This is a genomic window from Streptomyces sp. NBC_00316 (genome assembly GCF_036158715.1).
In the GTDB taxonomy this organism is placed as follows: Bacteria; Actinomycetota; Actinomycetes; order Streptomycetales; family Streptomycetaceae; genus Streptomyces.
In genome coordinates, this window is sequence record NZ_CP108023.1 from 4,300,947 (window position 1) to 4,358,617 (window position 57,671).

Annotated in this window: 43 protein-coding genes and 6 pseudogenes (1 of these 49 only partly in view); 25 read left to right on the forward strand and 24 right to left on the reverse strand. The window is 68.4% G+C overall.

Features of this window, described 5'->3' with window-relative positions; genetic code table 11:
• The first annotated feature begins 280 nt into the window (after positions 1-280).
• Positions 281-1,969: an FG-GAP repeat domain-containing protein gene (locus tag OG878_RS19145; protein WP_328887914.1), complete on the forward strand. Its 1,689-nt coding sequence runs from the start codon at positions 281-283 to the stop codon at positions 1,967-1,969.
• Between the two features lie 342 nt (positions 1,970-2,311).
• Positions 2,312-2,764: a hypothetical protein gene (locus OG878_RS19150; protein WP_328887915.1), complete on the forward strand. Its 453-nt coding sequence runs from the start codon at positions 2,312-2,314 to the stop codon at positions 2,762-2,764.
• Between the two features lie 271 nt (positions 2,765-3,035).
• Here OG878_RS19150 and OG878_RS19155 read toward each other — a convergent pair whose 3' ends face one another.
• Positions 3,036-3,344 carry a hypothetical protein gene (locus OG878_RS19155; RefSeq protein WP_443049129.1) on the reverse strand — a complete coding sequence of 103 codons (309 nt, stop codon included), beginning with the start codon at positions 3,342-3,344 and terminating at the stop codon, positions 3,036-3,038.
• 311 nt (positions 3,345-3,655) lie between these two features.
• Here OG878_RS19155 and OG878_RS19160 point away from each other — a divergent pair, with 311 nt between their 5' ends.
• The gene (locus OG878_RS19160; RefSeq protein WP_328887916.1) at positions 3,656-5,185 is read left to right on the forward strand and encodes a glycoside hydrolase family 47 protein; all 1,530 of its coding nucleotides are present in this window, start codon (positions 3,656-3,658) and stop codon (positions 5,183-5,185) included.
• Here the strand turns inward: OG878_RS19160 and OG878_RS42300 are convergent.
• From OG878_RS42300 to OG878_RS19205, 11 genes and pseudogenes are all read right to left on the reverse strand, one after another.
• A pseudogene (locus OG878_RS42300) lies at positions 5,170-5,265 on the reverse strand (IS5/IS1182 family transposase); the annotation flags it as partial. The gene OG878_RS19160 and the pseudogene OG878_RS42300 overlap by 16 nt on opposite strands.
• Positions 5,266-5,547: 282 nt before the next feature.
• Positions 5,548-6,019: pseudogene (locus OG878_RS19165) on the reverse strand (tyrosine-type recombinase/integrase); the annotation flags it as partial.
• Positions 6,020-6,407: 388 nt separating this feature from the next.
• Positions 6,408-6,839 carry a hypothetical protein gene (locus OG878_RS19170; RefSeq protein ID WP_328887917.1) on the reverse strand — a complete coding sequence of 144 codons (432 nt, stop codon included), beginning with the start codon at positions 6,837-6,839 and terminating at the stop codon, positions 6,408-6,410.
• A gap of 1,330 nt (positions 6,840-8,169) precedes the next feature.
• Positions 8,170-9,306 (reverse strand): hypothetical protein, encoded by a 1,137-nt coding sequence (locus tag OG878_RS19175; RefSeq protein ID WP_328887918.1) that lies wholly within the window; start codon positions 9,304-9,306, stop codon positions 8,170-8,172.
• A 586-nt stretch (positions 9,307-9,892) separates the two neighbouring features.
• Positions 9,893-10,731: pseudogene (locus tag OG878_RS19180) on the reverse strand (tyrosine-type recombinase/integrase); the annotation flags it as partial.
• A gap of 188 nt (positions 10,732-10,919) precedes the next feature.
• Positions 10,920-11,360 (reverse strand): VOC family protein, encoded by a 441-nt coding sequence (locus OG878_RS19185; RefSeq protein WP_328887919.1) that lies wholly within the window; start codon positions 11,358-11,360, stop codon positions 10,920-10,922.
• A gap of 534 nt (positions 11,361-11,894) precedes the next feature.
• Positions 11,895-12,049, reverse strand: a pseudogene (locus tag OG878_RS42305) (DDE-type integrase/transposase/recombinase); the annotation flags it as partial.
• Positions 12,050-12,094: 45 nt separating this feature from the next.
• The gene (locus OG878_RS19190; RefSeq protein ID WP_328887920.1) at positions 12,095-12,403 is read right to left on the reverse strand and encodes a transposase; all 309 of its coding nucleotides are present in this window, start codon (positions 12,401-12,403) and stop codon (positions 12,095-12,097) included.
• 357 nt (positions 12,404-12,760) lie between these two features.
• Positions 12,761-13,984 carry an HTTM domain-containing protein gene (locus tag OG878_RS19195; RefSeq protein ID WP_328887921.1) on the reverse strand — a complete coding sequence of 408 codons (1,224 nt, stop codon included), beginning with the start codon at positions 13,982-13,984 and terminating at the stop codon, positions 12,761-12,763.
• On the reverse strand, positions 13,974-14,651 hold the full coding sequence (locus OG878_RS19200) for a DUF5819 family protein (RefSeq protein WP_328887922.1): 678 nt from the start codon (positions 14,649-14,651) through the stop codon (positions 13,974-13,976). Before OG878_RS19200 ends, OG878_RS19195 begins: the two co-directional genes overlap by 11 nt.
• A 165-nt stretch (positions 14,652-14,816) precedes the next feature.
• Positions 14,817-16,169: an ice-binding family protein gene (locus tag OG878_RS19205; protein ID WP_328887923.1), complete on the reverse strand. Its 1,353-nt coding sequence runs from the start codon at positions 16,167-16,169 to the stop codon at positions 14,817-14,819.
• 1,703 nt (positions 16,170-17,872) lie between these two features.
• Here OG878_RS19205 and OG878_RS19210 point away from each other — a divergent pair.
• Positions 17,873-18,088: a DUF6243 family protein gene (locus OG878_RS19210; protein WP_328887924.1), complete on the forward strand. Its 216-nt coding sequence runs from the start codon at positions 17,873-17,875 to the stop codon at positions 18,086-18,088.
• Between the two features lie 446 nt (positions 18,089-18,534).
• On the opposite strand, the gene OG878_RS19215 is transcribed toward OG878_RS19210, so the two are convergent.
• Together OG878_RS19215 and OG878_RS19220 are read right to left on the reverse strand one after the other, a co-directional pair.
• Complete coding sequence (locus tag OG878_RS19215; protein WP_328887925.1) at positions 18,535-18,855, reverse strand: hypothetical protein; 321 nt, start codon at positions 18,853-18,855, stop codon at positions 18,535-18,537.
• Between the two features lie 686 nt (positions 18,856-19,541).
• Positions 19,542-19,841, reverse strand: a pseudogene (locus tag OG878_RS19220) (tyrosine-type recombinase/integrase); the annotation flags it as partial.
• A 55-nt stretch (positions 19,842-19,896) separates the two neighbouring features.
• Here OG878_RS19220 and OG878_RS19225 point away from each other — a divergent pair.
• Complete coding sequence (locus OG878_RS19225) at positions 19,897-20,052, forward strand: hypothetical protein (RefSeq protein ID WP_328887926.1); 156 nt, start codon at positions 19,897-19,899, stop codon at positions 20,050-20,052.
• Positions 20,053-20,699: 647 nt separating this feature from the next.
• On the forward strand, positions 20,700-21,320 hold the full coding sequence (locus OG878_RS19230; RefSeq protein WP_328887927.1) for a GNAT family N-acetyltransferase: 621 nt from the start codon (positions 20,700-20,702) through the stop codon (positions 21,318-21,320).
• 180 nt (positions 21,321-21,500) lie between these two features.
• Here OG878_RS19230 and OG878_RS19235 read toward each other — a convergent pair whose 3' ends face one another.
• Entirely contained in the window at positions 21,501-22,142 is a 642-nt protein-coding gene (locus OG878_RS19235; RefSeq protein WP_328887928.1) for a maleylpyruvate isomerase N-terminal domain-containing protein, read from the reverse strand.
• Positions 22,143-22,470: 328 nt separating this feature from the next.
• Positions 22,471-23,253: a polysaccharide deacetylase family protein gene (locus OG878_RS19240; RefSeq protein WP_328887929.1), complete on the reverse strand. Its 783-nt coding sequence runs from the start codon at positions 23,251-23,253 to the stop codon at positions 22,471-22,473.
• An 850-nt stretch (positions 23,254-24,103) separates the two neighbouring features.
• Here OG878_RS19240 and OG878_RS19245 point away from each other — a divergent pair.
• Complete coding sequence (locus tag OG878_RS19245; protein WP_328887930.1) at positions 24,104-25,714, forward strand: MFS transporter; 1,611 nt, start codon at positions 24,104-24,106, stop codon at positions 25,712-25,714.
• A 378-nt stretch (positions 25,715-26,092) separates the two neighbouring features.
• Complete coding sequence (locus OG878_RS19250) at positions 26,093-26,434, forward strand: hypothetical protein (protein ID WP_328887931.1); 342 nt, start codon at positions 26,093-26,095, stop codon at positions 26,432-26,434.
• 278 nt (positions 26,435-26,712) lie between these two features.
• On the opposite strand, the gene OG878_RS19255 is transcribed toward OG878_RS19250, so the two are convergent.
• Entirely contained in the window at positions 26,713-28,029 is a 1,317-nt protein-coding gene (locus OG878_RS19255; RefSeq protein WP_328887932.1) for a phosphatase PAP2 family protein, read from the reverse strand.
• Positions 28,030-28,588: 559 nt separating this feature from the next.
• Between OG878_RS19255 and OG878_RS19260 the strand changes: the two genes are divergently transcribed.
• Together OG878_RS19260 and OG878_RS19265 are read left to right on the forward strand one after the other, a co-directional pair.
• Positions 28,589-29,533: an RNA polymerase sigma-70 factor gene (locus OG878_RS19260; protein WP_328887933.1), complete on the forward strand. Its 945-nt coding sequence runs from the start codon at positions 28,589-28,591 to the stop codon at positions 29,531-29,533.
• Between the two features lie 93 nt (positions 29,534-29,626).
• Entirely contained in the window at positions 29,627-30,823 is a 1,197-nt protein-coding gene (locus OG878_RS19265) for an NAD(P)/FAD-dependent oxidoreductase (RefSeq protein WP_328887934.1), read from the forward strand.
• A 224-nt stretch (positions 30,824-31,047) separates the two neighbouring features.
• Here the strand turns inward: OG878_RS19265 and OG878_RS19270 are convergent, their stop codons facing one another.
• Entirely contained in the window at positions 31,048-31,590 is a 543-nt protein-coding gene (locus OG878_RS19270; protein WP_328887935.1) for a multicopper oxidase domain-containing protein, read from the reverse strand.
• A gap of 398 nt (positions 31,591-31,988) precedes the next feature.
• Here OG878_RS19270 and OG878_RS19275 point away from each other — a divergent pair, with 398 nt between their 5' ends.
• Both OG878_RS19275 and OG878_RS19280 read left to right on the forward strand, forming a co-directional pair.
• Entirely contained in the window at positions 31,989-32,480 is a 492-nt protein-coding gene (locus tag OG878_RS19275; protein ID WP_328887936.1) for a DUF2975 domain-containing protein, read from the forward strand.
• Positions 32,480-32,701, forward strand: coding sequence for a helix-turn-helix domain-containing protein (locus OG878_RS19280; protein WP_328887937.1), 222 nt, complete (start codon positions 32,480-32,482; stop codon positions 32,699-32,701). Before OG878_RS19275 ends, OG878_RS19280 begins: the two co-directional genes overlap by 1 nt.
• 367 nt (positions 32,702-33,068) lie before the next feature.
• Here OG878_RS19280 and OG878_RS19285 read toward each other — a convergent pair whose 3' ends face one another.
• Complete coding sequence (locus OG878_RS19285; protein WP_328887938.1) at positions 33,069-36,728, reverse strand: S8 family serine peptidase; 3,660 nt, start codon at positions 36,726-36,728, stop codon at positions 33,069-33,071.
• A gap of 311 nt (positions 36,729-37,039) precedes the next feature.
• Positions 37,040-37,219, reverse strand: a complete 180-nt coding sequence (locus OG878_RS19290) for a hypothetical protein (protein ID WP_328887939.1) — start codon at positions 37,217-37,219, stop codon at positions 37,040-37,042.
• A 313-nt stretch (positions 37,220-37,532) separates the two neighbouring features.
• Between OG878_RS19290 and OG878_RS19295 the strand changes: the two genes are divergently transcribed.
• Complete coding sequence (locus OG878_RS19295; protein WP_328887940.1) at positions 37,533-38,501, forward strand: helix-turn-helix domain-containing protein; 969 nt, start codon at positions 37,533-37,535, stop codon at positions 38,499-38,501.
• A 119-nt stretch (positions 38,502-38,620) separates the two neighbouring features.
• Here OG878_RS19295 and OG878_RS19300 read toward each other — a convergent pair whose 3' ends face one another.
• Positions 38,621-39,238 (reverse strand): TOPRIM nucleotidyl transferase/hydrolase domain-containing protein, encoded by a 618-nt coding sequence (locus OG878_RS19300; RefSeq protein WP_328887941.1) that lies wholly within the window; start codon positions 39,236-39,238, stop codon positions 38,621-38,623.
• A 579-nt stretch (positions 39,239-39,817) separates the two neighbouring features.
• On the opposite strand from OG878_RS19300, the pseudogene OG878_RS19305 reads away from it, so the two are divergent.
• A pseudogene (locus OG878_RS19305) lies at positions 39,818-39,982 on the forward strand (FAD-dependent oxidoreductase); the annotation flags it as partial.
• Positions 39,983-40,492: 510 nt separating this feature from the next.
• Here the strand turns inward: OG878_RS19305 and OG878_RS19310 are convergent.
• Positions 40,493-41,716, reverse strand: a complete 1,224-nt coding sequence (locus OG878_RS19310) for an FG-GAP-like repeat-containing protein (protein WP_328887942.1) — start codon at positions 41,714-41,716, stop codon at positions 40,493-40,495.
• A 305-nt stretch (positions 41,717-42,021) separates the two neighbouring features.
• Positions 42,022-44,325 (reverse strand): esterase-like activity of phytase family protein, encoded by a 2,304-nt coding sequence (locus OG878_RS19315; protein WP_328887943.1) that lies wholly within the window; start codon positions 44,323-44,325, stop codon positions 42,022-42,024.
• 436 nt (positions 44,326-44,761) lie between these two features.
• Between OG878_RS19315 and OG878_RS19320 the strand changes: the two genes are divergently transcribed.
• On the forward strand, positions 44,762-45,106 hold the full coding sequence (locus OG878_RS19320) for a hypothetical protein (RefSeq protein WP_328887944.1): 345 nt from the start codon (positions 44,762-44,764) through the stop codon (positions 45,104-45,106).
• A 265-nt stretch (positions 45,107-45,371) separates the two neighbouring features.
• Entirely contained in the window at positions 45,372-46,220 is an 849-nt protein-coding gene (locus OG878_RS42310) for an SCO2400 family protein (protein ID WP_443049130.1), read from the forward strand.
• A 400-nt stretch (positions 46,221-46,620) separates the two neighbouring features.
• Here OG878_RS42310 and OG878_RS19325 read toward each other — a convergent pair whose 3' ends face one another.
• Positions 46,621-47,697, reverse strand: a complete 1,077-nt coding sequence (locus tag OG878_RS19325; RefSeq protein ID WP_328887945.1) for a glycerophosphodiester phosphodiesterase family protein — start codon at positions 47,695-47,697, stop codon at positions 46,621-46,623.
• 345 nt (positions 47,698-48,042) lie between these two features.
• On the opposite strand from OG878_RS19325, the gene OG878_RS19330 reads away from it, so the two are divergent.
• The 9 genes from OG878_RS19330 to OG878_RS19370 form a co-directional block, all read left to right on the forward strand.
• The gene (locus OG878_RS19330) at positions 48,043-49,299 is read left to right on the forward strand and encodes an SLC13 family permease (protein WP_328887946.1); all 1,257 of its coding nucleotides are present in this window, start codon (positions 48,043-48,045) and stop codon (positions 49,297-49,299) included.
• A gap of 5 nt (positions 49,300-49,304) precedes the next feature.
• Complete coding sequence (locus tag OG878_RS19335) at positions 49,305-49,796, forward strand: universal stress protein (RefSeq protein WP_328887947.1); 492 nt, start codon at positions 49,305-49,307, stop codon at positions 49,794-49,796.
• A 61-nt stretch (positions 49,797-49,857) separates the two neighbouring features.
• Positions 49,858-50,577 (forward strand): hypothetical protein, encoded by a 720-nt coding sequence (locus OG878_RS19340; RefSeq protein ID WP_328887948.1) that lies wholly within the window; start codon positions 49,858-49,860, stop codon positions 50,575-50,577.
• A gap of 215 nt (positions 50,578-50,792) precedes the next feature.
• Positions 50,793-52,541, forward strand: coding sequence for an NlpC/P60 family protein (locus tag OG878_RS19345; RefSeq protein WP_328887949.1), 1,749 nt, complete (start codon positions 50,793-50,795; stop codon positions 52,539-52,541).
• Between the two features lie 305 nt (positions 52,542-52,846).
• Positions 52,847-52,936: a K(+)-transporting ATPase subunit F gene (kdpF, locus tag OG878_RS19350; RefSeq protein WP_328887950.1), complete on the forward strand. Its 90-nt coding sequence runs from the start codon at positions 52,847-52,849 to the stop codon at positions 52,934-52,936.
• A gap of 11 nt (positions 52,937-52,947) precedes the next feature.
• Positions 52,948-54,612 (forward strand): potassium-transporting ATPase subunit KdpA, encoded by a 1,665-nt coding sequence (gene kdpA / locus OG878_RS19355; RefSeq protein WP_328887951.1) that lies wholly within the window; start codon positions 52,948-52,950, stop codon positions 54,610-54,612.
• Positions 54,612-56,744 (forward strand): potassium-transporting ATPase subunit KdpB, encoded by a 2,133-nt coding sequence (gene kdpB, locus OG878_RS19360; protein ID WP_328887952.1) that lies wholly within the window; start codon positions 54,612-54,614, stop codon positions 56,742-56,744. Before kdpA ends, kdpB begins: the two co-directional genes overlap by 1 nt.
• Before the next feature lie 32 nt (positions 56,745-56,776).
• Positions 56,777-57,415 (forward strand): potassium-transporting ATPase subunit KdpC, encoded by a 639-nt coding sequence (gene kdpC / locus OG878_RS19365; protein ID WP_328887953.1) that lies wholly within the window; start codon positions 56,777-56,779, stop codon positions 57,413-57,415.
• A gap of 176 nt (positions 57,416-57,591) precedes the next feature.
• Positions 57,592-57,671, forward strand: the beginning of a protein-coding gene (locus OG878_RS19370) for an ammonium transporter (RefSeq protein ID WP_328887954.1). Its footprint extends 1,207 nt past the window's final position; the window shows 80 of its 1,287 coding nt (coding positions 1-80); the start codon lies at positions 57,592-57,594; its stop codon lies beyond the right edge, outside the window.

Here is a 57,671-nt window from a genome sequence, read left to right on the forward strand (position 1 = left end):
CGCCACCGACCGGGGACGCGGACAGTTGGAAAGCGTGTGGGCGGCGGACTGTCAGTGCTTGGGCATACCGTCCGGCCATGGCGAACAGACCCACTGACAACTGGCGTATTTGGATGGCTGAGACGGCCCGCGAGGTGGCGGCCATGGCAGCCACCCGGCCAGCAGTCCGATTGCCCTTGTCGGGAGGAGGGCGGCTGGCCCAAGCTGTCGTGACGCGCCACACCTTGATCACCGCTTGGCCTGTAGCGGCCATACCCGCTGCACTACTTCAAGGACTTCGATGCACAGACCCTTCATCCGCCTCGCTGCGGCTGGAGCCACGATCGCGGGGCTGCTCGGTACCGGCATAGCCGCGGCGGCTCCCGTGGCCGCCGAGGACAGCTACTCCTTCACCCTGGAGGACTACACCCTGGCCCCCGGCGATCCGATCATTCCGCATCCGACCGCGACCGGCGCCGCGGACGGCTACCTGGTGTACGCGTTCGGCACCGGCCCGCTGACCGGCCCGGCCGGGCAGGGCGCCGGGCTCCCGGCGGGTGTGACCTACGCGGAGGAGCAATTCTTCCACTGCAAGCCCATCACCGGCTACACCGCCGTCTACAAGTGCCCGGTATCCAGCGCAAGCAACGCCTCGGCGCCGCGCCTGCTCGTCTCCGACGATGCTGCGGACATGACCACCGCTCACTACGGCGTGGCCTACGCACCCACCGGCACGGACCTCGCCGCCGCAGCGGAGCAGGCGCAGACGGCCGCCGCCCGCCCGGCGGACGCCACGCACGGGACCGGTCAGATAGTCGTCAAGACGGCCGAACACGCCGCCCGGAACACCCTGGCCTTCACCACACCCGATGTTCCGGCCGGGACAGCCACCAAGCACAAGCTCCACATCCACGCAGTGGACAGCGGCAAACTGGTCATCTGGTTCACCCCGCAGACCGGCCAGCCCTCCTGGGACGACCACGCCGTCGACATCCGCGTCACCGCGGTCACCTCAGGCTCAGGGGCGCAGTGCGCCCTGCACCCGGAATACACCGTCATCGATCCCGCCTACATCGTCACCTGTGACGTCGCTACCGGCGACACTGACATCGAATACACGCTGTACGCGGCGCCCGGCACCGAAAGCTGGAAGCTCACGACACAGGTCCGCTACCAGATCTACTCGGGCGGTAGCCACTGGGTCACCGCGCAAAGAGGCTTCGCCATCCAGGGGACCCCGGTCCGCGAACGCGCCCGCCTGCAGGCCCGCGACAAGACGGGAGCCGTCTACGACTACCAGGGCACCGGCAACGGAGACACCCCGTTCAAGCCACGCACCGCGACCGGCCTCAACGACGGCGCCTACACCCAGATCGCCAGGGTGTCCCCGCTGATGCTCGACAAGACCGCCGGAGACCTCGCCTTCCGGGACGACGCCGGCGCCCTGTGGTACCACCGCGGCGGGTCCACCAGCAGCCACCTGCGCGTCGGCGGCGGCTGGAACGTCTACAACAACCTCACAGGCGGCGGCGACCTCACCGGAGACACCCGACCGGACCTGCTCGCCCGTGACAAAGACGGCGTCCTGTGGCTGTACAAGGGCACCGGCACCAACACGGTCCTGGCCACTCGCACCCGCGTCGGCGGCGGCTGGAACACCTACACCGCCCTCGCCGGAAGCAACGACCTCACCGGAGACCACCGCCCCGACCTGCTCGCCCGCGACACCTCCGGCGTGCTGTGGCTCTACCGCGGCACCAGCAACGCCACCACCCCGTTCGCCCCCAGGGTCCGCGTCGGCGGCGGCTGGAACGCCTACAACCAACTCGTTGTCACCGGCGACCTGAACTCCGACGGCCGCCCCGACCTCGTGGCACCCGACAGTGCCGGGGTCCTGTGGCTCTACCGCGGCACAGGCAACGCAACCGCACCCTTCGAATCACGCACCCGCGTCGGCGGCGGTTGGAACACCTACAACCACCTCATCTAACACCGCACCACTCGCACACCCGTGCAGGTCCCTGACGGGGAACAACTCCGTCAGGGACCGTGCTCACCGCCAGCGTTGCTGCCTTGGGTGGTAGAGAACCAGGGTCTGGTCGTTAGACGTCGTTTCACTTGGTGAGTCGTCGGTAGACGAGGAAGTGTTCCGAATTGCGTTCACAGCGTCGGTGGAGACAGCGGCAGCAGCGATGAAGTACCTCAACGGTGAGCCTCGGCATCCCGTCATTCAGCGAACTCGCCGTCCGCACTGCCGCCATCGGCGAAGACAATCCATGACCGGGCTGAAACTCCGTGGCCACAGCCCTGCGTCGCCATTTACGCTCCGCCCATGCGCACCGTCTACGTGTTCCCCGCTGGAGAGTCGACCGCGACAGCCGCACGGCTCGACCGGCTGATGCCCGGCAAGGACGGGTACTGGTCGGACGGGAAGCTCTTCATCGACTTCATGGACGAGCAGGACGATCACCTGTTCCTCGGCTGGACTCCCGAGGACGTACGCCTACTGGACTCCACGCTCGGCCATCGTCCGACCTGGGCCCTGCTGGTCAGCGTCTCCAGCCACATCGACGGCACTGTCGAGATCCGCGCTCTGTTGTCACACGTCCTCAAAGCCGGCGGCGTCGCCGTCGACGACTACTCCGACCACTGCTGGACACTCGAAGAGATCGACGCCGGGTGCAAGATCGATGGTCTGGGCTTCTTCGACTTCCGCACCCACGCCGCACGGCACGGCCAACAGACCTGGACCATCGCTCGCGCAAGTTCGGGGAGGCAGGTCTAGCCATGTTCGACCACGTCGTCGGGTTGCGGCCCGTCTACCTCATCATCTGACCGCACCAGATGAGCACCAGAACGAGCGGTCAACCACGGTCAACGCCAGATGACTGATACCGAAGTAGACGCACGGCAGACCCGTTCCCTCGCAGGTCAGGCGCACAGCCTGGCCAACGTGAACGGTGATTCCCAAACTCAGAGCGCGAGTTCGATTCTCGTCACCCGCTCCCCGTAAAAGCCCCAGGTCGACCCGGGGCTTCTTTGTTGTGTAGACCGGATCAGGCGTCGCCTGCCCGTTCCGTGCCCGATGCCTGATCGTCGGGCACAATCGCAGCCTTCTCCCGCTCGGCGCGGACGCGGGCGTCGATCCCGTCGGCCACCTCCCGCTGACGCTCCAGGTTCGAGTGCTGATAGATCAGCCGCGCGGCACGCTCGGAGGACTGCCCGGCGCGGACCATCGTGTCCTTGAGCGTGGCGCCCGACTGCGTCGAGAGCGTGTGTCCGGTGTGACGAAGGTAGAAGCGAAAGCTGTCGGGCATGCCCACCGTCCGTCGCGCCTTGCGCCACTTCTGGAACAGGCCGCTCAACAGGGACCAACGACGACCGGAACGGAAGGATGACCTCCGGGACTGCCCCCTTGACGCCGTACGCCGGCTTGAGCGCCTTCTCCAGCCCAGGCCACACCTACAGGCGGCGCCCGAGAAACCCGGCACCTGCCGCATACGCCGGGCGGTCACGGGGTCTCTCCCGCGCGCCTGACGCGGTGGCCTCGCTGTGGCTGCTCGTTCGGGTCGTTCCGCGAATCCGGAGCAGAGGCTCCTCGAGGCGCCTGCGACGCAGTGTAGCTATTATGCTACATAATGCGAGATCCTCGTCTGTGCTGGCCAGGAGTACCCGCATGACACACACCGGTCCGCGCGTGGTGAACCGTCTGTCCCGTCGCAGTGTGCTGCGCATTCCGGCTGCGGTCGGCGGGCTCACCGCTGGCGGTTTCCTCGGCGCTCCTGCGTGTGGGGTGGTCCCTCTGGGTGGGGGCACCGATTCGCGCCTGCCTAAGCCATTCGTATCGAGGGTCGGCCCGCCGGAACCGGCGAAGCCGTTCGTATCGAGGGTCGGCCCGCCGGATCCGGGGAAGGCGAGGGAAATTCGGGCGGAGTTCCTCCACGCTTGGAAGGGCTACCAGCGGCACGCGTGGGGACACGACGAGCTGCTGCCGGTCTCGGGGGGGTTCCGGGAGTTTTTCTCCGACCGGTACTCGGTGGGCCTGTCCATCATCGAGGCGCTGGACACCCACTACGTCATGGAGCTGGACGACGAGGTCGCGCGGTGCCTGGAGTGGATCACGGCCCGTCTGGACTTCGATCTCGACGCCGAGTTCCCGGTCTTCGAGGCGATCATCCGGCTGGTGGGCGGCCTGCTTGCCGGCTACCTCGCTACCGGCGAGCAGGACCTGCTCACCATGTGCGTCGATCTGGCGGACCGGCTACTCCCGGCCTTCACCCGCTCCCCCACCGGCATGCCCTACCGGCACGTCAATCTGCGTACCGGCGCTGTCACTGGCAGCACCGTTCCGCTGGCGGAGATCGGCACCAACATCCTCGAGTTCGGAATGCTGTCCCAACTCTCGGGCGATTCACGGTACTTCCAGGCATCCAAGCGGGCCCTTCAAGCGGTGGTGACGCGCCGTTCCTCGCTCGATCTGCTTGGTACGACCCTGAACGTGGAGACCGGAGCATGGGCTGACCGTGTGGATATCGCCCTCAACCCACCAGCGGATTCCTTCTATGAGTACCTGTGGGGCGGCTGGGCGATGTTCGGCGACTGGGACTGCCTGCGCTGGTTCCAGATGTTCGATGCTTCGCTGAAGAAGCACCTGGCCGAGCGCGTGGGCGGTCTGCTGTGGTTCAAGCAGGCCGACTTCCGTACTGGCGCCCTCATGGGCCGGCGCCAGTACTCGCTCGCGGTCAACGTCCTGGCCGTCGGCGGGGACAACCCCCTGGCGGAGGAGTACTACCGCTCCTGGACCGCTGTGCAGGAGAAGTACACCGTGATTCCGGAGGAGATCGACTACATCCACCTCACCGTCCTCACGCCTGACAATATGCTGCGCCCCGAGTACGCCAACGGTGCCTTCGATCTGTACTGGCAGACCGGCGACCCGTTCTACCGGGCCACATCATGGAGCTACTTCCAGAACCTGAAGAAACACCACCGGGTGCCCGGCGGCTACACCGTCATCACCGACATGACCAAGCGCCCCATGGCTAAAGGTGACTACTGCCCGGCTTACGTCTTCGCCGAGAACTTCAAATGGCTCTATCTGACCTTCGCCGACGCCCCGCGGTTCGACTACGCGAGCGGTTACCTCAGCACCGAAGCGAAGATCCTCCGCGGTCTCCAACCCCCCCTGCCCCCAAGAGGAAAGTAGTTCTCCAGAGTGGGGGCGAGCAACGGGGAGTCGTGGCGGTTCGCTCCGGCCAGGACCCTGCCGAGCGGGATGGCGAAGCCACCCATCGTGAGTCGCGGGCGCCGGGGTGTCTTCCTTCTCTCAGGAATGCGCACCACGTGGCACCACCTCCGCACCATCTGCGGCGGAGAACCACGGTCAACAGCGGTCAACCCCACCAAGGCGCGGGGCAGGCATTGACGCTATCCCTGCACGCCAGAGTGCCCACACCGGGACGTCGTCTCAGGATTCCCAAGCTCAGACCGCGAGTTCGATTCTCGTCACCCGCTCCACACAAAAGCCCCAGGCCATCGGCCCGAGGCTTCTTTGTTGTGTAGACCGGATCAGGCGTCGCGTGCCCGTTCCGTGCCCGATGCCTGATCGTCGGGCACAATCGCAGCGTCTCCCGCTCGGCGCGGACGCGGGCGTCGATCCCGTCGGCCACCTCCCGCTGACGCTCCAGGTTCGAGTGCTGATAGATCAGCCGCGCGGCACGCTCGGAGGACTGCCCGGCGCGGACCATCGTGTCCTTGAGCGTGGCGCCCGACTGCGTCGAGAGCATGTGTCCGGTGTGACGAAGGTCGTAGAAGCGGAAGCTCTTAGGCAGCCCGACCTCGGTTCGAGCCTTCCCCCACTTCCGCCCCGTGGAGCTCCGGAAGGCTTGCCCCGCTCCCCCACGAACAACAGTCCATCCGGCTGCTTCTCCGCGTACCAGGCGAGATGCCGCTTGAGGTCCCTCTCCAGAAAGGCCGACAGAACGAGGAACCCCTTGCCCGCATCAGACTTGGTGTCGCCCGGTGCCCGACGACCGGTGCTGGCGCGGTAAGAGTTTCTCTACTTCATCAAGGCTCCTCGCTCCGCTCGTCGCGCGCTCCCCGGCTACGCCGGTCGCGCAACTAGAGCGAGGGAGCTTGGACGAGGAGAAACGGAAGGCACAAGACATGCCTCCGGCGGGGGCGCTCAGACTCCGGGATGGGTCGGGGCGTCGTACGCGGGTGCCGGCGGATTCGTGGCGAGCGTCGTGGGCTCCCATCCCGACCACCCTCGGCCCAGGCGGAGCCGAGCAGTCGCGGCCCAGGGCGTCAAGGTCGGTCGTACAGTGGCGCGCTCCACCTTGACGCCCTGAACCACGCCCGCTCCACGGTGTGTGGGCCGGAGGCGGACGGGATGGGAGGAGTCGTCGGCCAGTCGTCTTCGCCTGAGATCAGGGGCGTTGAGCGTTCCGCAGCCGATCCACCTGCCGGCTGACCAGCTCGGTCGGGAAGGACGAGCTGCCACCCACGTTGAGCATGGTGAACTCCACAATGGTGTTCCCGACACGCACCACGATGAACTGTTCGTCGCGGTCTCCGGGGTTCTCCCGTCCCATGGGGATGATCTCTCGGAAACTCACTGCCTCGTCGCCGACCGGCGGCGCGGCTTCTACGGCAACTGTTGCCTTGAACTTCCCAGCGTAGCCCTCTCCCTCGTAGGAGCGGCACGAGGCAAGTGCCTGCTTGAGCTCCATGAAGGACTGGTCGGCTTCTCCGTCCTCGTAGGAGGCGAGAGTGGACCCGGCAGGCCAGATGTCGTTCTTCCAGTTGAAGGTCTGGACGATGCGGGCCGATGCCCATCGGCCACTGCGTATGTCAATCATGGTCTGACAGGCGCGATCGGACACAGGCGGGAAGGAGCGTCCCGCCCCCTCCGGCTTGGGTTCCGTTATGGGTACGGCGCCTTCGCGAGCCTGTGGGATCTCCCCCTCTCGAAAGGCTATCTCCTTCAGCTGCGTAGTTGTCAGTGGCTGTGGATGGGATTCGGCGGATGATGTCGACGTCGCTGGGTCCGCCGAGGCACCGGATTCCGACTGCGACGAGCAACCACACGTCACAAGGGTGCCGACTGCCAGCACCGAGCTCATCAACTTGCGCCATGGTGAACCTGCACGCATGTGCCCCCCAGGCTTTGTGGACAAGGAAGGCAGAGAGTACCCGGCGCTCACCGTCAGCCTTCGCCGGGCATCCTGCCCTCCTGCGCACACAGGCGCTGCTCACTGAGCTAAACGGTCGACTATGGGAAGGTCACGGTTCTCCCCAGGCGCTACAGGGCCCAGAAGCGCTGAACCTCGTGCCCCTCCCGTGTGACATCGCCGCCACGACGGTTTTCAAGACCGTGTACCACTTGACTCGCCCACTAAGACTCCGCCGACCGCGCGCTATGGTGCCGACGGAGGGGGCGAGATGACGGACAAGTCCAGTCGGTGGAACCACCCGCGTTGGGAGCTGGTACCGAGGATAAAGGGACTCGGCTTCGGCCTGATGACTTGCATCGCCACGGCTTGGTTCGGCTACCAGGCTCTCTATGGCGAGGGGGCACGACGGATCATTGCCATCCCCTTTTTGGTGATGGGGGTGGCGACGGCTGTAGGCGGGATCCTCGAGTACGTCCGCCCTCGACCGAGGCGGCGCCGTTCACTGGAGAAGGGGGACGCGGGTTGAGCTGCCCATCCCGCCACTGACCCTCCGATACAGCAGTGAAGTACAGCAACCGGCACGACCGCAGCCGACCGTCACCGGTTCACGATGACCGGCCGATCAGCGCAGCAGATCTCAGCAAACGCCCCGCCCATAGTTCGCATCGAGGTGGTTGCACTCCCCGACGAGCTCGCCCCAGCGTTGGCGGCGCCGGCAGCTGCGACGAGGAAGACGACCCAGTCCGCACCCCGGGCCCCGTCCTTTACCGTGCGGGCGACCTCATCGACAGCGCCGGGAGACTACAGCCTGAGTGTCTGACTGCGCTACAACGACCACGTACGGAGCCGGATGACCACGGACTCCTGTGGACGGTCACCACAGGTCACAGGCGGTTCGGGTGCAGGTCGCACGGCCGTCCGCATTGCTTCGGGAGGACGTTTCTTGGCGGCGAGTGCCTGTTGCGCTGCGCGGTTTGCGGCCGCCTGCTCCGTCTCCCACATCCCACGGGCTTGTCTACAGAATCGCCGGATCCCGACCCTCGCGTACCGTCCAGCCGATCACGCCCGGGAGTTCCCCGGCGCGGCGTGTGACACCTAGGCCGGAGGCGGCCACGGCCACCACCGTGCCGAGGCAGAGCAACCAGCCAGGGAAGCCCGCCACGGCGCCGAGCAGGGCTGGTGCGGCCAGTGCGAACGCGGCGAGCAGCCAGACGAGTTGGCGTCCGTGCAGATCCCGGCGGAACTTCGCACGGCCAGCCAGGGCGAGGCTCGGGCGGTCGGGAGAGGTGGGGTGCAGGTTGACGGGAGCGCCGTTGACGGGGTCGGCGAGGTACTGGCGGGCGGCATCGCGGGACAGCTCGCCCCACACCACGTGCCCGGTGTCGGCGACGATAGCTACGGGGAGTTCCTTCTCGATCAGCTTCCAGCGCGTCGGCAGGCACACCCAGGCTTGGTGGCTGCCGAGTTGAAGTCCAGCCTGGAGCAGGTCCGTGGTAGTGCGCGTCAGGCCGGTGCCTCCGCCCGCCGGATACATCGGGTAGACCTGCAGTGGGACGCCACCCCCGATCGGTGACACTTCGAGCCAGTGCGTGTGCTCGGCCTTGATCGTGCCGGGCTTGTCGCCGCGCTTCTCGTACCGCTTCCAGATGGGTGCCCCGATCCGTACCCGCACGGCGTGCACCTGCCCTGCGGTGGCGTCCGCGCACAGGACGCGCTGGCGGGGGCCCAGCCGGTGCCCCAACAGATCGGTCACGACGTAGACGAGCAGCCAGAAGCCGAGGCCTATCCCTGCGATGACGACGAGGCCTGTCAGCGCCCCCTCGTGCAGAGTGAATCCGAACCGAAGCACGGCGAGCGGAGTGACGATCGTCAGCACCACGCCCGCCGCCAGGCCCCAGTCATGGGGCGGTTGGCGTAACGAGCGCGGGATCGAGGCCTGCACCGGCACAGGCGACTCGACCCGCACCGTGGGCGCCGCCCGACACGCGAGTATCCATCCGCCAGCGGCCAGGGCAGCGACCCCGAGGGCCTCGACGATGTCCCACCTGGGAGTGGGCGCGTCATGCCGTACCAGGGCGAGACCGACCGCGGCAGCAACCGCGACGAGCGCGGCACCGCCGCACAAGCGGGTAAGGACTGTGGTACGTCGCACGGCGCACCCTTCTCCGAAGCTCCGGTGAATAGGTGATCAGGGGAGCGGTGCACTGTTCCGTCTGGTGCAGATGGAGGCAGGACATTCTCGGCCGGGCAGCGCGGAGAAGTAAAGGGTCAGCCGAGCCGAAAGCTCTGCGCAGGCCCCGCTCGTGACGAACGACCACCTGATCCGGTCACGGTCGTGATCTGGTCGATTCTCTGTCATGCAGACGATCGTCGGGGGCCAAACGCGGCAGCCGCAACAAGACGGTCCTGGACAGTCATGAACTGCCCCAGAGGCGAACGGGCCGGCCGGTGTCCGACGCCAGCTGGCCACCAGGGGCCCCATCGCGTTCGGGACGAAGAAGTCGCACGCCATGGACGTGCCCGATCCGTGCCCGACAGGTCGGTAAACCACGGTCAACAGCGGGCACCAGGGTCCGCCGGAGGGCTCACACTGGCATCCGTTCGCGCTGGTCAGGCTGCACCCGGGGTCCGGAAGCGCAGTGATTCCCAAGCTCAGAGCGCGAGTTCGATTCTCGTCACCCGCTCCATGCAACAGCCCCAGGCCAGTGGCCCGGGGCTTCTTTGTTGTCTGGACCAGTTCAAGCGTCCCGTGCCATATCCGTGCCAGATGCCTGGTCGTCCACTGCTTCGCGCCGAGCCCGTACGAGCTGGTCGAGGCCGGCCGCCACCTCGCGCTGCCGCTCCAGGACGGAGTGCTGATGGATGAGCGCGGCGCGTTCGGTCGACTGCCCCGCGCGCACCATCGTGTCCTTCACCGTCGCCCCGGAACGGGTCGTGAGCGTGTGCCCGGTGTGACGAAGGTCGTAGAAGCGGAAGCCGTCAGGAAGACCAACCTTCGTAAGCGCAGCACGCCACTTCCGCCCAAAGGTGAACCGGCGAAACGGCTTACCCTTCTCCCCCACGAACAGCAGTCCGTCCGGACCTTTCTCGGCGTACCAGTCGAGATGCCGACGGAGGTCGGCTCGCAGAAAGGCCGGCAGCACCACGAGCCGCTTGCCCGCCTCGGACTTGGTCGGCCCCTCTGCCCGCTTGCCGGTGGTCAGCTCGGGGGCAGCCTGCCGGACCCGGACGGTCAGGTTGTCGCGGTCGACGTCCTTCCGACGCAGCTCGGCTTGTTCCTCCGGCCGGAGCGGTCCGTAGGCACCGAGGAAAACCATCAGCCGCCAGCGAGGCCCGAGGGCATCGGCGAGCGCGTCGACCTGGGCGACGGTGGCGACAGGCCGTTCGGCCTCGGTCTCCTTTCCGGCACCTCGGATGCGGCACGAGTTCCGTCGGATCAGCTCATCCTCGACGGCCGTCTCCAGGATCGCCGTGAGAAGCCGATATCTCTTGCGACCGCGGTCCCGGCTCCCGTCATGTCGAGCCGTTCCGAGCGCCGGGTCCGCACGCGGGGCGCAGTGATCTGGTCGAGGTCCAGGTGGCTGGAGAAGACGCCATGACGACGCCAGGCCCTCATCAGAGGATGAGCCGTCACGAAGCTCTGCCTCTCGTCCAGCACCTCCTGGACTGCGATATTGCCAGTGAAGCTGAAGGCGACGAGATCCTGGACGCCTTGCACCGCGGACTCGCATGCCCCCACGTCCTGCATGGCTCGGTTCCTCCTTCTCAGCGCAGTTGCTCGGCCAGTCCGATGATGATGCCCTCCGGCCCGCGGAGGTAGCAGAGCAGATAGCTGTCTTCGAACCGGGCGATCTCGCCGATGAGTTCGGCGCCGTGAGGGCGCAGGCGGGCAACGGTGTCCTCGATGTCGTCGACGGCGAACATCACGCGGTGGGTGCCCAGAATGTTGTGCGGCCGGTTGCGCGGCCCGGCACTGATCACGGCGGGGCTGCGGTACTTCGCCAGCTCCAGCCGGCTGTGACCGTCCGGGGTCCGGACCATCGCGATGTCACAGCGGACGCCGTCGAGTCCGGTGCACTGGTCGGCGAAGAGGCCCTTGACCTCCGCTCTGCCCTCCAGCTCCATACCGAGTTCCACGAAGAACGCGATGGCGGCATCCATGTCCTCGACGACGATGCCGACATTGTCCATCCGCTGAATCGCCATGCTGATTTCTCCTTCTTCCTCGTGCGGCCGGTGGTGGCCGCTGATGTCCCCGGGACGGAGCCGGTGGCACGTTCTCGACATCCCCAGACCGCCCAACTCCGAAAAATCTCGATTCGCGCCTCAGGCGAGACTCATCCGGATGTACCAACCCACCGCCGGCACGATGAGAATGGCTCCCACGAAGGCCCACACCGTGGTTGCTGCGCTGTGCGAGGTATAGATCAGAGCAAGCATGCTCAGCCGGATACCCGGCAGGAGCGGCCGTAGACAGTGGACGTTGGCGCCCCCCTGTCGAATACCTGCCGAAGGCGCCGATCCATCGCGCTCGGCGTCCATGGAGCACCAGGTCAGGGGGGCTGCGCCGACGAACAGCGGTGGACAAGCGCGGACGCCTGCGGACCATCGCAGCAGTTAAGGGGTCGACGCGCCCAAGGTCGAGCCCCGCCCCCTACTCGTCAGCTCCTTCATCCACCCTGCCGGCCTGCCCATCACACCTCCACCATCGAGGTGTTGCGACGACCGGTTGAATCCGTCCTGGCAGCCGCGGTCCGAGTGGAAGATCACGGGCGGGTCGGGCGGCGCTGGCGGCAGGCGGCCTTGAGGGCATCGGCGACCAGGTCGGTCCGCAGGTGGTCGGCCGTCGCCCAGCCGACCACTCGGCGCGAGGCGATGTCGATGACGGTGGCTAGTGCTGTGACCTGCCTGCTTCTCCGCCTCGATGAACGGGTGCACCGTCACCGGGTCTCCTGAGTGAAGAAAGCCGTCGCACGCTTGAGGACCTCGACGTCCTCGCGCATGCGGCGGTTCTCCCGCCGCAGTGCAGCCAGTTCCTCGCGTTCGCTGCTGGTCAGGCCATCGCGCCGGCCCGCGTCGACCTCGGCCTGGCTGCCCCACAGCCGCACTGCCGTCTCGGTCAGATCGAAGTGCTTTGCGATCTGACCGACCGAGCGGTCACCACGTCGGCGCAGCTCGACGATCTCGGCCTTGAACTCCGGCGTGAACGAACGGCGAGGGCGAGGCTTCTTCTTCCCCATGCTCTCCATGATGGACATCCTCCCGGGGCTGAACCCCTGATCTCGGATGTCCGTCAAAGCGGATCAAGCCCAACCTGGCAGCGGGCGGACGACGACGCACGGGAAGGGCCTCTTCCTCTGCTGGTCGGGCCGATCAATCACGCGGAGGCTCCCGGCCTGTCCGGGCCTCGATCGGTTCGCTACGGAGAGGACGGCACATGTTGCGGAGGCATCCACCCGTCTGCTGTTGGACCTCCTCGGCTGGGCGGCCGACAGGCGAAGCGAAGGACCGGGGCAGTTACCCGACCGACGGGCAGGGCCCGCCCGCCCCTGGCAGGTAGCGGCCCCTGCCCCCGCTGTCCTGCGGCACCGGAGCGACCATGTCTCTCAGCTCTGGTCGGAGGCGAGCCCGGCAGCCGACGTGGTGTCCTTCTGCACCGCCACCGCCGGATTAGCTCGATGCGTCGAGCTCAGTACGCCGGGCCTGCCTTGCGAAGGCACGGATCCGGATCCTGTCGCTCGCTCGGGCGCCGGCCACATGCCCGTCCGCTGCGCCGCGCGTCGGCTCAGGTGCGCCAGGAAGGTGTAGAAGCGGTCGGGAAGGAACACGGCGTCCGCAATGATCATCGCGCCGGAGAAGAGAGGCAGCCCCAGGAGCACCGCAATACCGATGTGCATGCCCAGCAGCATGGCGAGAACGGGGTACTTGAGCCTGCCGAAGAGCACGAACGGGAAGGCCACCTGCAAGAGCACCGTCATGTATCCGGCGATCGCGATCAGGATCGTGTGCTCGTCCACGAGGTGGGAAAGTGCGGGCCATGGCCGGAAGAGTTCGAGGTTCAGCACGTAGTGGAGAGCGGTACCGCTGCCCCAGGAAGCGCCCTGGACCTTGTAGAGGCCGGCTGATCCGTAGAGGAAACAGACTTGGGCCGCGATGACGAACATGCCGCAGTTGTGCACCACCGTGGTCAAGGTGATTCGGGCATCCCGGAGTTGCTGTGCGGAGTAACTCCTCACCGGCTGCGGCGAGTTGCCCGCACGAGCCGTCTTCAACCGGTCCCTGCGTGCGTCCAGTGACCAGCGCCGGCCGCATGCGGTGAGGACCAGGTAGACGGCCATCAGCAGGAGCAGGTTGTCGCCCCCGTCCGTCATGAAGATCGCTCGGGCATGGAACGAGGTCACCACGACGGCGAAGAAGATGGACATGACGCGGGTCCGCCAGCCCAGCGTGAAAAGTGCGGACGTGACGAGGGCCATCACGTAGCAGAGCTCGAAGTAGGCGCGGCTGTCGGACAGGGTCAGGATGCTGTGCCACCCCGTCTGGTCGAAGAGCTGCCGCGCCAACGAGGGTGTCCACGGGGAGCCGGGGCCCCAGATCTCGTCACGGTGCGGGAACTCGCGCAGCAGAAAGACCAGGTAGAGCAGTCCGTAGCCGATGCGCAACACCGACGCGGCGTACAGGGACACCGGCCGGCCGGTCAGAAGCTCCCCCGCGGCACTGATCCGGTCGGCGAGCCACTGGGCAGCGCCGGGGGGCGCAGTCTGTTGGCTCCTTGACCGATGGGGTGTCGTTGCCGTGGGGGCGGTCTGGGGGATCTGCTCATTTCCCATGGGGGGTCACCTTCCACCAGGGCAGAAGCCGGTTCTCGACAGGCGTCGGCGGGCGGTTGCCAGATGCAGCGATGGGCAGTGTGACGACGCGGAGCTGAATGAAGTCGAAGGTGCCGCCGTTGTGGGCAGCGACGCGGTCCGCGGCGATGTTGCCCAGATACTTCTGCATCATCAAGGCGCGTTCCGTGCGCGCCGTGTCGTCTCCTCCGTGTGAATCGACATAGGAAGTCCAGGCGCGGCGCAGCAGGTTCTGCGCCGTGTGGCTCGGGAACGCATTGTGTTCGACTGCGGAATTGTCCACGGCAGTCAGGTCGAACCAGGCACTCACCTTGACCGATCCACCGGCGTCGGTGTGTGCGGTCCTCGCCAGAATCTTTCGGTTGACGGATTCGGGGTCCGGAGCGAAAAGCCGCCAATTCTGTTCGAAGAAGGGATACACCCATGCGTTGACCAGCGGGCTGTATCGCTTGGAGACGGTGTTGGAGGGCGCTACATGAAGGAACACCAGAAGGACATGGACGAGAGTCGTTGCCACACACAGGACCACGGCGGTGCGCAGTCCTGCTTTCAGTGCACGGGCACCCCTCGACCGCCTGACCGGTGTGCGCACGTCGTCAGGACATTCCTGTGTGGCCGGACCGGAATCGGAGTGCTGGAGTTCCTTCACGTCCGCTGATTCAATTCCGCTCGACACCGCCCCACCCTGTCTTTCTCATATCAGCTACTCGCGTCTGACCTTTTCTGCGGACTGCCACCGGCGGCGCACGGCGGATCCGATGAGGATTCCGCCGCGCGCCGTCATCCGATGAGCGGGCTTACTGCAGTGCGTTACCTAGCCCTCGTAGTCCTTGGAACCCCATTGGTCCTTGGAACCCTCGTGGTCCTTGGAACCCCACTGGTCCTTGGAACCCCACTGGCCCTTGGAACCCTCGTGGTCCTTGGAACCCCACTGGCCCTTGGAACCCTCGTGGTCCTTGGAACCCCACTGGTCCTTAGAACCCCACTGGCCCTTGGAACCCTCGTGGTCCTTAGAACCCCACTGGCCCTTGGAACCCTCGTGGTCCTTGGCGCCTTCGTGGCCCTTGTAACCCTCGTGGTCCTTGGGCTTGTCGCCGTAGCCGTAGTTCTGCTCGTCAGGGTGCCCGCCATAACCGGGCCTACCCTCATGCTTATGGCCAGGCTTGCCGCCGTGGTCCGGTCCGCCCGGCTTGCCGCCGTGCCCGCCGCCGGTGTTTCCGACGGTGGCGTTCCCGGCGGTGTTGCCCGCGGTGTTCCCTGATGTGGTGTTCCCGGCGGTGTTGCCCGCGGTATTGCCAGAGGTGTTGCCGGCGATGTTGCCCTCGGTGCCACCGCTCGTGACGTCGACGATGGGTCCGCCCAGAACGCCACCAGTGACGAGGCCGCCAGTGACGAGGCCGCCACTGACGAGCCCTCCGCTGGTGGAGGTTCCGGACGTCGCGCCGCTGGTGGAGGTTCCGGACGTCGCGCCACCAGTGGTGGAGGTCTCGCACCCGTTGAGGAAGATCCTGTTGTTGTCGAGCGTCACCGCGCCATTACGGGCCAGCGCCCGGCCCTCGATGTTCGCCCCCGAGTGCACGAAGATCGAGTTCAAAGCCATGATGGTGCCCACGAAGGTGGAGTTGGTTTCGAGGGTCACATCACTCCCGACCTGCCAGAACACGTTGCACGGCGAAGCGCCGTTCGTGAGGAGGATCCGACTGCTGGTTGCCGTCGTCAGGGCCGTAGGAATCTGGAACACCCAGACCGCGCTGGAGTTTCCATGGGCGTTCAGGATCAGGTCGCCGGTGAGGCCGACACTGCCGGCGGGGTCCCTCGTGTACACGCCCGGAATCAGCTCTGAGGGAGAGCCGGGCGGCGCCCCCGTGCCAATTGCCGCCGGAAGGTCGAAGTCCTCGGCCTGAACGGCCGCGTTGTTGTACGCCACGATCAGATCGCTCTTGGCCTGGAGGGCCACAGCGTCCGCAGCGTGCACGGCACCGTGCACGACGCCGGGCGGGAATCCCGTGATGGCCCCGTTCGGGTACGTCCCGAGGTCGTGGTCGATCTCCGTGGGGGTGCCGGTGTTGGTGACTCCCTGACCTGCCAGAACGGAGTAGGTGGCGGTTGTGCCCAGAAGTACGGGCGTTGCGGTCGCCGACGCCGCCGTCGGCGTCAGGACAACCATCGCAGCGGAAACCGTTGCGGCAAGGGCCGAGGCCAGCAAGCCGGACAAGTTACGGCGGTGAGCTGCTTGAGGGGTCTTCAGCCTCATCGAAAGCCATTTTCTGTGGGGGGGCATGGCGTACCGGGCCCTACCGATCACCCGGAAAGCCTTTACTGCTGCCGCATATTACGCAGGTGAATCCACTCACCAACAACAAGCAAGAGAAAAGGGGGAATGATTACTCATTCAACGACACAAAATTCGATGAAACATTTGAATTCAAGTAGCCGATGATCCGACATACCCCTGAACACACGGAGCGAGATTAACCCACACGCGCCAATGGCACCCACCTGCCCATAACCACCAAGTCCGCCGCACGTAGAGATGTGCCGCCAGCCAGGTGATCTCACAAACTCGCCGCGGGACGGGCGTGGCGATCAATAAGCCATCAGCTCCCTTGATCCTGGCGGTGGGACCGGTGACATCCGCAGTCCCCTCCACCGGGCCCGCCCCAATGACACTGTCCGAACGATGAAGTCCGGGTACCTCGGCACCGGTGACCATGACCGGCGTGCGGCAGACATGGCCGAGCAATACCATCCTGACAGCCAGCGGATCGGTTCCCTCTGGGACGGCTGCATCCGGCGAGTCTGGGCCGCCCTCGTCCGGGGGTGCTGTGCCGACCTGGCCCACGCGGCGCGGCCTCATCGCAGCCGTTTGCGGCCGGACCCTGCAGCCAAACCCCACGTGCCACTACGCAAGACTGGCGACGGTTTCGCGCCGTGGCGGGACGCCGCCGCCCCTCCATGGCATGGCGTTCACGCGAACCGTCTTGATCTTGTCGACGTCGCCACCCGCCTGCGCCGAAGCCCTGCTGCAACACCCGGATGTTGCAGCCCCGAAGCCACCCCTCGTGGGTCGCGGGCGCCGGAGGCGCCTTCCTTCTCTCAGAAACGCGCACCACGTCGCACCACCTCCGCACCATCTGCGGCGGAGAACCACGGTCAACAGCGGTAAACCCCACTGAGGCGCGAAGCAGACATTGACGCTACCCCTGCAGGCCGGAACGCCCACACCGGGACGTCTTCTCAGGATTCCCAAGCTCAGAGCGCGAGTTCGATTCTCGTCACCCGATCCATGATGAAGGCCCTGGTCGGAGACCAGGGCCTTGTTTGTTGTCCAGACCTCTTCGGCGTGTGCCATTCGCGTGCCGTAACCGCCTCGACCTCGCCTCAACCTCGCCTCAACCTCGAACTTTCGTGGCGAGCCGTCGGGTTCTCCGGCGGTCCGTTTCGTTTCTCAGGTCGGTCATGGGTAGGCCGATGACCGGCTGTCGCGTCAATGTGCGCCGGGTTCCACGGATCCGGTGCTCATGCCGTCGGCGTGCTCGCGACCACTGACCACGCCCGTGGCGGCCCAGTAGCGTCCATCCGGACCTGCGCCGGGCGCGCGGCGACCACCGGCGGGTACTCGGCGGTGCTGAGATTCCCGGAAGGAAACGGCCGACCCCGGGCGCCCGCCGAAAGCCCGGCCGACGCCGGGGCGGCGAAGGGCTTGGTGTGCGGGGCCGACGGAACCGGGTAACGTCTTTGTCATGTTCTTCCAGACGCCGGTTTACGAGTGAGAGCGTGACGGGCCCCCACTGACCGTCCTTCGACGTCGCCGCGCCCGTCCCCCACCGATGAATCCGTAGATCACTTCACATCATTCCGGGAGAACCCATGACCGTGAGCAAGAACATCAACAACCCCGTGGGCATGGGGGGCGGCCAGCGCAAGAGGTTGTCCCGCGCCGAACGGCAGAACAATGGTCCGCACCGCAACCTCGACCGCAAGGGTGCCGCCGACCGGAAGGCGGAGCTGGTGCGCAAGATGCGCGAGAAGGCAGGCGCAGCCGAGGGTTCCGGGCAGACGGGCGACGACACCGCACAGAGCTGACGCACCGCTGCCGCAGGGCGGTACCGCACGGCAGGGCCCGGACCGCAACGCACGGTCCGGGCCCTGCTGCCGTACCGGGTGCGGCCGGTCCCGCTCAGCTCTCGGCCGACCACCCGCGTCTCAGCCGACCATCCCGGGGCGGGCGCGCCGCTACGCGCCAGTCAGTACGGTGAACAGCCATAGCGCGGTAAGACTTTCTCTACTTCATCAAGGCCCGCGCACAGCGCGGGCGCAAGCTAGAGAGCCATCCGCAGGCCAGAACATGCCTCCGGCGGGGGCGCTGGTGCGCCCGCGCCGTTCCCATTTCAACGTGTGGCAGAGCCGACGCAGATCCGCTCGCAGCCCGAGGAACCATCCTCGGCCACGCCCGACAGACCATTTCGACGAGTTTTCCACAGGGCGAACGTTGTCTGATGCGGCGCTAGTTCACCTCTCCCCGGGTTGGCTCAGTAGCCGCCGTAGCCGCCGTAGCCGCCGGGTACGGTCACCACGACAACGGCTACGCGGCCGTACCCGTTGTCGTAGCCGTATCCGTACCCGTTGTCGTACCCGTACCCGTTGTAGCCGTAGCCGTACCCGTTGTAGCCGTAGCCGTACCCGTTGCAGTCATCCCACCAGCCGCACTGGTCGTAGGAATGGCTGGCCACGGAGGTCGCGTGGGCAGGGGCGGCCGCAGCCGGCCCTGCGGCACCAACAGCGGCGCCACCAGCCAGCATCACACCGGCGGCCGCTACAGCGAGGGAACGCTTGATATGAGGTGCTCGCATGAGTCTCTACCTTTCCTTCCGCCACCGAAGATCGAGGGCGGGTGGCCACAGCGCATGCAAGACATTCGGTGTGGCTCGCAGAGGTCACAGCTCCAAGCGGGAGCACGTCTCGCCGCTCATTGGTTCCGGTCCATCCGGAATCTTGCCGCCCGGGGCGTGCTCCGGTTGCGACTCTCACACGCATCACGTTAGTAGCACATACCCCCTCCAGCATCTTGAGCAGAAGTCTGCTCAATTCCGCAGGTCAGCGGTCGGCGGTCAGGCCCGAGCCATGACGTCCCCCCTGACGCCGTCCCTCTTCGAGGGTGAACGCCCCAGAGCCCACACCACCCGCATGGAGTATGAGCACCAGTCGCCATGTGTGGTGGAGATGGGCTGACCGACCGGATGAGCCGTTGGAGGTCTGCCCAATGCCGGAGCTGTTCCGCCGGCATCCAGCGTTGACATCAACGACTATGGACAGCCCCAGCGTTCAACGGTCGCGAACGGCCCGAGTGTGGTCAGCCACGGCCACAAGGACAACCCCACAGCGAGCCTGCGTTTCCTGTTTCCGCAGGTCATTAGCTAGTTTGGCGGGAAGCGACCGGTGATTCCCGAGCTCAGAGCGCGAGTTCACTTCTCGTCACCCGCTCCACGCAGAAAGCCCCAGGCCATCGGCCGGGGGCTCCTTTGTTGTCCAGACCTGTCTAAGCGTCTCGTGCCGGATCCGTGCCAGATGCCGGGTCATCCGCCGTTTCGCACCGAGCCCGCACGAGCCGGTCGAGGCCGGCCGCCACCTCGCGCTGCCCCTCCAGGTCGGAGTGCTGATAGATCAACGCGGCACGTTCGGTCGACCGGCCGGCGCGCACCATCGTGTCCTTCAACGCCGCCCCGGACCGGGTCGTGAGGGTGTGCCCGGTGTGACGAAGGTCGTAGAAGCGGAAGCCGTCGGGAAGACCAATCTTCGTACGCACAGGGCGCCGCTTCCGCCCGAAGGTGGACCGGCGAGGCACCCCACCCACCTAGCGATAGCCTGCGGGGCAAACCAGGAAGGCAGGTCCAATGGGCTTCGACGCAAAACGATCGGCGCGCATCGCAGCCATGCAGGAAACCGCCCGGCCCGTCTGGGAGACAACTGGCGACACGGACGCACTCCAGCAGTTCCTCAAAGACAACGGGTGCCACGGCGTGGAAGCCGTGTTCGTGACCATGCGTTGAACTGCGATCTTGCCGAAGCTCAGCAAGCCTTCTTCAACCCCCCCATGCCGTGACGCCGAACGCCGGTTCCACAATCACGTCATGGACCTACTCGCCGAGGCCGCAGACACCGACGGCTGACAGCACCAGCAGCTGGCAGAGCTCCTTGACACGGCCATAAAGACTCCACCGACCTCGTGGTTTCAGCACAGCCCGGTCACTGGTTCCGACGCTGCTTAGCGATCTGCCACCACGTTGCGAGTGCCACAACCACCATGAGACACAGCAGCCCCACCACCCAACCTGATCCGCCGAAGTAGTAGAAGTGGAAACCTCTGCCGCGTCGTCGAAGGGCGAGATCGAGCATGCTGCCTACGTGGGTCATGGGCAGGGACTGTAATCCAAGGCGAAATACACCGTGTGCCAGGCCCGGCCCCATCGCCAGGTCGCCGCTGTCCCTTGTCAAGGACGACCGAGGTGCCTGACATCAACGGGCTGACACCAACAACCAGAAACCGTGCCGATCAGCACCGGACCTCGGCAGCAGGCGGATCGAGGTACTGCCAGGGTCGTGCGAGGTCGAGAGGTTGCCCGGAAAATACTGGTGAGCCGTTGCCTGCCCCCGGTTATCCTGCCTCGTCCTGAACAGGCCAGGGAGGTCCCCCACCATGAGCAGCACCACGTCGTCCTTTCCCGAGCGGATCGAGCTCTCGGGGGAGGGGCTCGTCCTCCGCGACTGGACGGAGGCGGACCTGGCCGCGATGCCGGCGCTGTTCGACGACCCCGATATCGCGTACTGGACACCGATCGTCTCCCCCTTCGACGAGGCGGCCGCCCGCGCACGGCTGGACCGGGACCGGCAGCTGCGGGCGGAGGGCACGACCATCCTGCTCGCCATCACCGTCGACGGCGGTGCACCGCTTGGCGAGGTGATGCTGCGGCGTGCCCTCGAGGGCACGGAAATCGGCTACGCGATCGGCCCGGCGCACCGCGGCCGGGGGCTGGCTGCGCGGGCGGTGCGGGTGATGGCTTCGTACGCCTTCGAGCAGCTGGGCGCGGGGCAGGTGATCCTGGAACTGGAGCCCGAGAACGCCGCCAGCGTCGCCGTGGCCACCAAGGCGGGCTTCAGACTGCTCGACGTGCCGCTGATCACGGGTGAGGAGAAGGGGCGCCCCTACGCCCTGCAGACGTGGGGCCTGCTGCTCGACGAGCACGACACCGCAGTCACGCACGAGACCGCCGAGGCCCTATCGGAGCGTCGGGACCCTCTGGACTGCGGGCCGTGCTGAGTGCGCTCGCCCAGGCACGGCACAGCGACATGGCCACGACTCGGGCTGTTGCGGGGCAGGTCCAGAACCTGCCCGAGTCGCGGGTCGGTGTAAGGGCCGTGATCACTCGCGCCAGAGCAGCTCCGAGCTCCGTCCCAGGGCCGCTCCGCCGGCCTCACCGCATGCTGGTGGCAAGTCCGCCTACAGCACGCGCAAAGCCTGGTCGGCATCACGCTCACGTCTGGCAAGCGCATGGAGCACAGCCTCATCGCCGTGCCGGTCACGGGCCGCAGCGACGAGGACATCAACCGCGACAACGAGCGTGGCCTCAGGCGTCGGGCAGTGAGCGTCCACGCTCAGAGCCAGGTCATCCAGGTGCACTGCCAACTCGACGCATCGAGTTTGGAGATAGCCGTCGAGCAGCATCTCCTCTCCAGGACGGTGGAGGACTGCCACACGCCGATCGGCCGGCTCCTGGCTCAGCCGTTGCGCCAGCCTTTCCCATGCGGCACGCGCCTGCTCAGCTACAACAGCGGGACCGGCAGCCGCAGTTTCCTCACTCCGCGCGCGCACACCGATGTTGAGCGCGGAATCCGGCAGCGATGTGCCGACGAGTCTCGCGTAGTAGCGCACCGGTGACACCGGCTCCGCGCCGACTATCTCGCCGTCGAGAAACCACTCGACCTGCAAGACGCTGCGCGCAAGGTGACCAGCCAGTCCACCGACCGTCATCCCGGGCGGTACCGACTCCCTCTCCCAGCGACTCGCCACCTCTTCCGTGGCCAGCAAGTGCACGGCCCGCTCAGCGCCCAGCAGGTATGCCTTCCGTGTCTCCGTAGTCATGTGGGGCATCCTGTCCGCATCAAGATCGCTACACCTAGAGGGTGTCCATAGATTGGAACGTCTGACCAAAATAAGGACGCCCGCCCCCGCTCGGTCGGATGGCGTCTGCGGCCACGACGGCCGCGCGCAGCCGGTCGGTGGCATGGGCCGGTCCCGCGCAGCGTGCGGGGCTCCCGGACCGTTGCTGCAACCGTCGGCCTGTGCAGAACGTGGCGTCCAGCTGTTCCTGATCACCTGGGACCGGCCGGAATTGCGATGACCAACGTGTTCATGCCTGCCTGCCGCCGTCGGCGGGGCGGGTCTTGATGTCAGCGCGGGCGAGCCTCACTCACCGCACGGGGAAGCCGAAGGAGTACCCCTGCTGCTTCAGCCAGGGCAGGATCTCTCGCAGAGCGGCCAAGGTCTGAGAGCGATCCCCTCCCGCGTCGTGGAAGAGGACGGTCGGCCCGTTGGAGATCTCGCGCTTGACGGTGGCGACCATGGTGTCCACACCGGGACGCTCGAAGTCCTTGGTGTCGACGTTCCAGCCCAACGGTCGCATCCCCCGGGACGCGGCGAGCTGTCGGCTGTACGGGGTGAAAGCACCGCCCGGGGCCCGGTAATACTGCGGGCGGACGCCCCCGGACGCCTTGATGATCATGCGTTCGGCATCCAGGATCTGCTGGGACTGGTAAGCCTCGGACTGGGTGTCCATGGTGGTGTCGTGCGAGACAGTGTGGTTGCACAGTCGATGCCCGTCTGCCACGACCGCCTTGACCAGGTCAGGGTGTGCCTGGGCCTGCGTGCCCACCATGCAGAACGTGGCCTTCACACCGCTGTCCTTCAGAAGGTGCAGCACCTGCGGCGTCCAGACCGGGTCCGGTCCGTCGTCGATGGTGATGTTGACACCCCGGGCACCGCGATCCGAGGCGTGCGCGATGTCCGCCGCCACCTTGGCCACGGTCCGGTCCTGGGGCCGGGCGGCCGGCACTGAGACACGCACTTGCGGCTGCCGCCCTCCGGCGGTGTCGGCCTGCGCGGTCCACACCGAGGTGGCAGCGGCCACCACTGTCACCCCGAGCGCCGCCGCGAGAAGTCGGCCGTTCCATCCCCTTCCCTTATGCCTTGCCATGTCCGCCCGCCCCTTTGTTGTCTCCGCCGATGCCGTGCGCCCATGAAGACACATGAACGCCCTTACGAGATGCCTCGGTTACCGATCACGGACAAATCTGCAGGGGGCCGGCGACAAACGCAGGAGTTCCGCGACAGGTGCGGCGGCGCAACGGCCTCGACAAGGTACCGGCGAGGTCGGTGGACGCGCGTCCGCACGGGTTCCGGCAGAGGCGCGCACGCGACAGCGCTGGAACGTTGTGGCTCTACCGCGGCACCGGCAGCACCAGCGCACCCTTCCCCACCCGCACCGAAATCGGCGGAGGCTGGAACACCTGCAACACCCTGGTCCGACCCGCCTGAGACCGGCAACGCTCCTCGAAGCCGCCCAGGCGCCGACCGCTGCCGCCGTAGGACGCAGGGAACGATCAAACCTCGGCCGTCACGACCATCGATGTCGTGACGGCCGACGCATGAGCGGTGCAAGGTCGTCCCTCGTGCATTCCTCTGCTGGCTGCCGTGCCGGATGTGCGCGTCATCGAGCGGTGAACCACGGTCAGCACAGGGCAGGAACAGCCACCCGGCAAGGGAAGTAGAGCACCGTCTGCCCGGCTCGGACTCGCACGCAGCTGCTGACGAGCGGTGATTCCCGAGCTCGGGGCACGAGTTCGGCTCTCGTCACCCGCTCCACGAAACGACGGGTGTCACCGGACAGGTCCACAGACTGCCCGGCGCGCCGGGAGTTCACGGAGCCACGATCACGGTCCTGCGCATTCATCGGAACCGCAGCGTCGGCGGTTCGTGCCCGCCAAGCGACTGACCTCCGTGGCGGGTCGAGGATCCGTCTCCCGGGCAGCTGAGATGCTTCGCCCATGACTCCCAGGTCAGGCACTGCCGAAAGTCCGGCAACGGCGCGGCTCGTCCTGTGGACCCTTGCGGCCGGCCAGTTCCTGATGGCGCTCGACAGCTCCGTCATGAACGTCTCGATCGCCACGGTGGCCGACGACGTGGGCACGACTGTGACCGGGGTCCAGGGCGCGATCACGGCCTACACGCTCGTGATGGCGATGTTCATGATCCCCGGCGGCAAGATCGGGGCGCTGATCGGCCGCAGGCGCACGTTCATGATCGGCTGCTGCATCTACGGCTGCGGCTCCCTCACCACGGCGCTTGCCCCGAACATGCCCGTGCTGCTGCTCGGCTGGTCGCTCCTGGAGGGCGTCGGGGCAGCGCTCATCCTGCCCGCGGTCGTGGCGCTCGTGGCCGGCAATTTCGCCGCTGAACGACGTCCCGCCGCCTACGGACTCGTCGCGGCCGCGGGTGCCGTCGCGATCGCGCTCGGACCGCTCATCGGGGGCCTCGCCACGACGTACTTCTCCTGGCGATGGGTGTTCGCCGGTGAGGTCCTGGTGGTGCTCGGCATCCTGGTCCTCGCGCGCCGCATCGCCGACGTGGCGAGCGACGAACGCCCACACATCGATCTCATGGGCACCGTGCTGTCCGCCCTCGGGCTCGGGACCTTCGTCTATGGCGTGCTCCGCTCGGGCGAATGGGGCTGGTTCCGGCCGAAGCCCGACGCGCCTTCATGGCTCGGAGTCTCGCTGGTCGTGTGGCTGATGCTGGCGGGTCTGCTTCTGATCTGGCTCTTCCTCCGCTGGGAGGCCCGCCTCGTGAAGCAGCGCGGGGAGCCGCTCGTCGACCCGGCTCTCCTGCAGAACAAGCAGCTCACCGGCGGCCTCACCATGTTCTTCTTCCAATACCTTGTCCAGATGGGCGTGTTCTTCGTCGTACCGCTCTATCTGTCGGTCGCTCTGGGCCTGTCGGCGCTCGCGACCGGCGCACGACTCCTGCCGCTTTCTCTGACACTGCTGGCGGCCGCGACCCTGATCCCACGCTTCTTCGCGGACGTCTCACCGAGGCGGGTGGTGCGGCTCGGGGTCCTCGCGTTGCTCGCCGGCGCGGTGGTCCTGATGGCCGCACTCGACGCGGGCGCCGGGGCGGAAGTGGTCACCGTCCCCCTCCTGCTGATCGGGGCCGGCATGGGCGCGCTGGCGTCCCAACTCGGTTCTGTCACCGTCTCCGCAGTGCCGGACGAGCAGAGTGCGGAGGTCGGCGGCATCCAGAACGCCGTCACCAACCTCGGCTCCTCGATCGGCACCGCACTCGCCGGATCGATCCTGATCGCCGCGCTCACGACCTCGTTCCTGACCAGCATCGAGCAGAATCCGGCGATCCCGGCCGAGGTCAAGAGCCAGGCGGCCGTCGAACTCCAGAGCGGTGTGACCTTCCTGTCGGACGCCCAGCTCAAGACCGCTCTCGACAAAGCGGGCATGAGCGAGGATGTGGCCCGGGCCGCGATGGAGGCGAACGCCGAGGCCAGGCTGGACGGCCTGCGCGCCGCGGTCGCGATCCTTGCGCTCGCTGCTGTACTGGCGATGTTCTTCACCTCAAGGATCCCGACGACCCAACCCCGCTCGACGTAGCCGGGACGGCATTGGTGTCGGCGCCCGGTGCACCGGGCAGCACCTCAGGCCCGGCCGGCCACCCCCGTCCGGCAACGCCCCTCCGGGGCAGTGCGGCGACCGGAATGACCATCGCCGACCGATGCGGCCAGAGCTACGGATCAGAAGTGCCCGTGCCACCACCGCGCCAGGTCGAGCAGGGACTCACGGGGAACCCCGGCTGCCGGCGGAGCTCCGACCACCGGACGCCGAAGTCGCCGTCCCGCAGGACAGATCCCAACTCGCCCCACCTCGGCCCTGAAGCGGGTCTCGGTCGTCAAGCCTGCGAGTGTCTCGCTCACCGGGCAGGTCTTCCAGATCCAGAAGAAGGCGACGCCAGCCGCGTCCTTCGAGGCAACCGTGGCCTGCACCCCGGGCGCGCCCGTCCCCTGGTCGGTCAGCCTCACCAGCCAGGAACCCGGCACCTCGTTCCAGCCTGGCGCCGCGACGATGCGCAGCAAGGCCCGAGCAGATGACCGGGACTACCCGGTGACCGTCGACATCGGACAGCAGGAGTCAGAGGTCACTCTCTCCAGAGCCTGGCCCCGGGCGGCCGCACGATCAGCTGACATCACCGGTCGGCAGCAACGGGAGCCGACGACAACCCCGGTGGACGGCGCATTCGAGCGGACCGGCGAGCCGGCTCGACCGAAGGTGGCGAACGCACCCGGCGATCCGGCGTCGATGCGGCCCGACTGCTGAGCCGGCGTGGCGCCGGCACCGGTCGACGGACGGCACCACGCCGGCTCGACTCGGTGATGCAGTCGGATGGGCCGAGCCTCTGGCGGACGGACGGTGCGCGGGGCGCTGCGCACCGCCCCGTCCCGGCCGACGGCGCCGTGGCCTACGGCTTCTCATCGCCCGCTCCGTGACGAAGTCCCTGGCCGGTGGCCGGGGGCTTTGTCGTTGCCCCGGCCGATTCACGCGCCGCGCCTCACCTTCTCGGGAAACGCTCGGCCCACAACCCGGTGCGACACGATTCAAACTGGTTCGGGTTGCGATTCCGGTTGCAGCGCTGGTGCGGTCCTCGGTTCCCACGGTGCGATGGTCCTTACGTAGCCGTAGATCACTGAGGCCATCACCAGCATGAGCAGCGGCCCGAACACCCACGGGTGCTTAGCCATCTCCGACGGCAGATAGCGATAAGACACCAGGAGCGCAGCGAAGACGGTTGCGCCGCAAGCGGCAAATCGGATCCCCGATCGATCCCAGCCGCGGTCGAACGAGCGCAGGGCTGCCTCGATCGTGAGCGTGAACACCACGCCGGCGATGAGATCCGCGCCGTAGTGGTAGCCGAATCCCAGCGTTGCGGTCAGCGTGGCTATCAGCCAGAACGTGCCTGCGAATCGCAGAAACCGTGGGCCCTTCCGGGAATGGATGAAGATCGCGGTAGCCCACGCCGTATGCAGGCTGGGCATGCAGTTCCGTGGGGTGATCCCGTCGAACGGCATGTGGTGCGGGGTGGTGATCGGCGGCGGTGTTTCCGGCCACAGGTCGGCCACCGCCCATTGCCCGCTGGGCGTCGTCTGCGACCACAGGCTGACCGTCGCCCAGTGCTCGGCGCCGGTGCCGTAGGCGAAGACCGGTCCGACCACCGGGAAGATCATGTAGATGGCGGGCCCGAGGAGGCCGATCACCAGAAAGGTGCGCACCAGATGATGGCCCGGGAAGCGGCGCTCGACCGCCACGTTACGCAGTTGATAGAGCGCGACGATGACCGCGGCCACCGCGAGCTGGCCGTAGACGATGTCGAGAAAATTGAAGCCGATCGGGCCGGTGGCCGTGACAATCCGGCCTACCAGCCACGACGGGTCGCCCAGTGCGTGATCGGCGGTTGCCACGTACTGGTCGAGCACCGTCGGGCGGGCCTTGGAGGTGATGAGCAGCCAGGTGTCGCCGGTCTTGCGGCCGGCCACCAGCAGCAGGCCCAGCCCGACGCCCTTCAGGAGCAGGACACGTTCCCGGCCGGTACGGCGAGTGAGAGCGATGACCGCACAGCCCAGAATCACCCACAATGCACCGTTACCGAAGGGGTGGCCGTCGGTCACCTTGGCGTCGACCGCCCACCGGACCACGAAGAAGGCGACGTCGATACCGATCGCGGCACCGACCGCGATGAACCGTTGCCGCCAGGTGAGCACCACCATCATCAACGCCATACCGGCGTACAACAGGAAGCCTGATTTGGGAGCGAATATCACCTCTCGCGCCTGGTTGGCGATCGGCCCCGGCAGGCCGTAGCGACGTGCGGCGAACTCCAGCGCAATGAGGAATCCGAGGGTCACGACACCCGCCACGGCCCAGAGTCTCGCCCGCGGTTGACGCAATACGGAGAACGCGATTCTGCCGTTTATTCGCGAAAAAGCCTGCGATGGTATATATCTCAATTTTCGGCCGATTTTCTATATTTTGATCACATGTCACGATGGATTTCGCTCGCCACCTTCCGGTCGGGCCGCTTTCTGCCTTGCGAAGAGCAGTCCGTCCGACGGGCGAAGACGGAAGGATCACAGTCCGGGTTCCGCCTCGTTCCCGGTGTGGCACGGGACGCGTCGCCCGATCGTTCGCTCCGGCTCGGCGAGGCGGACACGGATCCCGCCGCCGGTGTATCCCCACAGCCTCGGCGAGCGCGTCAACCTGGATGACGTGGCCGGGTGCAGTGGTCATGTTCATCCTCCTTCGCCACACGTAGGCTGCCATTTCCTGCAGATTAAAGGCACCCGTCACCTCCTGGGTACGGGCGGCGCCACGGGCACAGAGCCCCACCACTGCCGCACCGTTGCCGTTGCTTCCGCAGGTGTGGCGGATCTCAGCCGGCGCCTGCCACCACGACACGGCCCGCCTAGGATCGAGGCCATGGCCCTGACGAAGAGCGACGTGGAGCGGTTCGAAGCCTTCAGGCCCCGCCTGGAGGCCATCGCCTACCGCCTCCTCGGCTCCGCGAGCGAGGCGGAGGACGCCGTGCAGGAGACGTTCCTGCGCTGGCAGGCCACCGTCGTCGAGCGCGTCGAGGTACCCGAGGCCTGGCTGACGAAGGTCCTCACCAACCTGTGCCTCAACCAGCTCGGTTCGGCCCGCGCGCGGCGCGAGACCTATGTGGGCCATTGGCTTCCCGAGCCGCTGCTCGCCGGGGATCCGATGCTCGGTCCTGCCGACACCGCCGAGCAGCGCGAATCGGTCTCGTACGCGGTGCTCACGCTCATGGAGCGTCTCTCCCCCAACGAGCGGGCGGTGTACGTCCTGCGGGAGGCCTTCGACTACCCGCACCGGGAGATCGCCGCGGTCCTCGACATCAGCGAGGCCGCCAGCCAGCAGATCTTCCACCGTGCCAAGAAGCACGTCGCGGACGGCAGGGCCCGCACCGAGATCGACGAGGCCGCCGCCCGGCGGATCGTCGAGGAGTTCCTCGCGGCCGCCACAAGCGGCCGGACCGAGCCGCTCGTACGACTGCTCACCGAGGACGCCATCGCGATCGGAGACGGCGGCGGCAAGGTCCCGGCCCGCGCCAAGGCGTTCGAGGGCGCCGTCGCGGTCGCGACGTTCATGCGGGGCCTGTTCAAGCCCAGCAAGGCCAAGCGCGCCATTGCCGGCGGCTCACCCGAGGTCTACGTCACGACCGCCAACGGCGACCCCGCCGTCGTGGCGGTCGTCGACGGCCGGGTCGTCGGCGTCATGTGCCTGGAGATCACCGCTGAGGGCATCGCCGCGTTCCGCAACCAGGTCAACCCCGACAAGCTCGAACGCGTGACGGAGCAGTGGGCGGCCGCCGACCACGGAGAACCCCTGCTCAACGCCTTCTGATTCCGATGTGAGGTGAGTCACACCACACCCCTGTCAGGAAACGACGGGCCGCCCGGTTCAAGTGGCGAACCCGCGCGAGACAGGAGATAGGAAATGCAGCACCGCATCGTCGTCCTCGGAGCCGGATACGCCGGCGCCATCGCCGCCGGGCGCCTCGCCAGGCGGCTGCACCGCGAGGATGTCACCATCACCCTCGTCAACGCCGAGCCCGACTTCGTCGAGCGCGTCCGGATGCACCAGCTGGCGGTCGGTCAGGACCTCAAGCCCCGGCCCTTCAGCGAGATGTTCGCGGATACCGGCGTCGAACTGAAGCTCGCGAAGGTCACCGGCGTCGAGGTCGACCGCAGGACCGTCACCGTCATCGACGCCGAGGGCACCGAGGAGCTGGCGTACGACACTCTCGTGTACGCCCTCGGCAGCGGCTGGAACACCCAGGGCGTCCCGGGCACCACCGAGCACGCCCACCAGATCGCCGGCCGCCCCGGAGCGCTCCGGCTGCGTGAGCGCCTGGCCGGCCTGGACGCCGGACAGCCCGTGGTCGTCGTCGGCGGCGGCCTCACCGGCCTGGAAGCCGCGACCGAGATCGCCGAAGCCCGCCCGGACCTCGACGTCGTCCTCGCCGCCCGCGGCGGCCTCGGCGACTCGCTCGCGCCCAAAGGCCGCCGGCACCTGCGGAAGGTCTTCGACAAGCTCGGCATCACCGTGCACGAGCACGCCGCCGTCACCGGCGTCGAGGCCGACCGCGTCACCATCGCCGACGGCAAGGCCATCCCGGCCGCGGTCACCGTGTGGACCGCCGGCTTCGCGGTCCACACGATCGCGGAGGCCACCGCCCTGGAGGTCACCGACGCAGGCCAGATCGTGGTCGACGGGACCATGCGCTCGGTCTCGCACCCGGACGTGTATGCCATCGGCGACGCGGCCATGGTGACAGGACCGGGCGACAAGCCGCTGCGGATGTCGTGCGCTTCGGGCGCCCCCACCGCGTGGCAGGCCGCCGACGCCATCGTGGCGCGCCTGACCGGCGGGAAGCTCCCGAACGTGCCGCTCCGCTACTTCAACCAGTGCATCTCGCTGGGCCGCAGGGAAGGCCTGATCCAGTACGTCACCGCCGATGACCGCGCCGTCCGGGCGGCCCTGACCGGGCGGATCGCCGCCCGGTACAAGGAGCTGGTCTGCAAAGGCGCGGCCTGGAGCGTGACCAACCCGACGCTCGGGATGCCGACCAGGCGCCGCCGCGTCGTGCGCGAGCAGACCCAGGCGGGCCCGGCCGTCAAGGCGCCGGCCTGATCCGCACAGCAACGTGGGCGCCCACGTTGCTGCCGGATTCCCGGGCTCGGAGCGTGCGCATGCGCAGAACCGGTGGAGAGTCAGCATTCCGAGGGTGCGGTATTCGAGGGCCGGGAGCATCCGGCCTCTCGCTGGCGCCGCACTCGCAGGACTCGGGGGCAACCGCGTCAGTGCCGGTCCGGGTCCCTTGGGCGCGGACCGGAACGCTCGGGCCGGCCGGTCCGTCAGTGGCCGTGGCCGCCGCCGTGTCCGCCGCCGTCGTCATCGGCCCGGGCGATCGTCCACGGGCGCATCAGGTCGTCGTCCTCGTGCTCGAGGAGGTGGCAGTGGTGGATGTACGTCGCCGGGAGCGTGGCGCCGCTGTTCGGAATCGACGCGATCTCATCCGTCGGCGGGACGAATTCCTGAATGATGATTCTGGTCACCATCTGCGCATTGACCTTGACCGTGTCCTTGTAGGACAGCACTTCGTCCGGTTCCGGCGGAATCGGTGGGCCGGTGAAGTAGTTCGCCAACACCGGCAGGTCCTTCGGTTTGCGGCCACCGTAGATCCACTTGTCGTAATCGTTCTGGTAGCGGGCCGCGTCGATCGGCTGCCTGTTCAGCACCTGGAAGTTGACGAGGTGGACATGCATCGGGTGGGCGTCGTGGTTGGGATTGATGTACTCCCAGATCTCGGTCGATCCCTCCTTGATGAAGTCCTGGGACGGCTCCATGTATGGCACCGCGTTGAACGTCATGGTCCTGAAGAGCTTGTGCTGGTACACGACCCATTCCCGCCGACGGGTGTGCGGTTTCGGCTTCCACTGAACATTCTTCTGACGCGGTCACATTCGGTTGCACGGCGGACTGGTGGCCCACGTTTCTTCGTTTCTCTGTGCGTAAATCCTCCATGCGTCAATTCAACACTGCAGCCCTAAGAACCGTCCCGTAATCCCTGGCGGGACAACCCTTGCGAAATGCCGGCAGAGCCTGACACCTCGGCCATGCGGGCCCGCTTCCGACAGCAGTGGCCGGCACCGACAGGTGCGAGCGATGCCGGCCGCCGCAACCTCGGCCCTGTGGACGACGCAGAGAGCGCCGTTCGCCGGCCCTCCGTCCCAGCCCTTGCTCAACCTATCGAGATTCGATAGATTCCCATCGCAACTCGATGGAAGGATGGGTCGTGGGAAAGCTGACAGTGCGTGCGCTGCGCGCCGTACTCGTGGTGGTGCTGACCGGCACCGTGTTCGTACAGGCAGGGATGGTGTGGGTGCTGGTCAGCGGGAACGACCCGGAGGACGGGTCGCTCGCGCTGACCCCGCTGCGCGTGATCACGATCCTGGGCATGATGTCGGCCCAGGTCGCCCTGGTCTGCGTATGGCGGCTGGTGACGATGGTGCGACGCGGAACCGTGTTCTCCCACGCCGCCTTCCGGTACGTGGACGCCGTGATCGGCGCGATCGTGGCGGCCGCCCTCCTGTGGTTCGCGGTCACGGCCATCAATGCGCCGGGCCAGCGGGACGACCCGGGCGTCACGGTCATCATGGGCGGGATCGGCCTGGCCATCCTGGGGGTCGCGCTCATCGTGCTCGTGCTGCGGATGCTGCTCGCCCAGGCCGTCGCGCGCGACGTCGAAGCGGCGCAGATGCAGGCCGAGTTGGACGACGTGATCTGATGCCGATCGCCGTCGACATCGACGTGATGCTGGCCCGGCGGAAGATGTCCGTGGGCGAGCTCGCGGACCGCGTAGGGATCACGCCCGCCAACCTGGCGGTACTCAAGAACGGCCGTGCCAAGGCGGTGCGCTTCGCGACGCTCGCCGCGCTCTGCGAGGTGCTCAAGTGCCAGCCGGGCGACCTGCTGCGCTGGGAGGCCGAGGACGCCGTGGACGGGTGACGCGCCCCGGGCGGGCGTGAAAACGCCTGGCACCACCGGCCCGTGACACGGCACGTGGGCCGCATGGACGAGGTTCGCCGGTCACCCCCGGCACCGTTCCGACCCCGTCGGCCCGGTCCGTCGGGCCGACGGCCGGCAGGACCCCGAACTTCTCCTGATCCACACGGCAGAGGGCATCACCGACAGCTCGCCGGCCCTCCTGCTTGATGGACATTCGGCAGACGGACCGGCCCTCCTGCCCGATGGACATTCGGCAGACACCATCGACGGCCCCGGAACGCGGCCCGATCCACACGGGCCTGGAACCAGGCCCGTCACCCGGGCGGGGCCGCGGTGGGCGCCGCCCCGGTGACGGGGTCGAGCGGGGTTACTTCAGCCCGAAGGCTCGGGTGATGCTCTGGGCCACGCTGTTGCCCTGCTTGTCGTGCGCCGAGGCGCGCAGGGTGGCGTACGCGGCATGGGCGGGGGCGTGGAGCGTGGTCCCCCAGCCGTCACCGCGGTGGGTGAGGGCCGCCTTGTGCCAGGTGGCGCCGTCGTCGTAGGAGATGTCGAGGGTGAGAGCGTTGATCGTCCTGGAGCTCGGCCCCCCGGCGATATGGGAGGGAGTGACCACGAGTTCGGCGTTCCGGCGCGCCTTGCCGGCGGTGTCGGTGTCGACCGTGTAGTCGAGCTGGATCAGCGGCAGGACCGCGGCCACTCCGGGTTTGCCGGCCGCGGAGGTGAATCCCCACTCGGTCCGGGTGCTGGTGGAGTACGGGTTGGTCCAGAAACCCCGGGAATTCTCCGAGACGAGCCGGTAGGGAAGGCGCTCGGGACTGAGTCCGGCGACCCGTACCCAGTCGGCGTAGAACTGGGACAGGAGCGTGTCTCCCTGGTACAGCGTCACCGTGTTGCTGACTTGGAAGTTGTCCAAGGTGTAGCCCACGTGGTCGCCACCGGAGTCGCCCCAGCCCGGGATCTCGGCAATGATCTCGTCGCCCGTCCTCTCCTGCGTACCTGTCTGGTTGTCGAACCGAGGACGCTGGATCGGGCCGAACCAGTGAAGGTCACTGGTGGTGCCTGCCTTGTAGCGCACCACCGGGGACGACTGCTGGACTTCACCGGGGATCTCGGCCCGGTCCTTCCACTGGATGTCCGTGTCGGCGGAGACCCAGTCGGTGCGCTCACCCTGTGCCGGAGCCTCATGAAGGAAGGGGGAACCCACCGTGAATCCCTGCCAGACGTCCGAGCGGTATTCGGCCGCCCTGTCCGGCCGGTAGTTGCGGAAGGAGACGTCGACGCGGGCCAGGTCGTTCTTCTCCGGCCGGTAGGTCGGGTCGGCGGGTACCGCGCCGGCGTAGTGACGGACGAGGTCGTAGAGGTAGTCGGTGACGCGACTGGAGACCAGGCTCAGCGGGGTCCTGGCATGTTGGATCCGGGTGATCAGCTCCTCGCCCTCGTCCTGGGTGAGGGTCGCCACCGAGACGGGCGGAAGGGGCCAGAAGGCCTGAGGGCTGCCGTACCAGGGATCCAGCCTGCCCACCCCATCGTTGACGACCAGCAGCAGCCGTGCGCCGGCCTGTACGGCCGCGGCCGTCTGCTGCTCCAACGGGACCGCATCGTTGCGGCGCACCACGGCGATCTTGCCCTGGGCCCGCAGCGCGGCGTAGTCGGCCGGGGCGCCCTGCCCGGCGAAGACCGTGTCGAGGGTCATCCGTCCCTCGGGAAGCGGTGTCGAGCCCCGCTGAACCCTCAGGTCGTCGAAGCTCCGCTTGCCGGAGGCCACCGTCAGTGCGGGCTCCTCCTTGCGCCAGCGCGCGCTGAAGAAGAAGTCACCCTTGGTGACCTTCTTGCCGGTGGGCAGCGCCCACATGCTGTCGTACTCCAGCGCGAAGGAGCCCAGGCTGCTCATCGTGTAGTGGTCGGAATCGAAGGTTCGGTAGATGTCCATGTGAGCCAGGGAGTCGGTGGTCTCCTTGGGAACGGCGGCCTTGACCTGCCGCGCGGCCGAGGCGTCCAGGACGACCGTGCGATCCCGGTCCAGGACGACCTCGGGAGCACTCAGAATGGCTTTGCCCAGGGAGTGCGGGCCGTGCGTGCCCTGCACGTCGGCGTTGAGCCACACAGAGTACGTACCGACCGGCATCCGCAAGGTGGTCGTGCCTGATTCATCGAGCATGTAGTCGTGGGAGAGGTTCTCTCCCAGCACGGTGATCTGCCCGGAGAGCGGATTGCCGCTGCGGTCCTTGGCGGTCACCGAGAGGGCGTAGCGCTCGGCCTCCTTGCCGACCCCGACGAGGGTGCGGGCGAGGACCTTTCCGTCGGCGCCCGAAGCGTTGATCACGCCGCTGAAGTGGCCGTCCAGGGGGGCTTTGTCCAGGTCGGCCGTGAGCGTGACCTTGCTGGTGCCGTGCGCGGGCACGGTGACTCGCGTGGCGGACAGGGTGAACAGACCGTCAGGCGCGTCCTGCACGTTCATCGCCAGGTCGAGCGTGACAGGGACGTCGGCGGTGTTGGTGTAGGTCACCTCCTTGTCGTCCTTCTCACCGGACCGGTGTGGCCACAGGTGGTAGCCGGAGTAGGCGCTGCCGGTCGCGAACACCGTGTTCCGCACAGCGGCCGCGACGTCCAGGCGGCCGGCTCCGGCCTCATAGGGGGTGTACTGCGGGGTGGCCTTGGTGGAGCTGATCAGAGCATCCTTGAGCTGTCGGCCGGTCCAGTCCGGATGCTTCGCGGCCAGCAGCGCGGCGGCCCCCGCGACGTGCGGGGTGGCCATCGAAGTGCCGCTCATCGTCCGGTACTGCCCCTCGCCCTCCGAGAGGTGCGAGCGTGCCGCAAGCACGTCGACTCCCGGTGCGGTGATCTCCGGCTTGAGCCCGTAGTCGCCTGAGCGCGGACCCTGGCTGGAGAAGGTGGCGAGCTGGTCGGAGGCGTCCACGGCGCCGACGGTGAGCGCGGCGTCCGCGGCGCCCGGCGAACCGACGGTGGACGGGGCGCCGCTGTTGCCCGCCGCGATGACGAAGAGCGCACCGGTCTCCGCGCTGAGCCTGTTGACGGCCTGGCTCATCGGGTCGTCGCCGCTGGTCGGGGCGCCCCCGAGACTCATGTTGATGATCTTGGCGTGCTGGTCGCGGGCGGCCCACTCCATGCCCGCAAGGATCCACGACTCCTTGCCCTGGCCGGCGCAACCGAAGACGTCGCACACCGTGCCGAGCACCTTGCCGATGTGCAGCGCGGCGCCGGGGGCGACGCCCTTCTCCTTTCCGCCCGAGGCGGCACCGGTGCCGGCGATGGTGGAGGCGACGTGCGTGCCATGGCCTATGTAGTCGTCGAAGACGCCCTCGTCGGGCACGAAGCTGGCCGAGCCGGCGATGCGGTCCGCCAGGTCCGGGTGGGCGGCGTCCACGCCGGTGTCCAGCACGGCGACGTCGACGCCCTTACCGGTGTCCCCTGCCGCCCAAACCTCCGGGGCACCGATCTGCGCGGTGGTGTCGGCCAGAGCGGCCTCGACCTTCCCGTCCAGCCAGACCTTGGCGATGCCATGGGTGAAGGAGGGCCGGGCGCCGCCGGTGGCGCGTGCGGCACTCTGCGCGCCGGCCCCACCGGTGAGCCCGGTCCAGAAGTCGGCAGCGTGGTCCCGGCTCTCGGTCAGCGCGGCGCCCTGGATGCTGCTGAGGGTGCGGGTCTTCGTGACTCCGGCGGGAAGCGCTTGGGCACGGGCACGGGCGGCGCTGTCGGTATAGCTGACGAGCAGAGGCAGATGGTCGGTGTGCGCGTCGTCGTAGCCGTCGGCGAGGAGCTGCGTGACATTGAAAAGGCTCTTGTCGAGGAGCCCGGCGGAGACGTACGGCAGGACGGAACCGGGGTAGACGTAGGTGTCATTTCCGGCCTTGTTGACCTCGAAGTCAATGGCTTCACCGTGCGGTCCCTTGACCTCCCTGGTCTCGGTGCCGTCGGCGGCGGTGGTGGTGGTGACGGTGTCCCCGGTGACCAGGGTGACGGTGCGCAGTGAGCCGGGACGGGTGCCGGCGGCATCCGATGCGCTCATCGCTCCGGGCGCGGCGGCCGACGCCGTGGCGAGTGACGGCGGGACGGCCGTCAGCATCGCCAGGGCAGACCCGAGAGCTATCAGCCTCGATCTGCGGCGAAATGGGGTTGGCAAAGCAAACTCCTGTGAAAAAGAGGGAATGAAACGCCAAGGAACATCAAGAGGCGCTCTGAAGGGCAACGTTGTAGGTTTCCGGCCCGAATGGGCCGATCAACTGCCCGGACGGGCACCGTCGCAGGCGGTGCCGCCACTGCCGGCGGTGCCGGGATGCAGTCACAGGCCGAGCGAAGTCGTGCAGCTTGCCGGGACGGTCACCGACCCGGGGCGGTGACCGACTTGGTGGCGTTGCCGGTGTGCGGGAAGCCGGGCCCGTCCAGCCACGCGAAGTGCGTGAAGGAGCGGGCGATCTCAGACCGGCTGTCGGCGGAGACGGCCCCGGAGGTCGTCGTCTCCGGTGTGGTTCCGCTCTCGAACCCACCGTTGCTCACCACGGATGCGACCAACGGCGGCAGGGACCTTCTTCCTGATTCGGTGCACGTTCACCTCCTTGTACGGCGGGCGCGGCGTGGTGTTCATGGCAGGCATGTCGGGTGAAGTGACGGATCGGCGGGGTATCTGACGGCCGGCGGCATGGACCGATCGTGGGGGCTCCGGGATCGCGCGGCAGGTTGACGTGGACGATCAGAGTTAAGGCTTGTGGCCGGGAGATGTACAGATAAGACTCGTGTCCGATATCGCCAGTTGGCGGATCGCGCCATCACCGGCCGACGGCCCGCCGGGCGGAGACGACCAGGAGGAAGCCCGGTGCTCGGTGCCCTTGGGATCAGCGAGTTCGACGAGCGGGTCTACCACGCCTACCTGGCCGAGCCGGACCGGACGGCGCGGGAGATCGCCGAACACCTGGGCACCACACCCAGCCGGATACAGCACGCGGTGGCCCGGCTGGTGGAACTGGGCATGCTGCGAAGAGAACGGCACGGCCAGTACCGGCCGGTCAGCCCGCGGACGGCGTTGAGCGCGCTGCTCGCCAGTCGCCGAGCCGATACCGAGGCGGCGTTCACCGCGGTGTGGGACACGATCGATGACCTGGCAAGTGAGTACCGCGTCAAGCGGCTGCAGGAGGATCCGACCGGGCTGGTGGAGGTGATCACCGGTGAGGAGGCGGTCACGCTGCGGGTGGCCGAGCTGACCCAATCGATCCGCACCCACTTCTGGGTGCTGGACCGGCCCCCGTATCTGGGCCCGTACAGCAACGAGTTGGAGGAGGCCTTCACGATGGATCTGCTGGGCCGCGGCGCCGACATACGGTCGGTCTACACCCCGGAGGCGCTGGAGCAGCCTGGCCGATTCGAGCTGATCACCCGCCTCGCCCAGCGCGGCGAACAGGCCCGTATCCTGCCGGCCCTGCCGTTCAGGCTGCGGATCATGGACCGTCGTGTCGCACTGGTCGCACTGGTCGGCGGACGGTACGACAGAATCGCCGTCGTCCATCAATCGGGTCTGCTCGACGCACTCCTCGAGCTGTTCGAGGTGTACTGGCAGCGGGCACAGCCCATCGTCTCGACGCCCCCGGAGACCCCCGACCGGCCGAGCACGGAAGATCTCCTGCTCCTGAGGATGTTGCAAGCGGGCTACAAGGACCAGGCCATCGCCCGGCAACTGGGGACGAGCGCGCGCACCGTGACCCGCCGGATCGCTGCGATCGCGTCCCGGCTCGGCCTCGAGACCCGCTTCCAGCTGGGCACCGAAGCCGCCAGGCGAGGCTGGATCTGAGGGTCGCGGACCGGCGGCGGTGGCGGTTGCTCCGTTTCCGGTCGGCGCCGCTTCGAACCGGGCACGCAGTTCTCCCACGCCCGGCTTCCCGGCATCGTTCACCGCTGCACATGCGCCGGTCAGAGACTGGTGAGCAGCCTGTCGAGTGGGGCGGGTACGCGGTCGGGATCGAGGGCCTCGACGAGGACGCGGCCGTAGCGGATCTTGCGTCCTTTCTTCGTGCCGAGGAAGCGCCGCAACTGCTGCTGTGAGGTGCGGCCCTGCTGTGCGGGCTGGCGAAGGAAGGTCTGCAGGGCACGCAGGTCCCCCTCCGCCCGGACGAGCTCCTCCACTCGTGTCACGCCCAGCGCGCGGATGAGCTCGTCCTCCAGATCCGCCGCGCAGACGAAGAACTCCTGCTGTGCTGCACCGGCCCGCTCCAAGCCGCGGGCGTAGTAGGGGCGTTCCGCCTCGTCGCACAGTCCCGTGAGGCGGAGGTCCAGGCCGGGTGGCCCGAGGAGGTGGGAGAAGCGCCCGACGCTCATCGCACCGCCCATCGCCAGGACGCAGACTCCTTCGGCCGCAAGGTCCCGGCCGCGGCTCGCGGCCAGCGCGCTGACCGCTGCGACGTCGCTCGGCCCTTCGAGCAGGACGACCGCCCGGACGGGCAGCCGCACGGCCAGCTCGCGCGCAGGGTCGCCGGGGCCACCGGCCGCCCACGCGGTGACCGCCTCCCGGAATGCCCCCATGTCAGCCATGGGACGAGTCTCCGCTCTTTCCGGCCACCACGGTAGGGAATTTCCGCTGTGCATCCATCGGCGGTGAGCAGTCGGGGTGTCCGCTGCCGAAGAAGTTTCAAGCCGTCCGCGACGAGTTCGGCGACGTCGCGGCCCAGGACGTCAAGGCGTTCAGCGATCCGGTGCCAGGGCGCGCAGACCGCAGGTGAGCGCTCTGACCTGGGGCAGCGGTACCGGCCGAGTCTCGGGTGTTGCCTTCCGTCGGGACGGGAGGAGCATGGGAACAGGGATATTCCGGAGTCGGAAGTAACAACGCAACCGATCGGGCGACATTCCTATGAGCCCCAGGGGAGAGGAAAGAATCCCGGTCGCCAGGGCGTCCGCAGGGATGGGCCGGCCCGGGGCGCGGATCCTGGCTGCTTTCAGCCGTCGGGCGGCTTTCGATGTCCGTACCGGGATGCCCCGTCCCTGCCGGGAACGGACCGGCATTCCGCGTCACAGCGTCTCGGCCGCACCTGACGGTCTCCGTGTCGCGGATACGGGCACCGGCCGGTTCGGTGTCCTCCTCAGCACAGGGCCGAGCGGCAGGGGACCCAGGAGATGACCCCGGCAGGCTCATCCGACGCGGTCGTGATCGGCGGCGGCCACAACGGGCTCGTGGCGGCCCTGTACCTGGCCCGGGCCGGGTGGTCGGTGGCGGTGCTGGAGCGTAACGCCACGGTGGGCGGTGCCATCTCGAGCGGTGAGGCCACCTTGCCGGGATTCGTGCACGACCTGTACTCCACCAACCAGAACCTCTTCCTCGGATCCCGGACGTACCGATTTCGGTTCCGACCTGTCACGTCATGGACTGAGGTTCCGCACCACCGATCATCCCTATGCCAACGTCTTCCCGGACGGGCTGAGCATGCGTGTCCAAGGCCGGCGAAGCCCTCGGCATCCCCGGAGTTCCTGCGCGGTGGGTGTGGATCCCAACCCACGGTGACATCGCCGCCACGACGGTTTCCCGGTTCTCCGGCACCCGTCTCGCGCCAACCGCTCGGCGGAAGCCGGCCGGTGGCCAGTGCCCCGGCAGAGAACGTCTGCCCGTCGAGGAGCGGCGTTCGGTGCGTGCTGTCGGCGTGCCGGTCGGAAGTCCTTGTACTGGATGTACTCGGGCTTTCGGCCGGTGCGGCGAGAGTGCGTGCCGGGCGTCGCGACGGGGCGAACGTTGCCTGTCGGGGCACTGGTGCTGTGACCGGAAAGGTTCACCGGCTCGCGCCGCCCGGCACGGCACTAGCAGAAGCCGTTGAGGCCCCACCACTCGCCGTCGCTCCGCTCACCACCCGCCAGGAGGCCGTTGCCCAGTCCCCGGTAGGTGATCAGCCAGCCGAGGTTGCCCGGGTAGCCGTCGATCGCGTACTTGTCGTTCGTCACGACGGCGAGGTCGGGACGCCCGTCGCCGGAGGAGTCGCCGACCGCGATCAGGTTCGCCATGGTGTTCCAACCGCCCTTGCCGACCAGGACGCGCCCGCCCAGGGCGGAGGCTCGGCCCGGATAGAGCCACAGCTTGCCGGTGGACGCCTCGCGCGCGTAGAGGTCGGGGCGGCCGTCGCCGTTCATGTCACCGACGCCGACCAGCGCGTTCATGCCGTTCCAGCCGCCGGTGCCGATGAGCTTGCGCCCTCCGAGCGTGCCGGTGGAGGTGCCCGGATACAGGTACAGCTTGCCCGTGGACGCCTCGCGCGCGATCAGGTCGGAGCGGCCGTCACCGGTCAGGTCACCGAAGGCGGTGATGTTGCTCATGCCGTTCCAGCCGCCCGAACCGATCAGCTTGCGCGCGCCGAGGGAGCCGGTACCGGTGCCCGGGTAGAGCCACAGCTTGCCGGTGGACGCCTCGCGGGCGATGAGGTCCTCGCGGCCGTCACGGCTGAAGTCACCGTGCCGGGTGAGGGCGTTCATGCCGTTCCAGCCACCCGCGCCGATGAGCCGGCCGGTCGCGTCGCCCGGCGTGAACCACAGCCGTCCCACCTTGTCGCGGACGATAACGTCGGCCTTCCGGTCGGCGTTCATGTCACCGAAGCCCAGGGCCTTGGGGGAGGTCTCGGAGTACCAGCGCGGGTAGGCGGGCTGGCTGCACTCGCGCTCGGTGCGGACGAACTTGATCGAGCTGATCGTCGCGGTCGGCTCCCCGCTGTAGCCGGTGTACGGGCCGGCGGGATCCTCCGGGAAGTAGCTGCCCCACGGCACGTAGTTCTTGTCGTTGTAAAGGCAGGCGATCGACTTCGTACGGTTGACGTGCGAGTGGAGCTTGTTGTCCCAGCTGCCGAGGTCCGCGACGCTCTTGTTCGTCTTGTACATCGAACCGTTGGCGCTCTCGCCCGTCCAGCCGCACCAGTAACCGGTCGGGCAGCCGTACGCGTCCGCGGCCGCTGGAGCGGCGTTCACAGCGTTCAGGCCGGTACCGGCGAGCACGAGGCCCGCGAGCGTCGCCACCCCCCGCATGAAACGGTTCCGCATGTGCTGTGTTCCCCTCACCTCGTTGTGCGTCGGTGCCTTGTCCGTCAGCACGTCGGGGATCCCGGCCGTTGCTGCGGGTCTGCGGCTGCCGGCCGACGCAAGCCAGGCGATCGTAAGGCACAGCGTTGAGCTCCCCCGCACCACAGTTCCCGCAGGGCACCAGGGAGAGCGGTGAACCACGGTCAACAGCGGCTCGGTCCCGGGTGAGGCGCAGCCCGCCATGAATGCGTACGGCCGCCGGCGAGCCGCCCGCGGCCGTACGGGATTCTGTTGTCCGAGGCGGCGCCCCTGAGCGCTGCGGTGGATCAGTCGCGCCCGAAGATCCTCTTGCTGGAGCCGAGGCGAAGGAAGACCGTCTCGCCGGTGGCGTCGGCCAGGCCGTCGTTGTCGGTCACGGCGTAGACCTGGCCGTCGCCGCCCACGGTCAGTCCCTCGAGCTTCTCCTGGGTCCAGCCGTCCGTCGCCCGCAGGTCGGGCAGCACGTCGTGGGCGAGCTTCTTGGGCAGGACCTGCAGCGGGCCCGACGGCGCGGCGGACTTCGGCAGGTCGACCGTGTACACCCGCTTGACCTTGGCGGACGGGCCGTTGAGCTTGTCCCGCTCGATCAGGGCGAGCTTGTCGCCGACCACGGTGATCTCGGAGAGGCCGATCCAGTCGCCCGGAGTGTCGGTGGTGCCGATCCGGTAGCCGTACCAACTCCAGGTGCCCGCCTGGACGTCGTACCGGCCGAGCCGGACGAGCCCGGCCGGGTCGCCCTTGACCTCTCGCTGCAGCGTGGCCCAGACCACCTCGCGGCCGTTGCGGTCGGTGGTGGCGGTGACCCCTTCGAAGCCCTGCTTCGCCAGGCCCGCGGCGACGTCCGCCGGGAGCGTGACGACCTGCCGGGTCACCCCGTCGCGGTCGAGCCGGACCAGCTTGTTGCCGTCACCCGTCGCGCCCTCCACGGCGAGCCAGAACCCGCCCTGGGGCCGGGCGACGATGCCCTCTGCGTCGTATCCGACCGGCCGGCCCTCGGCGTCCTTGACGGTGAGCGCCCGGGTGACGACCGCCGGCTGACGCGATGTGTCGATGGTCATGATCCTGGTGACGGAGTACGCCGCGTCGGTGACGGTGTACAGCTCGTGCGGCCTGCCGGGGACGGCGGACAGCGCGCCGAGCGCGCCCCAGCCGATCGGCGCGCCGGCGGAGTCCGCAGCCGACACGACGCCCGGGAACGCGGGGGTGCCCTTGCCCAGCTGGAACAGGCTCACCGAGGCTCGCACGTTCACCGAGGCGTCGTCCTCCTCGCTGGAGACCGCGAGCAGGTCGCGCGACGGGATCGGCAGCAGCCCCTCGGGGCCGTTGGTGGTGGGCAGCACCTGGCGGAAGACCGGGGCGGTCGGCCGGCTCAGGTCGTAGACGGCGACGAAGTTGCTGCGCTCCGAGCCGACGAAGGCGTAGCGCACACCGTGGAAGGTGGCGACCACCACGCCCTCCGGCTCGGTGCCCTTCTTCCCCGCGCGGTCCTCGTTGTGCAGGCCGTAGCGGACGGCGATCCGCTCGAAGCTGTTGCCCGCGTCCCAGGCGACCTTGCCGGTCCGGCTGTCGAAGACCGACCAGCCGCGGGTGCCGCCCTTCCAGTCGCCCTCGTTGGCCGTCGCCAGGTAACGGTCGTCGACCCAGCTGACGGCGTCGGGCTCGCGTCGCACATCGGTGATCGAACCGGTCTGGTCGATCACACCGTCCTTGGCCGTGTCGATGCCGTGCACCGTGTCCGTACCGGCGCTGAAGGCCTTGGTGATCCGTCCCGTCGGCAGGTCCATCAGGACGATGCCGTTGTTCTCCTGCAGGGTCACGGCGAGTTGGTTGCGGCTGTTGACGGAGACGTACTCCGGCTCCGGGTCGGTGGGCTCGACGATCCCGGCGTCGGCCAGCACGGGGAGCGCCGTGCCGTCGGCCCGGGTCAGCGGTACGGCCCGGGTGCGCCAGTGCAGCGGCGAGCCGCCCTTGAGGTCGACGATCTGCACGAAGCCGGCCGGAGCCTGGGGGAGGTCGCCCTCCTCGCCTCCGGGCGGGGTCGCCTCCTCGTCGCGCTCGTTCTCGATCGCGACGGCGGCGTACCGCTGGTCCTTGGTGATGGTGATGGAGTCCGGCTGGCCGCCCAGATCGAAGCTGGTGACCCGCTTGCGGTCGCGCAGCGATATGACGTCGAGGCGCCCGGACGGATGGGAGTGGCCGGCGCTGGTGTTCACCACCACCAGAACGTACTGGCCGACCACGGCCACGGAGGTCGGCTCGTCCTCGGCGTCGCCGAGTTCGGCCAGCGACAGCGTGCCGAGCCCGCGCGGCTTGCCGGGCGTGCCGATGTCGAGGAAGCCGATCCGGCGCGCCAACGCGTCGGTGTAGATCAGGGTCCGGCCGTCCTCGCTCGCCGCCGAGATCTCGGCGACGGTCGCGGAGGCCGGGTCCTCGCCCGCCGGCCGGTTCTGGAAGACCGGATAGGTGGCGGTGCGGTCGAAGGCGACCGGCCGCCGCGGCTCCTGGTGTGCGCTCGCCGCGCCCGCGCCGGCCAGCATGCCGGCGGCGACAGCTACGGTTGCGAGCGCGGCGTAGGTTCTCTTCGGGGGCATCGTTTCTCCGTTGCACGACAGTGACGGAGAGAGATCGTTCCACCTGCGGGCGAGCACGAAGCAGCGTCCGAATGAACAGCCGACGAAGATCATCGACGCCGCCCGGCCCCCGCCCGACGGGTCGGACCGGACCGGCTGAACCGGCGACCGAGGGCCGCCGCACGGCCGTCTCCGACGCTCCGTACGGGCATCAGGACTCGAACGCGGTGGGCTGAGTTCTGCGTCCTCGCCCCGTCCTGTCGCGGAGCCCCGACGACACACCCGTGCCGTCGACGGTCGTGGTCGAGTGCCGCATCCATCGGTCGTTACCGGCCCGCCGCCACCGGCCTCGGCGCGACGGACTGGGGGGGTCCTGCCGCGGGCAGAAGCGAAGTCCCACTATGCGCTGCGCGCTCCGGTCAACGACCCCGAGTACCTCCTCGAGCAGATCTCCCTCATGCGGAACGTCTCCGAGGAGGGCACGCAGACCGTGGGAGGCGTCCGGATCTCGCGTTACCGCGGCACCCTGGATCACACCGCCCTCACCTATCGCATGGCCGCAGATGTCCGCGACGAGGTGGACCGGGCCCGCAAACTCCTGGGGGACGACCTGCCCGTGTTCACAGAAGTGTGGGTCGATCCGCAAGGCATGGTCAGCCGTACCCGTACAAAGCTGAACCTGGCCGGTGCCCAGATGACGATGGCCCTGTCCCTCTCGGACATCGGTACGCCGGTCGAGGTGGACGTGCCCGCATCCGCCACCGTTCCCGTGGACGGGTTCAGCGGCTACTTCCTGGGCTGAACAGCCCCTCGGAGGACTGCGCACCGGAGTCCGGCCGACAAGCAGCCGGCATGGCCGGCCGGACAATTCCACAGCGAAGCCGCAGGGTGTCCACCCGTCATCTCGGATGTCGTCACACCGCCGGGGAGTCTGCACGGGGACATCACGAGATCTACGCGTCGCATGCGTCCCCTGCCGTTAGCGTTGCTGGCCGCTCGACCCCGCGTGCGAACCCGAACGGGTCGCCGGCGTCCCTGGTGGCGCAGTCAGCACAGAAGGATCGCAGATGGACTACTGCTCGTCGTGCCGCCGAGTCCTCAACGGGGCACTCGTGTGCCCAGGGTGCGGCGATTACGCTCCGGACATAGCTCCGCCCGCGCGCTACAGCGCGGTGCCCACCACCGCCCCGGCTCGGGGTGAACGGCACGCGGCGCAAGCCCCCGCCTTCAGGCCCCCTCACCGCGGTGCCGCGCCGTTCGGCGGCAGCGGCGTGTCCGAGGACGTGACGGCGCAGCGGTCGGACTCCGGTTCGTCCGGCGGTTCTGCAGTCGCGGCCTCGACCGGGCAAGGCCGCGCGGCTCGGCGCCGGCAACGAGAACGGTGGAAGAAGAACCGGCGTCGAGCTGCGGCAGCAACGGCCTTCGCCCTGGTCAGCGGCGGCCTGACCGCCACCCTTCTGCAGAGCAGGGCCTCCACCGGCCACACACACGCGGCCGCGGCGCCGGAGCTGGAGGGCGTGGCCACGCCCCGGACGCTGATCTCCGCCGCGTCGTCGGAGGAGCCGGACACCGAGGCTTCACGGAAGCCCCGCACGCACCGGCCTGTGACAGCCGGCCGACAGCAGAAGACCAGCCCTGCCACGCCTCCCGCTGCCACGACGATCCGGCAACCGAAAACCGCCGCCGCGGCGCACCCCCTCGCCACCTCGAGCGCAACACCGGACACCGCGCCCACCCAGGCGAACCAGGCACCGGTCGAGCACGCCGACGTCGCAGCACCGGTGGCGACCGCCCCCGCTTCCACCGCAGGCTCCGACGCAAGCACGACACCGGTGCCCGCTGCGCCGGCAACGCCGACGGCCGAGCCGACATCACCGGCGCATCTATGCCTGCTGGGAATCGTGTGCGTCGGATGACGGCTCCGCTGCCATCCCCCGCGGACGTGTCCTCAGTGCGCTCCGGAGGGCGGTGGACAGAGGCCGTTGGCGGGGCAGTCGTGCAACACAGCACCGTCCTGGAGGACTTCCGGGAGTCAGCGAGGACGGTTCACCCGGAAACCGGGGCGGTGTCCCGGCGCGTCGAAGTGCCGCTGGAAGGCGTTGCGTTGCGTTGTCAACACGTGCTCGAAGTCTGCGTCTGCGGCATCTCCGGCGCCGGCCTCCCCCGGTCGAGTACGCGACGTCGGGAAGCGTCCCGGACCGCCGGTACCGACCGGAAGCGGCTCGTCGCAACGAGCAACTGGGTACGCGTTGCGACGATCCCTGCAATCTGCCACTGCTCTGCGGAGGCGTACGCGGTGACGGGGCCTGCCGGTCGTCAGTGTCGCGGCGCGGAGTAGGCCTTGGGCAGGCGCATGCCGCGCTCGGACATGATGTCCCGCACCCGGTTGGGGTAGTCGGTGATGATGCCGTCGATGCCCATGTCCATCAGCGCCTCGATGGTGGCGGGGTCGTCGCAGGTCCACGGAATGACCTTCAGACCGCGCCGGTGCGCCTCGGAGATCATCTTCGCGTCGGGGTAGAAGCGGAAGTTCGGGTCCGCGACCGTGCCGTTCTGCGGGAAGCCGTAGTTCGGGGACAGCGCAGTGACGCCGGGGACGGCGGAGGCCGCCTTGACGAAGTCGCCGTCGTAGTCGTCGGCGTCGATGCCGCCGAGCCACGGTGAGGCGCCGGGCTTGCCGACCTGAAGGAAGTCGTAGTTGGTCAGCGCAACCAGCGGGTACTTCGGCGCGAGCCTGTGCATCTCCTTGAGTGCGCCCCAGTCGAAGGACTGAATGGTGACCTGCTTCTCGACACCCGAGCGGTGGATCTCCTCGTAGACGCGGCGCACGAACAGCTCGCGCGGCGCGGTCTGTTCGGGCGCTCCGGCCTCCACCTTGGTCTCGATGTTCAGCTTGACCTGCTTGGCCTTGTAGCTCTTGACCAGGTTGAGGACGTCCTTGAGCTCCACCATGCGGAAGCCCTTGATCTGCTCCTGCTCGGGGAAGCCGGGCAGCTGCTGGTAGCCGCAGTCCATGGTCTTGATCTGGGCCAGCGTCAGGTCCTTGATGTACTTGCCGACGTACGGGTACATCGGGTCACCCGGCGTCACGGGGCCGGTGTCCTTGCACTTCTGGGCGCTGATCTGCCGGTCGTGGTTGACGACGACCTTCTCGTCCTTGGTGACGTGGGCATCCAGCTCCAGGGTGCTCACTCCGAGGCGCAGGGCCTTGCCGAAGCCCTCCAGGGACTCCTCGGTGGTCAGTCCCAGGCCACCGCGGTGGGCCTGCAGGTCGAAGTGGGTCTTCTGGGGGTGGACCTTGGGCTGGGAATCGGCCGTGGCCGCCTGGGCGGTCACCGGGAGGGCCAGCGCGGGCACGACGGCCAGGGCCGCGAGTGCATGGCGGAAAGACACTTAAACCTCGTATACATCGGACGAACGGGACGTCACGACGCTAAGCCGCAGGTCCAGCCCGCACGAAGCCCTCACGTGAGGGCGTGGTGAACGCCCGGGGAACGATGGTTGCCGGTCGTCGGCGGAGGACTGGTTGCCGGCCTGCCCCGGCGACGGCCCGGGTGCGGGCCGCCGCCGGGGCAGGCCGGGTACAGCAGCCCCCGGCCGACCGGCTGGAGGAAGCCGGCCAGGACACGCATGTCAGCATCGGGGTCCAGCCCGGCGGGCAGGTGAAGCTGAGGGTGGAGAAGCTCGGCGCGCTCGGACCGCTCGCCGGATCGCACGACCGGGAAATGGGTCTGATCGGTGAACACCCCGCTGGCGGAGGCACTCTCCGTCGTTCTGCTCCTGGCTGTGCTGGCATGCGCGGTCATCCGCCCCTGGGGCTGGCCGGAGGCAGTCGTCGCCGTCCCGGCCGCCGGGGTGGTCATCGCCACGGGGGCGATCTCGCTGGAGCACGCCCGCGCCGAGACCGAGCGGCTGGGGCCGGTGATCGGATTTCTTGCGGCGGTGCTGGTCCTTGCTCAACTCTGCGACGACGAGGGCCTGTTCCACGCGTGCGGGGCCTGGATGGCCCGCACCGCTGCGGGACGGCCGCGCCGGCTGCTGGTGCAGGTGTTCGCGGTCGCCTCACTGATCACCGCGGCGCTCAGCCTGGACGCCACGGTCGTGCTGCTCACCCCCGTGGTGTTCGCCACCGCCGCCCGGCTAGGAGCCCGGCCCAAACCGCACGTCTACGCCTGCACCCACCTGTCGAACACCGCCTCGCTGCTGCTGCCGGTCTCCAACCTGACCAACCTGCTGGCATTCGCGTCCAGCGGCCTGAGCTTCACCCGCTTCGCCGCCCTGATGGCGCTGCCCTGGCTGGTGGCGATCGGTGCCGAATACGTGGTCTTCCGGCGTTTCTTCGCCACCGACCTGGACGCCGGAGCCCAGACCCCGCACACCACCGAGCCGCCCGATGTCCCGATGTTCGCGCTGGTCACGGTGGTGTGCACGCTGGCCGGCTTCGTCCTCACCTCGGCACTCGGGATCAACCCCGCATGGGCGGCCTTCGCCGGCGCAGTGGTGCTCGCCGTCAGGGCCCTCGCCCGGCGCCGCACCACCCCCAGCGCCATCCTGCGCGCCACGGCGGTACCGTTCCTCGCCTTCGTGCTGGCCCTGGGCATCGTGGTCCGCGCGGTCGTCGACAACGGACTCGCCGCGGCTCTCGGCCGTCTGATCCCGGACGGCACCGGCCTGTGGGCCCTGCTCGCGATCGCGGCGCTGGCCGCGGTGCTGGCGAACGTCATCAACAACCTGCCCGCCGTGCTGGTGCTGCTGCCGCTGACCGCCCCGACCGGGCCCGGCGCGGTGCTCGCAGTCCTGCTCGGGGTCAACATCGGCCCGAACCTCACCTACGCCGGTTCCCTGGCCACGCTGCTGTGGCGGCGCATCGTGCACGAACACGACACCGACGTCGAGCTGGGCGAGTTCACCCGGCTCGGCCTTGCCGCCGTGCCTGCTGCGCTGGTACTCGCGGTGGTGGCACTGTGGACCTCGCTCACCCTCATCGGAGGCTGACCACCATGACCGTCATCGCCTGGATCGTCGAAGGCACCTGGCCCGCCTGCATCGACGCCGCCCGCACCCACGCGCCGGAGGGCGCCGACATCGTGCTGCTGCACGTCACCGGCTCCGAGGTCCCCGGTGCCGCCCATGGCGCCTACGCCGGGCTGCTCGGCCGCGCCCGCCCCGAACGCGACCCCGGCACGGCGCTGGAACACCTGGCCGCCGCCTCCGCCGACCAGCTCCTCGCCGATGCGGCCGAGCGTCTGGGACGCCCGTGCGCCCGCAGCGAGCGCACCGGCCGCGTCGAGCGTGAGGTCGTGGCCGCTGCCGAAGGCGCAGACCTGCTGATCCTCGCCCGCGACGGGGATCACACCCACCTCGGGCCCCGCAGCCTCGGCCCCGCCAGCCGCTTCATCGTCGACCACGCCCCCTGCGCCGTCCTGCTCGTCTGGCCCGAGACCGCGCCCGGCATCGCCACCATGCCGCCCCCGCCGCCGCACCACCGGTAGCAGCGGCGCCCGCCGGGAAACTCGCGTGCGTTCGGGCCTCAGGGATGTCAACGTGTCCCGGGTGACCTCGACCGAGACGACCTCCATCCGTGCCGCCGCAGCGCGGAACAACGCCGACTGGTGTGCTTCGGTGTGCCGGTCCCACGGCATTCCGGGGACCTTCGGCGAGACGGCCTGGTGGAGTTCCCGCCGCACGCCGCCGTACTACCCCGACGCCGTCACTCTGCACCACGACACGGTGCCGGCCGACTTCCTTGCCGGGATCGACACCACGTCACCGGGGTGCTCGGTCAAGGACAGTTGCGCCACGCTCGATCTCACCTCCAGCGGCTTCGTCGAGCTCTTCGATGCCCAGTGGATCCACCGCCCGGCGGGACTCCCCGCACCGGCGGCGCCGGCCCTGCGCACCGAACGGGTCTCCACGGCCGGCCGACTCCGCGACTGGGTGGACGCCTGGCACGGCGGCGACGCAGCCCCGGACGTCTTCCGGCCGGCGCTGCTGGACGACCCGTCCGTACGGGTACTCACCGTTCACGACGGCGAACAGCTCTCGGGCGGTGTCGTCCTGAACCGCAGCACGGGGCTGGTCGGCCTCTCCAACCTCTTCGCCGTCAGCAGCGGCGACGCGGCTGCCGTCTGGTCATCAGCGATCGCCGCAGCCGCCCTCCATTTCCCCGGCCTTCCCCTCGTCGGTTACGAACACGGGGACGACCTCGCGCACGCACAGGACGGCGGATTCACCGCACTCGGCACACTCCGCGTCTGGCTGCACGACTCCTGAAGGTCATCACCGGGGACTGCGCAGGCCGCTCTCCTTGCCGTTGTCCTGGCCGGCTCCAGGGGCGGGAAGGTCCCCGGAGCAGGCAGACTCCCGCCTCGGTTACACGCGCTCGGTGCAGTCTTCTGCCACACGATCAAATGATGGAAACCGGGCAGAAAGGGACGACGGGCACGGCTGACGGACTCGCGGGAGGACCCGGGCCGGATCATGGCCGCATGCCGAACACCTCCCGTCGGAACCTGCTCGCGGTCGTGGCGACATCCGCCGCCTCCGCCTCGCTCGGTGGCTTCGCCGCCGCTCCCGCCCGCGCCGCAACCACGGCCGCCACCGTCACGGCCACGGAGTCGCTGCTGACCGCACCCCGATCCTCCGTCACCCTGCCCGCGCTCGACGTCTCGTACTTCATACCGGTCGCCCTGGGGCCGCTGACCGCGAGCGTGCTGTCCGGCACCCCCGAGCGCACCGAGGTCACCTCCGGCGGGAAGCGCGTGGCCGTCCTGACCAAGGGTGCGCGCACCGTCGTCCTGCCGGGGCCGGAGCGGACGTTCACGGAGAACAAGAAGCCGTTCGTGGACGACTTCGGGCGCACCCTGCCGGACACGTCCTTGCCGGTTGCGGACCGGGTGTACTGGGGCACCTCGCCGGGCGGCGGCAGCTGGTCGACGCTCGGCCCCGACGCCACCGACTACTCCGTGACGCCGGGCAGCGGCATCATCACGCTCACCACGGACTTTGCAAGCCGCCATGCGACGTTGCGGGACGACGAGGTCACCGACGTCGACGTACGTGCGGTGGCGCAGTTCGACAAGGTGCCCACAGGGCAGGCCTGTTCGTACGCGTTGTCCTTCGGCTACCAGGACACCCACAACAACTACCGGGCCCGGCTGTCCTTCCTGACCTCCGGCGCGGTCGAACTGCGCGTCGAGAAGGAGGTCGCCGACACGGTCACCCAGCTCGGCGCCGCCGTCACGCTCGCCACGTCCGTGCCCGCGGGCACGGACTGGACGATCCGGGTGCGCCGGGAAGGGGCCCGGATCCAGGCCAGGGCGTGGCGCACCGATGCGGCCGAGCCGGCCGGCTGGGCCTTCGACGTCGAGGACACGACCTTCGCCAAGGGCCGGGTGGGGCTGCGGGCCCTGGCCAACGACGGCTGCACCAACCTGCCGGTCAAGCTGGTCGTGAGCCGCTTCCATGTGGACGCCGCCACCTGGCAGTCACCGCCGTCGGTCACGCACGGCGACTGGGTACGGGTGCTGCCCGAGCTCTTCGACGGCACCTGGACCCCGCAGCTCGAGCAGACCATCCGCGCCATGGCCGGTTCGACCGCGCCCGACGTGCTCGCCCATGCCGCAATGTTCCTGGCAGGCGCCCCGGCGGTGACCGCGGGCGCGGGCCCGGCGGAGGGCAGGCAGGTCCTCGGGGAGGCCGGTTACGGCTACCTGGACCCGCAGGGCTTCCGCAACGAGGGCGCCGACTTCCACGAGTACATGAACGTGGGCTGGACCTTCCCCGGGGGCGATTACACGGGACCGTCGGCCAAGCAGACCGGAAACCTCGACTGCTCGGGCTATGCGCGCATGGTGTACGGCTACCACATGGGCGTCCCGATGGCCGCGGGCGAGGACACCTCCGCCACGCGCCTGCCCCGCAAGTCCCGGGACATGGCGGACTACGCGCCGGGAGTACGCGTCGACCGGACCGCGGACGGCACGACCCCGCCGGCGGCCGCGCAGCTGCAACCCGGCGACCTGGTGCTGTTCAACGCCGACTCGGGCGACGACAACCCGACGGTCACGGTCGACCACGTGGGCATCTATCTGGGCAGGGACGCGGACGGCAAGCGCCGCTTCCTGTCCAGCCGCAAGACCGGCAACGGCCCCACCATGGCGGACCTGGGCGGCGCATCGCTCCTGGACGGCAGCGGCACGTACGCCACGCACCTGCACACCGTGCACCGCATCTGACCCGTAGGTACCTGTCACTGCACGACCGGGCGCCCGGAGCACGGCACGACCGGGCGCCCAGGGTCTCGGGCGGCCCATGGCTTTGACGGTCCGTCACCTCATCGGACCAACACTGCGGCCAGACAATCCCGACATTCGCTGATATAACATCAGAAATACGTGTGATCCCACACATGGGCGGGACAAGCCGTCCCGCCTCTGATGACTCTGCGGGGTGCCCTGCGCATGTCGGACGTCGCGTACATCTGCCTCACGATCGTGGTGTTCGCCCTCGTCGGCCTGGCCGCCAGAGGGGCCGAACGGCTGTGAGTGTGGACAACATCGTGGGGCTGATCGTCGCCGCCCTTCTGGTGATCTACCTGGTCGTCTGTCTGATCTTTCCTGAGAAGTTCTAGGGCGGTCCCGGATGGACGACACTCTCGCCGGCTGGCTTCAGGTGATCGCCCTGGTGATGGCGCTGGCACTGTCGTATCGCCCGCTGGGCGACTACACGGCCCGCGTCCTGACCACCGGTCGCCACTGGAAAGCGGAACGCCTCGTCTACCGGGCGGGTGGGGTGCACTGCGACGCCGACCAGAGCTGGCCGGTCTATCTGCGCAGTGTTCTGGCCTTCTCCGCCGTGTCGGTGCTCTTCCTGTACGCGTTCCTGCGCCTGCAGAACCACCTCCTGCTCTCCCTGGGCATGAAGCCGGTCGCCGCGGACCTGTCGTTCAACACCGCCGCCTCCTTCGTCACCAACACCGACTGGCAGGCGTACTCGGGCGAGTCGACGATGGGCCACCTGGTCCAGATGGCCGGCCTCGCGGTGCAGAACTTCACCTCCGCGGCCATCGGCATCGCCGTCGTCGCCGCACTGATCCGTGGTTTCACCAGGAAGAAGACCGATCGCGTGGGCAATTTCTGGGTGGATCTGACCCGGATCGTCCTGCGCCTCCTGCTGCCCCTCGCATGCGTTTTCGCGATCGTTCTGGTGGCCGCCGGCGTCATCCAGAACTTCCATGGCGCCCACGGCATCACCACCATCGCGGGCGGGCACCAGAGCCTGACCGGCGGTCCCGTCGCCTCCCAGGAGTCCATCAAGCTGCTGGGCACCAATGGCGGCGGCTTCTACAACGCGAATTCCGCGCACCCCTTCGAGAGCCCCAGCGCCCTCACCAACCTGATCGGGATCTACTTGATGCTGGTGATCTCGTTCTCGCTGCCGCGGACCTTCGGCGCCATGGTCGGCGACCACCGGCAGGGTTACGCGATCCTCACCGTGATGGCGGTGATCTGGGCGGCCGCGGTCGCCGTCGTGACCGCCAACGAGCTGCACAGCGTGAGCAGTACGGCCGGCCACGCGGCCGGCGGAATGATGGAGGGCAAGGAGACACGGTTCGGGATCTGGGCCTCGGCCCTGTTCGCGGTGTCCACCACCCTCACGTCGTGCGGGGCGGTCAACTCCGCCCACGACTCGTACACGCCGGGCGGCGGCGGATTGACGATCTTCGACATGATGCTCGGAGAGATCGCACCGGGCGGTACCGGCTCGGGTCTCTACGGGATCCTGATCCTGGCGGTCGTCGCAGTCTTCGTCGCCGGGCTGATGGTCGGCCGCACGCCGGAGTACCTGGGCAAGAAACTCCGCGGCCGGGAGATGAAGTTCGCCTCGCTCTACATCCTGACCACACCCGTCCTCGTGCTCGTCGGTGCGGGCCTGGCCATGGCGTTGCCCGGTGAACGGGCCGCCATGCTCAACACCGGTGCGCACGGCTTCTCCGAGGTTCTGTACGCCTTCACGTCCGCGGCGAACAACAACGGTTCGGCGTTCGCCGGCCTGAGCGCGGACACTGTCTGGTACAACACCGCGCTCGGCGTGGTCATGCTCTTCGGCAGGTTCCTGCCGATGGTGTTCGTGCTCGCGCTCGCGGGATCGCTCGCCGGCCAGCAACCCGTACCGGTCACCGCGGGCACCCTGCCCACCCACCGTCCGCAGTTCGTCGGGCTGCTCACCGGCGTGGTCCTGATCGTCGTGGGACTGACCTACTTCCCGGCCCTCGCACTGGGCCCCATGGCAGAGGGGCTGCGCTGATGTCCACGACCGTCGCCCCCGGCCCCACCCCACCCGGTGCCGGGCCCAGGCGGGACCGGATCTCGGGCGGGCTGCTGGATCCGAAGCAGTTGTTGAGGTCCTTCCCCGACGCGTTGCGCAAACTGGATCCGCGCTCGATGTTCCGCAACCCGGTCATGTTCGTGGTGGGGGTCGGGGCACTTCTGACCACGCTGTCGGCCATCCGATCCCCCAGTGTCTTCGCGTGGGTGATCACCGCATGGCTCTGGCTGACGGCTGTGTTCGCCAACCTGGCGGAAGCCGTGGCCGAAGGGCGGGGCAAGGCCCAGGCGGAGACATTGCGCCGCGCCAGGACCACCGTGACGGCCCGGCGGCTCACCGGCTGGCAGCCCGGAGCCACCGACGCCGCGGAGGAGGAAGTGGCGGGCGTCGACCTGCGGCTGGGTGACCTCGTGGTCGTCGAGGCCGGGCAGATGATCCCGGGCGACGGCGATGTGGTGGAAGGTGTCGCGAGCGTCGACGAATCGGCCGTCACAGGCGAGTCGGCGCCGGTGATCCGCGAGTCGGGCGGTGACCGGTCCGCGGTCACGGGCGGCACGAAGGTGCTCTCGGACCGGATCGTCGTGAAGATCACCTCGAAGCCCGGAGAGACCTTCATCGACCGGATGATCGCCCTCGTCGAGGGGGCCGCCCGTCAGAAGACTCCGAACGAGATCGCGCTGAACATCCTTCTGGCGTCCCTCACGATCGTCTTCATGGTCGCCGTGGTGACCCTGCAGCCGTTCGCCGTCTTCGCGGGGGCCGAGCAGACCATCGTCATCCTCGTCGCCCTCGTCGTGGCACTCATCCCGACGACCATCGGCGCGCTGCTCTCGGCGATCGGCATCGCCGGCATGGACCGGCTCGTCCAGCGCAATGTGCTCGCTTTGTCCGGGCGCGCGGTGGAGGCCGCCGGCGACGTCAACACCCTCCTCCTCGACAAGACCGGCACCATCACCCTCGGCAACCGCCAGGCCGCCGAGTTCCTGCCCGCGCACGGAGTGGGCATCGAGGAACTCGCGGACGCCGCCCAGCTGTCCTCCCTCGCCGACGAGACACCCGAGGGCCGCTCGGTCGTCGTCCTCGCCAAGCAGCAGTACGCACTGCGCGGACGTGGCGAAGGCGAGCTGGACCGTGCCGAGTTCATCCCCTTCACCGCACAGAGCCGGATGAGCGGAGTCGACCTCAACGATCCGCAGGAGACCCGGTCACTGCGCAAGGGCGCGGCGACCGCGGTGATGCGCTGGGTGCGCGAAAACGGCGGCCATCCCACCGCCGAGGTCGGCCAGATCGTCGACGGCATCTCCGCAAGCGGTGGCACACCGCTGGTCGTCGGTGTCGTCTCCCGGGAGGGCGACGGTACGCAGACCGCTCGTGTGCTGGGTGTCATCCACCTCAAGGACGTGGTCAAGGTGGGCATGCGTGAACGCTTCGACGAACTGCGGCGCATGGGCATCAGAACCGTCATGATCACCGGGGACAATCCGCTCACCGCACGCGCCATCGCCCAGGAAGCCGGTGTGGACGACTTCCTCGCGGAGGCCACGCCCGAGGACAAGATGGCTCTGATCCGGCGCGAACAGGAAGGCGGCAAGCTCGTCGCCATGACCGGCGACGGCACGAACGACGCACCGGCCCTCGCCCAGGCCGACGTCGGCGTGGCCATGAACACCGGAACCTCGGCCGCCAAGGAGGCCGGGAACATGGTCGACCTCGACTCCAACCCGACCAAGCTCATCGAGATCGTCGAGATCGGCAAACAACTCCTCATCACCCGGGGTGCGTTGACGACCTTCTCGATCGCCAACGACGTCGCGAAGTACTTCGCGATCATCCCGGCGATGTTCGCGACCGTCTACCCCGGCCTCGACTGGCTCAACATCATGCGCCTGCACAGCCCCACGTCGGCGATCACCTCGGCGATCGTCTTCAACGCGCTGATCATCGTCGCGTTGATCCCGCTGGCGCTGCGTGGCGTGCGCTACCGGCCGTCCTCCGCCTCCCGACTGCTCAACCGGAACATCTGGGTGTACGGGCTCGGCGGCCTGGTCCTGCCGTTCGCCGGCATCAAGCTGCTCGACCTCGTCATCCAGTTCATCCCCGGGCTTCGCTGACGAAAGGCCCGACGAGAGGACAAGTCGATCCCATGGCACCCGGCGCCGTTCCCTCCGCACTCCGCCGCCACCTGGCGGCCCTGCGGATGCTGCTCGTGTTCACCGTCATCACGGGCCTCGCGTATCCCCTGCTCGTCACCGGCATCACCCAGGCCGCCTTCCCCCACCCGGCCAACAGTTCGCTGCTCACCACGGACGGCAGACCCGTGGCCTCGAGCCTGATCGGTCAGAACTTCGCCCTGCCGAAGAAGAACCCACGCGACCCGGACGAGGCGCTGCGCCCGGACCCCGCGTGGTTCCAGCCCCGGCCGTCCGCAGGTGGCTACGACCCCTTGAGCTCCGGAGCCTCCAACCTCGGCCCGAACAGCACCGTGCTGATCGAGACCATCCGGGAACGGCGCGCCGCCGTCGCCGCCTTCGACGGTGTCCCGCCGGCGTCCGTCCCCCCGGACGCCGTCACCGCCAGTGGCTCCGGCCTCGACCCGGCGATCTCCCCGGCATACGCCTACGAGCAGGTCGACCGCGTCGCGAGGGCACGCCACCTGGCCCCCGCCCGGGTCGCGGGCCTGGTCACCCGGCACGTCCAGGAGCGTGTGCTGGGCTTTCTGGGGCAGCGACGCGTCAACGTCGTCGAACTCAACCACGCTCTTGCCGGACTGGGACCGCGCTGAGCGCCTTGCGGCGGGTCCCGGGCCGGTCGGTACGGCGGCACCGCGGCCGCGGTGAGAATTCGGTCACCTCCACGCAATGAAATGCGCTGGAAACACACGGGTGTTCATTACGAAACGCGCGCCGGTCACCCTCGCTGTCGCCCGACCCGCACGCCGCTCCGAGGAGGGACTCCCTCTTGACCCCCGTGACCCTGGCCGCGGCCGGCCTCGACACAGGCGACACCGCCTGGCTGCTCGCCGCCACTGCGCTCGTCCT

What these genes read in the sequence shown, in the direction of transcription:
- OG878_RS19230 (WP_328887927.1), top strand. Translation starts at nt 20,700, where the DNA reads ATGAGCAGCACCACGTCGTCCTTTCCCGAGCGGATCGAGCTCTCGGGG.
- OG878_RS19315 (WP_328887943.1), bottom strand. Translation starts at nt 44,325, where the DNA reads ATGCCCCCGAAGAGAACCTACGCCGCGCTCGCAACCGTAGCTGTCGCC.
- OG878_RS19210 (WP_328887924.1), top strand. Translation starts at nt 17,873, where the DNA reads ATGACCGTGAGCAAGAACATCAACAACCCCGTGGGCATGGGGGGCGGC.
- OG878_RS19145 (WP_328887914.1), top strand. Translation starts at nt 281, where the DNA reads ATGCACAGACCCTTCATCCGCCTCGCTGCGGCTGGAGCCACGATCGCG.
- OG878_RS19300 (WP_328887941.1), bottom strand. Translation starts at nt 39,238, where the DNA reads ATGGCTGACATGGGGGCATTCCGGGAGGCGGTCACCGCGTGGGCGGCC.
- OG878_RS19310 (WP_328887942.1), bottom strand. Translation starts at nt 41,716, where the DNA reads ATGCGGAACCGTTTCATGCGGGGGGTGGCGACGCTCGCGGGCCTCGTG.
- OG878_RS19160 (WP_328887916.1), top strand. Translation starts at nt 3,656, where the DNA reads ATGACACACACCGGTCCGCGCGTGGTGAACCGTCTGTCCCGTCGCAGT.
- OG878_RS19285 (WP_328887938.1), bottom strand. Translation starts at nt 36,728, where the DNA reads ATGAGCGCATCGGATGCCGCCGGCACCCGTCCCGGCTCACTGCGCACC.
- OG878_RS19170 (WP_328887917.1), bottom strand. Translation starts at nt 6,839, where the DNA reads ATGATTGACATACGCAGTGGCCGATGGGCATCGGCCCGCATCGTCCAG.
- kdpC (WP_328887953.1), top strand. Translation starts at nt 56,777, where the DNA reads ATGGCACCCGGCGCCGTTCCCTCCGCACTCCGCCGCCACCTGGCGGCC.
- OG878_RS19235 (WP_328887928.1), bottom strand. Translation starts at nt 22,142, where the DNA reads ATGACTACGGAGACACGGAAGGCATACCTGCTGGGCGCTGAGCGGGCC.
- OG878_RS19335 (WP_328887947.1), top strand. Translation starts at nt 49,305, where the DNA reads ATGACCGTCATCGCCTGGATCGTCGAAGGCACCTGGCCCGCCTGCATC.
- OG878_RS19195 (WP_328887921.1), bottom strand. Translation starts at nt 13,984, where the DNA reads ATGGGAAATGAGCAGATCCCCCAGACCGCCCCCACGGCAACGACACCC.
- OG878_RS19320 (WP_328887944.1), top strand. Translation starts at nt 44,762, where the DNA reads ATGCGGAACGTCTCCGAGGAGGGCACGCAGACCGTGGGAGGCGTCCGG.
- OG878_RS19150 (WP_328887915.1), top strand. Translation starts at nt 2,312, where the DNA reads ATGCGCACCGTCTACGTGTTCCCCGCTGGAGAGTCGACCGCGACAGCC.
- OG878_RS19240 (WP_328887929.1), bottom strand. Translation starts at nt 23,253, where the DNA reads ATGGCAAGGCATAAGGGAAGGGGATGGAACGGCCGACTTCTCGCGGCG.
- OG878_RS19225 (WP_328887926.1), top strand. Translation starts at nt 19,897, where the DNA reads ATGGGCTTCGACGCAAAACGATCGGCGCGCATCGCAGCCATGCAGGAA.
- OG878_RS42310 (WP_443049130.1), top strand. Translation starts at nt 45,372, where the DNA reads ATGGACTACTGCTCGTCGTGCCGCCGAGTCCTCAACGGGGCACTCGTG.
- OG878_RS19215 (WP_328887925.1), bottom strand. Translation starts at nt 18,855, where the DNA reads ATGCGAGCACCTCATATCAAGCGTTCCCTCGCTGTAGCGGCCGCCGGT.
- kdpA (WP_328887951.1), top strand. Translation starts at nt 52,948, where the DNA reads ATGGACGACACTCTCGCCGGCTGGCTTCAGGTGATCGCCCTGGTGATG.
- OG878_RS19265 (WP_328887934.1), top strand. Translation starts at nt 29,627, where the DNA reads ATGCAGCACCGCATCGTCGTCCTCGGAGCCGGATACGCCGGCGCCATC.
- OG878_RS19260 (WP_328887933.1), top strand. Translation starts at nt 28,589, where the DNA reads ATGGCCCTGACGAAGAGCGACGTGGAGCGGTTCGAAGCCTTCAGGCCC.
- OG878_RS19345 (WP_328887949.1), top strand. Translation starts at nt 50,793, where the DNA reads ATGCCGAACACCTCCCGTCGGAACCTGCTCGCGGTCGTGGCGACATCC.
- OG878_RS19280 (WP_328887937.1), top strand. Translation starts at nt 32,480, where the DNA reads ATGCCGATCGCCGTCGACATCGACGTGATGCTGGCCCGGCGGAAGATG.
- OG878_RS19190 (WP_328887920.1), bottom strand. Translation starts at nt 12,403, where the DNA reads ATGGAGAGCATGGGGAAGAAGAAGCCTCGCCCTCGCCGTTCGTTCACG.
- OG878_RS19205 (WP_328887923.1), bottom strand. Translation starts at nt 16,169, where the DNA reads ATGGTTGTCCTGACGCCGACGGCGGCGTCGGCGACCGCAACGCCCGTA.
- OG878_RS19185 (WP_328887919.1), bottom strand. Translation starts at nt 11,360, where the DNA reads ATGGCGATTCAGCGGATGGACAATGTCGGCATCGTCGTCGAGGACATG.
- kdpB (WP_328887952.1), top strand. Translation starts at nt 54,612, where the DNA reads ATGTCCACGACCGTCGCCCCCGGCCCCACCCCACCCGGTGCCGGGCCC.
- OG878_RS19245 (WP_328887930.1), top strand. Translation starts at nt 24,104, where the DNA reads ATGACTCCCAGGTCAGGCACTGCCGAAAGTCCGGCAACGGCGCGGCTC.